Origin of the sequence: Novosphingobium sp., assembly GCF_032093395.1 — a bacterium.
Taxonomy (GTDB): Bacteria; Pseudomonadota; Alphaproteobacteria; order Sphingomonadales; family Sphingomonadaceae; genus Novosphingobium.
Genome location: NZ_DAMDBA010000005.1, coordinates 1 through 55,346, shown reverse-complemented (window position 1 = coordinate 55,346; position 55,346 = coordinate 1). Strand labels below are relative to the sequence as shown.

The 55,346-nt window shown below is 64.9% G+C and carries 60 protein-coding genes, 1 tRNA gene and 1 pseudogene (1 of these 62 running past the window's edge); 29 read left to right on the top strand and 33 right to left on the bottom strand.

Going from position 1 to position 55,346, the window contains the following annotated elements:
• Positions 1-116, bottom strand: the 5' portion of a protein-coding gene (locus RT424_RS03195) for a UrcA family protein (protein ID WP_313434493.1). 217 nt of this gene lie to the left of the window's left edge; the window shows 116 of its 333 coding nt (coding positions 1-116); its start codon is at positions 114-116; its stop codon lies beyond the left edge, outside the window.
• A gap of 288 nt (positions 117-404) precedes the next feature.
• Here RT424_RS03195 and RT424_RS03190 point away from each other — a divergent pair, with 288 nt between their 5' ends.
• Genes RT424_RS03190 through RT424_RS03180 form a run of 3 tightly spaced genes read left to right on the top strand, consistent with a single transcriptional unit; the run spans position 405 to position 2,489 of the window.
• Positions 405-671: a hypothetical protein gene (locus tag RT424_RS03190; protein WP_313434492.1), complete on the top strand. Its 267-nt coding sequence runs from the start codon at positions 405-407 to the stop codon at positions 669-671.
• 50 nt (positions 672-721) lie between these two features.
• Positions 722-1,612, top strand: coding sequence for a diacylglycerol kinase family protein (locus tag RT424_RS03185; protein WP_313434490.1), 891 nt, complete (start codon positions 722-724; stop codon positions 1,610-1,612).
• Complete coding sequence (locus RT424_RS03180; RefSeq protein WP_313434488.1) at positions 1,602-2,489, top strand: metallophosphoesterase; 888 nt, start codon at positions 1,602-1,604, stop codon at positions 2,487-2,489. Before RT424_RS03185 ends, RT424_RS03180 begins: the two co-directional genes overlap by 11 nt.
• Positions 2,490-2,591: 102 nt before the next feature.
• Here the strand turns inward: RT424_RS03180 and RT424_RS03175 are convergent, their stop codons facing one another.
• The 7 genes from RT424_RS03175 to RT424_RS03145 form a co-directional block, all read right to left on the bottom strand.
• The gene (locus RT424_RS03175; RefSeq protein ID WP_313434486.1) at positions 2,592-3,308 is read right to left on the bottom strand and encodes a GIN domain-containing protein; all 717 of its coding nucleotides are present in this window, start codon (positions 3,306-3,308) and stop codon (positions 2,592-2,594) included.
• A 26-nt stretch (positions 3,309-3,334) separates the two neighbouring features.
• Positions 3,335-3,901, bottom strand: a complete 567-nt coding sequence (locus RT424_RS03170) for an HAAS signaling domain-containing protein (protein WP_313434484.1) — start codon at positions 3,899-3,901, stop codon at positions 3,335-3,337.
• Positions 3,891-4,262 carry a PadR family transcriptional regulator gene (locus RT424_RS03165; protein WP_313434483.1) on the bottom strand — a complete coding sequence of 124 codons (372 nt, stop codon included), beginning with the start codon at positions 4,260-4,262 and terminating at the stop codon, positions 3,891-3,893. Before RT424_RS03165 ends, RT424_RS03170 begins: the two co-directional genes overlap by 11 nt.
• Before the next feature lie 212 nt (positions 4,263-4,474).
• The gene (gene rpsI, locus RT424_RS03160) at positions 4,475-4,996 is read right to left on the bottom strand and encodes a 30S ribosomal protein S9 (protein ID WP_313434482.1); all 522 of its coding nucleotides are present in this window, start codon (positions 4,994-4,996) and stop codon (positions 4,475-4,477) included.
• A complete protein-coding gene (gene rplM / locus RT424_RS03155) occupies positions 4,996-5,475 on the bottom strand; it encodes a 50S ribosomal protein L13 (protein WP_054442085.1) in 480 nt (159 codons plus the stop codon). Before rplM ends, rpsI begins: the two co-directional genes overlap by 1 nt.
• A gap of 154 nt (positions 5,476-5,629) precedes the next feature.
• Positions 5,630-5,962 (bottom strand): divalent-cation tolerance protein CutA, encoded by a 333-nt coding sequence (gene cutA, locus RT424_RS03150; RefSeq protein ID WP_313434479.1) that lies wholly within the window; start codon positions 5,960-5,962, stop codon positions 5,630-5,632.
• Positions 5,959-7,047 carry a COX15/CtaA family protein gene (locus tag RT424_RS03145; RefSeq protein WP_313434477.1) on the bottom strand — a complete coding sequence of 363 codons (1,089 nt, stop codon included), beginning with the start codon at positions 7,045-7,047 and terminating at the stop codon, positions 5,959-5,961. The genes cutA and RT424_RS03145 overlap by 4 nt, the downstream gene beginning before the upstream one ends.
• A gap of 112 nt (positions 7,048-7,159) precedes the next feature.
• Between RT424_RS03145 and RT424_RS03140 the strand changes: the two genes are divergently transcribed.
• The 4 genes from RT424_RS03140 (at position 7,160) to RT424_RS03125 (ending at position 9,430) form a co-directional block, all read left to right on the top strand.
• A complete protein-coding gene (locus tag RT424_RS03140; protein ID WP_313434476.1) occupies positions 7,160-7,531 on the top strand; it encodes a MerC domain-containing protein in 372 nt (123 codons plus the stop codon).
• A gap of 67 nt (positions 7,532-7,598) precedes the next feature.
• On the top strand, positions 7,599-7,811 hold the full coding sequence (gene thiS, locus RT424_RS03135; protein WP_313434475.1) for a sulfur carrier protein ThiS: 213 nt from the start codon (positions 7,599-7,601) through the stop codon (positions 7,809-7,811).
• A 55-nt stretch (positions 7,812-7,866) separates the two neighbouring features.
• Positions 7,867-8,664: a thiazole synthase gene (locus tag RT424_RS03130; RefSeq protein WP_313434474.1), complete on the top strand. Its 798-nt coding sequence runs from the start codon at positions 7,867-7,869 to the stop codon at positions 8,662-8,664.
• Between the two features lie 238 nt (positions 8,665-8,902).
• Positions 8,903-9,430 carry a hypothetical protein gene (locus RT424_RS03125; protein ID WP_313434473.1) on the top strand — a complete coding sequence of 176 codons (528 nt, stop codon included), beginning with the start codon at positions 8,903-8,905 and terminating at the stop codon, positions 9,428-9,430.
• A 52-nt stretch (positions 9,431-9,482) separates the two neighbouring features.
• Here the strand turns inward: RT424_RS03125 and RT424_RS03120 are convergent, their stop codons facing one another.
• Positions 9,483-9,980, bottom strand: a complete 498-nt coding sequence (locus tag RT424_RS03120) for an MmcB family DNA repair protein (protein ID WP_313434472.1) — start codon at positions 9,978-9,980, stop codon at positions 9,483-9,485.
• Positions 9,981-10,139: 159 nt separating this feature from the next.
• Here RT424_RS03120 and RT424_RS03115 point away from each other — a divergent pair.
• Positions 10,140-10,216, top strand: a tRNA-Arg gene (locus tag RT424_RS03115).
• A 79-nt stretch (positions 10,217-10,295) separates the two neighbouring features.
• Here the strand turns inward: RT424_RS03115 and RT424_RS03110 are convergent.
• The 7 genes from RT424_RS03110 to RT424_RS03080 form a co-directional block, all read right to left on the bottom strand.
• Positions 10,296-10,610 (bottom strand): TM2 domain-containing protein, encoded by a 315-nt coding sequence (locus tag RT424_RS03110; RefSeq protein ID WP_313434470.1) that lies wholly within the window; start codon positions 10,608-10,610, stop codon positions 10,296-10,298.
• A 79-nt stretch (positions 10,611-10,689) separates the two neighbouring features.
• Complete coding sequence (locus RT424_RS03105; RefSeq protein ID WP_313434468.1) at positions 10,690-13,998, bottom strand: error-prone DNA polymerase; 3,309 nt, start codon at positions 13,996-13,998, stop codon at positions 10,690-10,692.
• Entirely contained in the window at positions 13,995-15,509 is a 1,515-nt protein-coding gene (locus RT424_RS03100) for a DNA polymerase Y family protein (protein WP_313434467.1), read from the bottom strand. The genes RT424_RS03105 and RT424_RS03100 overlap by 4 nt, the downstream gene beginning before the upstream one ends.
• A complete protein-coding gene (locus RT424_RS03095) occupies positions 15,415-16,134 on the bottom strand; it encodes a hypothetical protein (RefSeq protein WP_313434466.1) in 720 nt (239 codons plus the stop codon). Before RT424_RS03095 ends, RT424_RS03100 begins: the two co-directional genes overlap by 95 nt.
• 237 nt (positions 16,135-16,371) lie before the next feature.
• A complete protein-coding gene (gene fabI / locus RT424_RS03090) occupies positions 16,372-17,175 on the bottom strand; it encodes an enoyl-ACP reductase FabI (protein ID WP_313434465.1) in 804 nt (267 codons plus the stop codon).
• Positions 17,172-18,104, bottom strand: a complete 933-nt coding sequence (locus RT424_RS03085) for a YihY/virulence factor BrkB family protein (protein WP_409521432.1) — start codon at positions 18,102-18,104, stop codon at positions 17,172-17,174. The genes fabI and RT424_RS03085 overlap by 4 nt, the downstream gene beginning before the upstream one ends.
• Before the next feature lie 196 nt (positions 18,105-18,300).
• Positions 18,301-19,281 (bottom strand): DnaJ C-terminal domain-containing protein, encoded by a 981-nt coding sequence (locus RT424_RS03080; RefSeq protein WP_313434462.1) that lies wholly within the window; start codon positions 19,279-19,281, stop codon positions 18,301-18,303.
• Positions 19,282-19,443: 162 nt separating this feature from the next.
• Here RT424_RS03080 and pdxH point away from each other — a divergent pair, with 162 nt between their 5' ends.
• The 11 genes from pdxH (at position 19,444) to nadC (ending at position 30,087) form a co-directional block, all read left to right on the top strand.
• Entirely contained in the window at positions 19,444-20,061 is a 618-nt protein-coding gene (pdxH, locus tag RT424_RS03075) for a pyridoxamine 5'-phosphate oxidase (protein WP_313434461.1), read from the top strand.
• 8 nt (positions 20,062-20,069) lie between these two features.
• Positions 20,070-20,999 (top strand): cation diffusion facilitator family transporter, encoded by a 930-nt coding sequence (locus RT424_RS03070; RefSeq protein WP_313434459.1) that lies wholly within the window; start codon positions 20,070-20,072, stop codon positions 20,997-20,999.
• A 232-nt stretch (positions 21,000-21,231) separates the two neighbouring features.
• Positions 21,232-21,966: a sterol desaturase family protein gene (locus RT424_RS03065; RefSeq protein ID WP_313434458.1), complete on the top strand. Its 735-nt coding sequence runs from the start codon at positions 21,232-21,234 to the stop codon at positions 21,964-21,966.
• On the top strand, positions 21,963-22,382 hold the full coding sequence (locus RT424_RS03060; protein WP_313434457.1) for a DUF2141 domain-containing protein: 420 nt from the start codon (positions 21,963-21,965) through the stop codon (positions 22,380-22,382). Before RT424_RS03065 ends, RT424_RS03060 begins: the two co-directional genes overlap by 4 nt.
• Before the next feature lie 83 nt (positions 22,383-22,465).
• Positions 22,466-23,755: an MFS transporter gene (locus RT424_RS03055; RefSeq protein WP_313434455.1), complete on the top strand. Its 1,290-nt coding sequence runs from the start codon at positions 22,466-22,468 to the stop codon at positions 23,753-23,755.
• A gap of 76 nt (positions 23,756-23,831) precedes the next feature.
• A complete protein-coding gene (locus RT424_RS03050; protein WP_313434453.1) occupies positions 23,832-24,644 on the top strand; it encodes a hypothetical protein in 813 nt (270 codons plus the stop codon).
• 121 nt (positions 24,645-24,765) lie between these two features.
• Positions 24,766-26,124: a M48 family metalloprotease gene (locus tag RT424_RS03045; RefSeq protein WP_313434452.1), complete on the top strand. Its 1,359-nt coding sequence runs from the start codon at positions 24,766-24,768 to the stop codon at positions 26,122-26,124.
• 84 nt (positions 26,125-26,208) lie between these two features.
• Positions 26,209-26,919: a DsbA family protein gene (locus RT424_RS03040; RefSeq protein ID WP_313434450.1), complete on the top strand. Its 711-nt coding sequence runs from the start codon at positions 26,209-26,211 to the stop codon at positions 26,917-26,919.
• Positions 26,920-26,984: 65 nt separating this feature from the next.
• Positions 26,985-28,148, top strand: coding sequence for a histidine kinase (locus RT424_RS03035; RefSeq protein ID WP_313434449.1), 1,164 nt, complete (start codon positions 26,985-26,987; stop codon positions 28,146-28,148).
• 46 nt (positions 28,149-28,194) lie between these two features.
• A complete protein-coding gene (locus RT424_RS03030) occupies positions 28,195-28,992 on the top strand; it encodes a LytTR family transcriptional regulator DNA-binding domain-containing protein (RefSeq protein WP_313434447.1) in 798 nt (265 codons plus the stop codon).
• A gap of 234 nt (positions 28,993-29,226) precedes the next feature.
• A complete protein-coding gene (gene nadC, locus RT424_RS03025) occupies positions 29,227-30,087 on the top strand; it encodes a carboxylating nicotinate-nucleotide diphosphorylase (RefSeq protein WP_313434445.1) in 861 nt (286 codons plus the stop codon).
• Between the two features lie 40 nt (positions 30,088-30,127).
• On the opposite strand, the gene RT424_RS03020 is transcribed toward nadC, so the two are convergent.
• Positions 30,128-30,583 carry a nucleoside deaminase gene (locus RT424_RS03020; RefSeq protein ID WP_313434443.1) on the bottom strand — a complete coding sequence of 152 codons (456 nt, stop codon included), beginning with the start codon at positions 30,581-30,583 and terminating at the stop codon, positions 30,128-30,130.
• A 118-nt stretch (positions 30,584-30,701) separates the two neighbouring features.
• Between RT424_RS03020 and rpmB the strand changes: the two genes are divergently transcribed.
• Positions 30,702-30,992, top strand: coding sequence for a 50S ribosomal protein L28 (rpmB, locus tag RT424_RS03015; RefSeq protein WP_021233867.1), 291 nt, complete (start codon positions 30,702-30,704; stop codon positions 30,990-30,992).
• 177 nt (positions 30,993-31,169) lie between these two features.
• Here the strand turns inward: rpmB and RT424_RS03010 are convergent, their stop codons facing one another.
• The 4 genes and pseudogenes from RT424_RS03010 to xseA form a co-directional block, all read right to left on the bottom strand.
• Positions 31,170-32,150, bottom strand: a complete 981-nt coding sequence (locus RT424_RS03010; RefSeq protein ID WP_313434441.1) for an esterase-like activity of phytase family protein — start codon at positions 32,148-32,150, stop codon at positions 31,170-31,172.
• Between the two features lie 60 nt (positions 32,151-32,210).
• A pseudogene (locus RT424_RS03005) lies at positions 32,211-33,085 on the bottom strand (M23 family metallopeptidase).
• Positions 33,082-33,285 (bottom strand): DUF2093 domain-containing protein, encoded by a 204-nt coding sequence (locus RT424_RS03000; RefSeq protein ID WP_313434439.1) that lies wholly within the window; start codon positions 33,283-33,285, stop codon positions 33,082-33,084. Before RT424_RS03000 ends, RT424_RS03005 begins: the two are co-directional and overlap by 4 nt.
• Before the next feature lie 27 nt (positions 33,286-33,312).
• A complete protein-coding gene (gene xseA / locus RT424_RS02995) occupies positions 33,313-34,818 on the bottom strand; it encodes an exodeoxyribonuclease VII large subunit (protein ID WP_313434438.1) in 1,506 nt (501 codons plus the stop codon).
• A 5-nt stretch (positions 34,819-34,823) separates the two neighbouring features.
• Here xseA and purD point away from each other — a divergent pair, with 5 nt between their 5' ends.
• Positions 34,824-36,110, top strand: a complete 1,287-nt coding sequence (gene purD, locus RT424_RS02990; protein ID WP_313434436.1) for a phosphoribosylamine--glycine ligase — start codon at positions 34,824-34,826, stop codon at positions 36,108-36,110.
• Complete coding sequence (locus RT424_RS02985) at positions 36,100-36,666, top strand: hypothetical protein (RefSeq protein WP_313434435.1); 567 nt, start codon at positions 36,100-36,102, stop codon at positions 36,664-36,666. The genes purD and RT424_RS02985 overlap by 11 nt, the downstream gene beginning before the upstream one ends.
• Positions 36,667-36,768: 102 nt before the next feature.
• Here the strand turns inward: RT424_RS02985 and RT424_RS02980 are convergent, their stop codons facing one another.
• On the bottom strand, positions 36,769-37,356 hold the full coding sequence (locus RT424_RS02980; protein ID WP_313434433.1) for a hypothetical protein: 588 nt from the start codon (positions 37,354-37,356) through the stop codon (positions 36,769-36,771).
• Positions 37,357-37,484: 128 nt separating this feature from the next.
• Entirely contained in the window at positions 37,485-38,489 is a 1,005-nt protein-coding gene (locus RT424_RS02975) for an adenosine kinase (protein WP_313434431.1), read from the bottom strand.
• A gap of 118 nt (positions 38,490-38,607) precedes the next feature.
• Here RT424_RS02975 and RT424_RS02970 point away from each other — a divergent pair, with 118 nt between their 5' ends.
• A complete protein-coding gene (locus RT424_RS02970; RefSeq protein ID WP_313434430.1) occupies positions 38,608-39,078 on the top strand; it encodes a hypothetical protein in 471 nt (156 codons plus the stop codon).
• 5 nt (positions 39,079-39,083) lie between these two features.
• Here the strand turns inward: RT424_RS02970 and RT424_RS02965 are convergent, their stop codons facing one another.
• The 9 genes from RT424_RS02965 to RT424_RS02925 all read right to left on the bottom strand — a co-directional run bounded on the left by RT424_RS02965 (position 39,084) and on the right by RT424_RS02925 (position 45,786).
• Positions 39,084-39,452: an iron-sulfur cluster assembly accessory protein gene (locus RT424_RS02965; RefSeq protein ID WP_313434428.1), complete on the bottom strand. Its 369-nt coding sequence runs from the start codon at positions 39,450-39,452 to the stop codon at positions 39,084-39,086.
• On the bottom strand, positions 39,449-39,946 hold the full coding sequence (locus RT424_RS02960; RefSeq protein ID WP_313434427.1) for a GNAT family N-acetyltransferase: 498 nt from the start codon (positions 39,944-39,946) through the stop codon (positions 39,449-39,451). The genes RT424_RS02965 and RT424_RS02960 overlap by 4 nt, the downstream gene beginning before the upstream one ends.
• Positions 39,946-40,413: an SUF system Fe-S cluster assembly protein gene (locus RT424_RS02955; RefSeq protein ID WP_313434426.1), complete on the bottom strand. Its 468-nt coding sequence runs from the start codon at positions 40,411-40,413 to the stop codon at positions 39,946-39,948. Before RT424_RS02955 ends, RT424_RS02960 begins: the two co-directional genes overlap by 1 nt.
• Positions 40,410-41,624 (bottom strand): cysteine desulfurase, encoded by a 1,215-nt coding sequence (locus tag RT424_RS02950; RefSeq protein WP_313434425.1) that lies wholly within the window; start codon positions 41,622-41,624, stop codon positions 40,410-40,412. Before RT424_RS02950 ends, RT424_RS02955 begins: the two co-directional genes overlap by 4 nt.
• Complete coding sequence (locus RT424_RS02945; protein ID WP_313434423.1) at positions 41,621-42,358, bottom strand: SufD family Fe-S cluster assembly protein; 738 nt, start codon at positions 42,356-42,358, stop codon at positions 41,621-41,623. The genes RT424_RS02950 and RT424_RS02945 overlap by 4 nt, the downstream gene beginning before the upstream one ends.
• The gene (gene sufC / locus RT424_RS02940; RefSeq protein WP_313434590.1) at positions 42,355-43,110 is read right to left on the bottom strand and encodes a Fe-S cluster assembly ATPase SufC; all 756 of its coding nucleotides are present in this window, start codon (positions 43,108-43,110) and stop codon (positions 42,355-42,357) included. The genes RT424_RS02945 and sufC overlap by 4 nt, the downstream gene beginning before the upstream one ends.
• A gap of 2 nt (positions 43,111-43,112) precedes the next feature.
• Entirely contained in the window at positions 43,113-43,607 is a 495-nt protein-coding gene (locus RT424_RS02935) for a DUF559 domain-containing protein (protein ID WP_313434421.1), read from the bottom strand.
• 187 nt (positions 43,608-43,794) lie between these two features.
• Positions 43,795-45,348: a Fe-S cluster assembly protein SufB gene (sufB, locus tag RT424_RS02930; protein WP_313434420.1), complete on the bottom strand. Its 1,554-nt coding sequence runs from the start codon at positions 45,346-45,348 to the stop codon at positions 43,795-43,797.
• On the bottom strand, positions 45,349-45,786 hold the full coding sequence (locus tag RT424_RS02925) for an SUF system Fe-S cluster assembly regulator (RefSeq protein WP_086490762.1): 438 nt from the start codon (positions 45,784-45,786) through the stop codon (positions 45,349-45,351).
• 416 nt (positions 45,787-46,202) lie between these two features.
• Here RT424_RS02925 and RT424_RS02920 point away from each other — a divergent pair, with 416 nt between their 5' ends.
• Together RT424_RS02920 and RT424_RS02915 are read left to right on the top strand one after the other, a co-directional pair.
• Positions 46,203-47,246, top strand: a complete 1,044-nt coding sequence (locus RT424_RS02920; protein ID WP_313434416.1) for a quinone-dependent dihydroorotate dehydrogenase — start codon at positions 46,203-46,205, stop codon at positions 47,244-47,246.
• Positions 47,247-47,368: 122 nt separating this feature from the next.
• Positions 47,369-49,174, top strand: coding sequence for an AMP-dependent synthetase/ligase (locus tag RT424_RS02915; RefSeq protein WP_313434414.1), 1,806 nt, complete (start codon positions 47,369-47,371; stop codon positions 49,172-49,174).
• Positions 49,175-49,390: 216 nt separating this feature from the next.
• On the opposite strand, the gene RT424_RS02910 is transcribed toward RT424_RS02915, so the two are convergent.
• Positions 49,391-50,500: an ionic transporter y4hA gene (locus RT424_RS02910; RefSeq protein ID WP_313434412.1), complete on the bottom strand. Its 1,110-nt coding sequence runs from the start codon at positions 50,498-50,500 to the stop codon at positions 49,391-49,393.
• Positions 50,501-50,706: 206 nt separating this feature from the next.
• On the opposite strand from RT424_RS02910, the gene RT424_RS02905 reads away from it, so the two are divergent.
• From RT424_RS02905 to RT424_RS02890, 4 genes are all read left to right on the top strand, one after another.
• On the top strand, positions 50,707-51,147 hold the full coding sequence (locus RT424_RS02905; protein ID WP_313434589.1) for an Rrf2 family transcriptional regulator: 441 nt from the start codon (positions 50,707-50,709) through the stop codon (positions 51,145-51,147).
• A gap of 265 nt (positions 51,148-51,412) precedes the next feature.
• On the top strand, positions 51,413-51,667 hold the full coding sequence (locus tag RT424_RS02900; protein WP_313434410.1) for a YezD family protein: 255 nt from the start codon (positions 51,413-51,415) through the stop codon (positions 51,665-51,667).
• A gap of 103 nt (positions 51,668-51,770) precedes the next feature.
• Positions 51,771-54,338: a TonB-dependent receptor gene (locus RT424_RS02895; protein ID WP_313434408.1), complete on the top strand. Its 2,568-nt coding sequence runs from the start codon at positions 51,771-51,773 to the stop codon at positions 54,336-54,338.
• A 34-nt stretch (positions 54,339-54,372) separates the two neighbouring features.
• Positions 54,373-55,155, top strand: coding sequence for a sulfite exporter TauE/SafE family protein (locus tag RT424_RS02890; protein ID WP_313434406.1), 783 nt, complete (start codon positions 54,373-54,375; stop codon positions 55,153-55,155).
• Positions 55,156-55,346 lie beyond the last annotated feature (191 nt).

The following is a 55,346-nucleotide window of genomic DNA, read 5'->3' as shown; positions in this document are numbered from 1 at the left end:
TCGGAATAACGCACTTCCACGTCCTTGGCGAAGGCGGGTGCGGGGGCAGTTGCGGCAGCAGCGGCACCAAGGGCAAGTCCGGCAGCGGCGGCGGCGATCAGGTTGGTCTTGAACATCGTCTCTTCCTCCTCAGGGTGAGCCGTGGGCAGAGAGTTCATCGCGTCCGGCTCGGTGAATCCTGTTTGCCTCCGAATCGCGCCCAGTTCATGCGAGGCTCGACCGCCACCCGTTTCACTTCGACGAAAGCCGGGGCCAGGGGACGAACGACGTAGGACATCGACGAACGACGTTCGTCCGGTCGGCAGTCGTCGGGAAGAAAGAGTTCCGAATCGGGAATGGACGGATCCCATCCGTTACGCAGGCTGGCCCTCCCGATGGATCCGCGATATCTATTGTATGGACTTATGGGACTTGTGATCGTCTTCTTCCTTGGCGTTCTTAACTTCGCCGCGCACAAGGCGGTGCTCGAAAGCGGGCACCGATTGCTTTCACAGGCGCCGTGGTTCTTTCAGCCCCTGGGCGGCCGGTTCAGCCTCGTCGTCGAGTTCGTCCTGCTGCTGGGCGCGATGATCGCCATTGCCGGGGGATCGGCGGCATGGTCCTGGATCTATATTCTCTATTCGGCCCTCAACGTAGCTTCGGCCTGGCTGATCTCCAGCGGCCGCGTATGATCGGGAACGGTGATCGGGAACCCTGGCGGGCTGGATAGGTTTCTGGCGGCATGACGCAAAACGACAGCTCCAACGCCGGATCTCGCCTCGATGCCGGGCCGACCGTCTGGCTCGTATGCAACGCGGCAAGCGGCAGCAACGACGATGCTTCCGTGGCGCAAGTCGTGGAGGCGCTGGGTGAAGCCGGCTTCCCGGTGGACCGAACGATCCGCTTTCCGGACGAGGAGGCGCCGACCCCCGCCGTGCTGGATGCCGCGCAAGTGGACCTTCTGGTGGTTTTCGGTGGCGACGGCACCACCCATTCCGTGGTTTCGGCGGCAAGCGGCTGGAGCGGTGCGGTGCTGGTGCTGCCGGGCGGCACGATGAACATGCTGCCCAAGCGGCTTCATGGGGATTTCCCCGCGGTCGAGATCGTCGCGCGTCTCGCCACCAGCACGCTGGAAACCACGCGGCCGACCGTCATTGCAAGCCGTCACGGCACCGGCTTGACCGGCGTGCTCGCCGGCCCCGGCACGATCTGGAACGAGGTGCGCGAAGCGATGCGCGCGGCCAGCATCGTCGATTTCGTAACCACCGCGCGGGAGGCGATCGCCTGGTCCACCAATGGCCCCAAGGTTTGCTGCGCAGAAGCCGATTGCGGCCGCGAGGAAGGCTATTCCGCCATCACCGTCACTCCGGATACGGATGGGCTGGAGGCGAACGGCTATTACGCCGAATCGCTGGCCGACTATGCCGGACAGGGGATCGCCCTGCTGAATCGCGATTTTCGCGATGGCCCCCACGATTCGCTGGGAAAGCATGCCCGACTCAAGCTGGTGTGCCCCGATGGCGAGCCAATGGGCCTATTGATCGACGGCGAACCTTTCGATGGCGCGGCAGAGGAGGAGTTTTACCTCGCGACTTGCGAGGTCGATCTGGTAACGACGCGCAATGCTTCGTGAAAACTACCTCTCGCCGGGCGAACCGATCCGGCTGTTCCATTTGAGCGACATACATTTCGGACTGGAGGACCAGCGCGCGATCGACTGGGCGAAGTCCTGCATCGAGCGCGAAAAGCCGCATGCGGTAGCCATCACCGGCGATCTGACGATGCGCGCCCGGCACCCTGAATTCGATGCCGCAACGCATTGGATCAAGGGGCTCGACGTGCCGGTGACGGTGGAGGTCGGCAACCACGACATCCCCTATTTCAATCTCTATGAGCGTTTTTTCGCGCCCTACAAACGGTTTCGCGCGATCGAAAGCATGGTCGAGGCCGAACTTCATCTGCCGGGCCTTGCCATCGTTCCGCTCAAGACCACGACGCGCGCGCAATGGCAGCGCTTTCCCTGGTCGAACGGCTGGGTGACCGAAAAGGCGCTCGACGATACGCTGGCCGCTATCGACGCCCTGCCCCCCGAAACTCGCGTGCTGGTGACGGCGCACCATCCGCTGACCGAGCGTCGTGCCAAGGACAACAAGCTGCTGACCATCAACGGCACGCGAACTATGGAAGTGTTGGCCGGGCGCAAGGTCATGGCCGTGCTGTCCGGGCACATTCATGACGCTTTCGACCTGACGGCGGAAACTCCTGCCGGGCCGCTGCGGATGATCGGGGCCGGAACCCTGTCGAAGCGAATTCGTTCGACTCCGCCCAGCTTCAACGAGATCACCATCGACGGCGACCGGATCGTGGTGGTTGCCCGCAACCTCGAACATGTGCCGACATCGGCCATGCAGATCGATCAGGTTCCCGAAAACGCGCTGCCCCCGCGCGAGCCGGACGAGCCCGTTGCGCCGGTGGGCGCCGTGCCGCCGGTAGATCCGCCGGTGCACTAATCGGGAAAATGAAAGGGCCGCACCGTCGAAACGGTGCGGCCCTTTTCTTTCATCGAGACGAATATGCCGCCGCGAACCGGCGGCGGCGTTCCATCCCGAAACTTACTTGTAGTCGTGGCTGACGTTGCCGATGCCGTTGATCTCGCTCTTGAGGTTCGCGGGCTTGCGCACCAGCGTGACGTTGCCAATGCCGTTGATCTGCACGTCGACATTGCCGCTGGCGCCGATGACCATGTTGCCGGCGCCGTTCACCCGGATCGTGGCATCCTGCACCTGCAACTTGGCGAAATCGAGGCTGCCGGCGCCGTCGGTGGTGACGGCCAGCTTCCGGACCTTGCCCGAGGCATCGAGGCTGAGCGCGCCGTTGCCGTTCACCGTCAGGCTGTCCTGATCGAGGCCGGTCAGGGTGACGTCGCCCGGCGCGTCGAAGTCGAGCCCCTCGATCTCGGGCGCGGTGATCCGCACCTTCAGGCCCTTGCGACCATGCCAGTCGCCCTTGATGGCGAGACGGCCGTTCTCCCAGGTCAGGCGATCGACCAGCTTCTGCGGGCCGGTGACGACCATTTCAGCCTTGTCGCCCTTGGTGAAGACGAGCTGGACGGGCACGTCCATGGCGAGGCGGGCGCCGGGCTGGATCGCGAAGTTGCGGGTGATCTGCGGGCTGTTCGCGGCTTCGTCGTCGTCGCCGATGGTCCAGTTAAAGTCGCCTTCGTTCACGTCGCGGCGGAACTTGTCCCCGCCGACGACCCAGGCTGCGCTGAAGGCGACGATCGTCAGGATCACGCCGCTGGCGAATACGATGAGCAGTTTCCTGAACATCACTTGGTTCCTTTCTCTCGTGCTTCTCAGTCTTCGGGATGGATGGCGGGTTCGAGCACGCGATAGTGCAGGCGGCCGAACCACATGATGGCGTTGATGATCCAGATGCTGACCAATGTCAGCAGAGCGGCAATCGCCACGGCGGCGCTCATGGTGCCCAGCCCGCCCAGGATCGCGACCAGCGCGCCTCCCGGAAAGCCGCTGAATGGCCCGGCGATCAGGATGAACCCGCCTGCCAGGAATGCGGCCAGAGTAGCGACGAAGAGGCCGAACATAACGCCCAGTATGGGCAGCACGATCGGCATCAGGATCAGAATGTCGATCGTGGCAAGGCCCATGAAGGCCAGGATCGCGCCCCAGGCCGATGACGGCGAACGCGCGCTTTCCCAATTGCGGAAGCCCGCTTCGAAGCGCAGTTCCCGTGCGAGGCGGCCTGGATCGCCAAGGGCGGCGGCCACTTCCTGTTCGCTGCGGCCTTCGGCGGCTCCGGCTTCGAAATGCTCTTCGTAGTCGGCGACGATTTCGGCGACGACGTCTTGCGGCATGCCCTTGAGGCCGGCCTTCAGGCGTCGGATGAACTCGTTACGCGTCATGGCTGGGCTCCTCTTCGATCGGCTTTCCAGCGGGTGCGGCAAGCCTGCCGTCGAGCAATCCATCGACAGCGGCGGTGAAGCCGCGCCATTCCTCGGCCTGTTCGGCAAGGCGGCTGCGGCCGGTATCGGTGATGCGGTAATACTTGCGCGGCGGGCCGGAGGGCGATTCCTCAAGGTAGGTGGCCACTAGGCCATCCGACTGCATGCGGCGCATCAGCGGATAGATCGTGCCTTCCCCCATATCGACCGCTGCGGCCATGCGGCTGGCGATCTCGTATGCGTAGCTATCCCCCCGCGACAGCAGAGCGAGCACGCAAAGACCGAGCACTCCCTTCTTCAGCTGTACTTCGATTTCGGACATCGAATCATCTCCTGCGGATAAGGAGTGTATATAGACAGCTACTGTGTAACGCAAGGTACCTTGCTAAGATTGATATAAGGCATCGCCAGATACCTTGCAGGGAAAGGTATCTGGCGATGATCAAGCGGGTAAGGCCTGATAAACGGGCACCAAAAAAGGGCCGCGGTTTCCCGCGACCCCTTTTCGTAAAGCCGAAGCTCTCGGTGAGCGAATTAACGCTTCGAGAACTGGAAGCTACGACGTGCCTTCGCACGGCCGTACTTCTTACGCTCGACGACGCGCGGGTCGCGGGTAAGGAAGCCGGCTGCCTTGACGGCGGCGCGCAGGGCGGGCTCGTACTTCGAGAGCGCCTGGGCGATACCGTGCTTCACGGCGCCAGCCTGGCCCGAAAGACCGCCGCCCTTGACGGTGGCGATCACGTCGTACTGGCCGTCACGACCAGCAACCTGGAAGGTCTGGTTGATGACGAGGCGCAGGGTCGGACGTGCAAAGTACACTTCCTGGTCGCGACCGTTGATGATCACCTTGCCGGTGCCGGGCTTGACCCACACGCGGGCCACGGCGTCCTTGCGGCGGCCGGTGGCATAGGCGCGGCCGTAGGCATCGAGCTGCTGCTCGCGCAGCGGGGCGTTCGACACGACGGGCTTGAAGGTTTCTTCCGCGGTTTCAGCGGCGGCGACTTCGCCCAGGTCCTTGAGGTCGGACAGGCTCTGTACGGTTTCGGTATCGGACATTACGCGCCAACCTTGTTCTTGCGGTTCATGGAAGCGACGTCGAGCGCTTCGGGCTGGGTGCCACCGTGCGGGTGCTCGGTGCCGGCGTAGAGGTGCAGGGCACGCATCTGGTCACGGCCGAGCGGACCACGGGGGATCATGCGCTCGACAGCCTTTTCAAGCACGCGCTCGGGGAAACGACCGGCGAGAACCTTGTCCGCGGTCACTTCCTTGATGCCGCCGGCGTAGCCGGTGTGCTTGTAGTAGGTCTTGTCGCCAAGCTTCTTGCCGGTGAACTTCACCTTCTCGGCGTTGATCACGACGACGTGGTCGCCGCAATCGACGTGCGGGGTGAAGCTCGGCTTGTGCTTGCCGCGCAGGAGGTCTGCGATGACGACCGCGAGACGGCCAACCACCAGACCCTCGGCATCGATCAGATGCCACTTCTTTTCCACCTCGGCCGGCTTGATCGACCGGGTGACCTTCGTAAGCGCCTTCATGGCTGGTCTATCCCTAATGTTCAGGTCGCGGGAGCCGAATCGATCGCTTTCACGAATCTCCGGCACCGCGGGAAGGCGGCCAAATCGTCGAAACCGGCCTCCAAGTCAAGCAGACTGCGGCTTTCCAGAGAGGTAAAATAATACCGTTAAAGGTTTAAAGGGGAGCAATGCCGGCCAGCCAGGCCACGGTGCCCGGCGGCGAGGCATCGCAGCGCCAGCCCAGTACGGCGGGCTCCTCGTAAGGATGAAGTTCCGCCAGCCGGGCCACCGCGTGGTCGAGCAGGGCCACGTTGGTCTTGACCAGCAGGCCGAATTCTCGGGCGGTGTCCTTGGCGCCGTTCCAGACGAAGACGGAAGTCATGCCGGGCAGCAGGTTGCCGCAGGCCGCAAGGCCCTCGTGCAGCAGGGCGTCTACCGCCGAGCGCGCGCTTTGCTCGTCCGGGAAGGAGCACCAGATGAGGGCGGGGGTCTGTCTGTCCCCCTTCACATTCCAAGACCCACCTGATCGCGACGGCCGAGGCAATGGGCGCCCCATACCGTCGCGGCGACCAGCAGCGCACCGCAGAGCTGATGCGCTACCGCCAGCCAGAGCGCCACGCCCGACCATACGGTGAAGATTCCCAGCAGCACCTGGGTGCCGAAAGCGGAATGCACCGCGATCGAGGCCATGCGGGCGTGCCGGGCCTTGAGGCGGCGGCCCATGACCACCAGCACGATGACGACGGCCCAGGCCCACCAGCGATGGACGAAGTGCGTGAGGAAGGGATCGTTGACCAGCGCGTGAAGCGCGCCGCCCGCCCATTCCACGCCTTCCGGAAAGAAAGTGCCCTGCATCAGCGGCCAGGCGTCCATGCTGAACCAGCCCATGCCCGCGACGTAGCCCGAGCGCAGGCCGGCCACCATTGCGCCCATGAAAAGCTGGAAGAACAGCATGCCAAGGACCACGCCGCTGAAGCGGGTCACCCGCGCCGGAGCCTGCCCACGGCGCAGTTCGCGAAGATCGAGCGCGGTCCAGACGAGGCCGCCCAGCGTCGTCAGCGCCACCAGCAGGTGCGCAGCGAGGCGGAAGTGATTCACCCGGTCGGCCGCCTCCGGGGTGAGGCCGGAGGAAACCATCCACCACCCCACCACGCCTTGCAGTCCGCCCAGCGCCAGCAGTGCGACAAGGCGCGACTTGTAGCCCAGCGGGATCGTGCGCTTGTACCAGAACCACGCGAGCGGCAGCGCGAAAGCCAGGCCGATGAGGCGCGCCAACAGGCGATGGACCCATTCCCAGAAGTAGATGAATTTGTACTGGGCCAGCGACATGCCGGCCGGCCCATTGACATCGATATATTGCGGGATCTGCTTGTAGCGGGCGAACTCTGCCTGCCATTGCGCGTCGGTCAGCGGCGGGATCGCGCCGGTCAGCGGCTTCCACTGGGTGATCGACAGCCCGGATTCGGTCAGCCGGGTTATTCCCCCGACCGCGACGATGAGGACGACCAGCGCGGCCACGATCAGCAGCCAACGAACCATGGGGGCGATATCGTCGGCTGTGCCGAGGATGGGGCGACCGTCTGAAACTCTCATGGCGCAAATCCCTGCGATCTTGCGACGAATTGCGCAAGAGGCGCGTCGACCGAATGTTTCTTCGCACGGTCGGGGCTTGATGAATGTTACAACGTCACATACATGGACATTCATGCGTACCGCCATCATCGCGATTCGAAACCGGCTGGACCGGGCAGGCATCGTCCTTAGCGGTCTTTGCGCGATCCATTGCGTGCTCGGCGTTTTCTTCGTGGGATTCCTGGGGCTTGGCGGCGAAGTTCTGCTGGCACCCGAAGTCCATCGCGTGGGCCTGGCACTGGCGTTGGTGGTCGGCATCGTTTCGCTAGGCTTCGGTGCCCTGCGTCACGGGCGGGTCGGACCGCTGGTTGTCGGGGGCATCGGATTGGCGCTCATGGCAGCGGCGATCGCGGTAGGTCATGGCCTTGCGGAATCGATTCTGACGATCGTCGGCGTCGCGCTGGTTGCCCTTGCGCACATCCGGAACTTGCACCGCGCGCATTGAGGGTTCTTTCCGGGAAAGTGCCGATTGGACACTTTCCAAATCGATTCTCCGCGCTATCTGCGGCCTTATGGCTGCTGAACTCTCCCTTGTCGTGAACGGCGAACCGCGCCGCGTACCCGCAGGCTCGTCGATCGCCGACCTTGTTTCCAGTATCGGACTGGACCCCAAGAAGGTCGCCGTCGAGCTGAACGGAGAGATCGCGCCGCGCTCCACGCTGGCCGAGGTCGCGCTGTCCGACGGCGACGTGCTGGAGATCGTCCACTTCGTCGGCGGCGGCTGAACAGGCGGCAGCTTACCCAATTCCGATATACCCGTTCCCCGAAAGGATGCGAACCTTGACCGATACTGCTGCTGATACCTGGCCTGAGGATACCTGGACCGTTGCTGGCCGCACCTTCCGTTCGCGCCTGATCGTCGGCACCGGCAAGTACAAGGATTTCGAGCAGAACGCGGCTGCGGTCGCGGCTTCGGGCGCGGAAATCGTCACCGTGGCGGTGCGCCGGGTGAATGTTTCCGACCCCAAGGCGCCGATGCTGACGGATTTCATCGATCCGAAGAAGATCACCTATCTCCCCAATACCGCCGGGTGCTTCACCGCAGACGACGCCATCCGCACTCTGCGCCTGGCGCGCGAAGCGGGCGGCTGGGATCTGGTGAAGCTGGAAGTTCTGGGCGAGGCGCGCACGCTCTATCCCGACATGCGCGAAACGCTGAAGGCGACGGAAATTCTGGCGAACGAAGGTTTCCTGCCGATGGTCTACTGTGTGGACGATCCGATCGCGGCCAAACAGCTTGAAGAAGCTGGCGCCGTGGCGGTGATGCCGCTGGGCGCGCCGATCGGTTCGGGACTGGGCATCCAGAACAAGGTCACCGTGCGGCTGATCGTGGAAGGTGCCAAGGTGCCGGTTCTGGTCGATGCCGGCGTGGGCACCGCCTCGGAAGCCGCCGTGGCGATGGAATTGGGTTGCGACGGGGTGTTGATGAACACGGCCATAGCCGAGGCGCGCGATCCGATCCGGATGGCCCGCGCGATGAAGCTGGCGGTGGCGGCGGGGCGCGATGCCTACCTCGCCGGACGTATGGCCCAGCGCCGCTACGCCGATCCGTCCAGCCCGCTGGCCGGTCTCATCTGAAAATTTTTGCCTGACAATGGTCCGCGGTCGGCCTCTCGATCTTCCGACGAGAGCCGATCCCGGCCGAAAAGCGCCGCCAGGGCGTTATTGACGCTGTCCCGAATTGAAATCCTGCGCGAATCTTACCGGGAATATCGGACACAAACCTTTGCGCAGTTAAGGCTGTAGCAACCGATGTGGCAGAAATTGGTTTTAGTGACAGGGAGGATAGTCCTTCCGTGTCACGAGGATCAGGACCATGACTCACACGGGAAAGGCCACCATCACCATCAGCGAACTGCGGGAGTTCGCCAGCTTCACCCCCTGCGAACAGCGCTATATCCGCCGCAGCCTTGACGTAGGGCTCGGCCGGCAGGACGCGCTCGGTCTCTGGGCGCGTGACGGCGTTGAGGCCACCTCGATCCGAAAGCAGTACGATGCCTACGGCGATCTGGCGGAATTGCGGGACATGCGGCCCGACGAATTCGGGTTCGACGATATCACGGCTTTCATGGGCAAGCTGGTGCACATCGCGGCGTTCGATCTGGCGCAGGATCGCATCGAATCGTTTCCCGCCTTCCGGTTTCTTTACGAGCGCCTGCTTGGCGGTTGGGTGCGGCCCTGGCTGCCCGGAGCCTTCTGTGGCGCAGCGGCCCTGCCGCAGATTCGCCCCGACCGCCGCAAGACCCTGCTCCACTCGATAAGCGAGGCGGCCGCCACGGCCGCTGGCTGGTCGGAACGGGAGCCGTCGTTCTATCCGGAATGGATCGAGAAGGAAATCGCGTGACTTTCGGCACGATCCGGGGCGCCGAAGCTTTTTGGCGGCTCCGGATCGTCCGTCAGCTTTCCCCACCCCACTGTTGAGTCTGTGGATCGCCCAGAGTGACGAGCCGCCGGAGCGCGGCGCGTGCCAGGCGTTCCGTCTCCACCTTGCGGCGTGCGGCGGCAAGCTGGCTGAGTGGGGCAGGGCGCAGAATCTCCGCGTCGTAACCGTCGGCCACGATCACGCCGCACCTGTCCGGCAGAAACGGTTCGGTTTCGAGCGGGGCACGGTCCAGCGAAGGTGGCAGGCCCCAGTAGAAACGGTCGCAATAGTCGAGATAGTCGGTCCACTTTCCGTCGCCGAGCAGATCGGCGCGTGAAACCTTGATCTCCACGATGATGACATGGCCCTTGGCATCGATGCCCATGAGGTCTGCCCTTCGGCCGCAGCGCAGCGGCATTTCCGGCAGACACCAGATGTCGTTGCGGGCAAAAAGCCGCCCGATTCCACGCGCGACATCGGTAGCCACGAAGGAGAGCGGGAGCGGCGAGAGAAAGGAATCAGCTTCGGCCATCGCGGCATAATAGGAACATAGAGAGAACTATCAAGCCGTCGGCATGCGGATGTCGATCGGCTGAGAGCTTTTTTCGCGAAGGTTTTCCCAAGCCTATGTTGTCGTGGATGGATTTGGCGCTGGAAACGCCGCTCACGCTCTGCTAGTCGCCCCAGCACTGCACCCGTAGCTCAGCTGGATAGAGCGCTGCCCTCCGAAGGCAGAGGCCACAGGTTCGAATCCTGTCGGGTGCACCATTTTCCCACATTTCAGGCAAATTGCGTCGGCCGGGCGGCGTTTGCGTGCCGCCCGTGGTGCTTTAAGCCCCGTGTTGCTTTACGCGAGGACGCGGTGGACGAGGTTGGTGTTGAAGGCGCGCAGCCAGCCGGGGATCAGGAAGGCGTCGATCAAGACCCAGATGCCCAGCGGCACCAGCAGCAGAAGGCCCAGGCCGAGCAGCCAGATCGTGGCCCAGCCCACCAGGAACATCGCCAGTTGAACGATGCCGCTGCCGATCTTTCCGGCATAGAAACGGTGTGCGCTCAGAGCGCCGAGGAAGAACCACAGCAGATAAGTTACGCCGGTGGACTTGGCATTCGCCTGATAGAGCAGGCCGGCCATGGCCGCATTTTGTGAACCCGTGTCGGACATCGATACCCCCGTCAGTAAGAGAAGGGGGATGCGATATTGCCATGTCTTTAAAAAATCACTGAATTTCTTCGATGCAGGGTCAATGGAAATCCCGTGAGCGGGGCAGAATCCGCACATTGCGGGGGTGATGGTGGCGGACGACCTCATCACCGTTGGAGAGTTGCGGATGAGTCTCGTGGTCTTCGGACAGGCGGCCCAGTTCCGGCGTCCTGTCGTGGATGCGCTGGGCCATGAGGTGGATGACGCCTTCGGGGCTGCGCTGGACGAGGCCCTCCACCACCATCAGCCGCGCGGCCATGACCGGGCGGCGATAGATCTCGAACAGCCTTTCCCAGATCACCACGTTGGCGATGCCGCCTTCGTCTTCCAGGGTGACGAAGATCGCCTTGCCTTCTCCCGGTCGCTGACGGACCAGGACCACGCCCGCGACCTTGACGCGCTTGCCGGCTTTCGCCTGCGCGAGTTCGGCACAGCTCAGCACGCCTTCCGCCGCGAAGACCGGGCGCAGGAAGTCCATCGGATGCGCCTTTAGGGACAGGCGGGTGGTCTGGTAGTCCGCCGCGACTTGTTCCGACAGGGGCATGGCGGGCAGGGCGGCCGGGGGCTCCTCGCCCAGTTCTCGGGCGCGGGCGGCGGCGAAGAGGGGGAGTTCGCCGCTGGGGGTGCGCCGCGCTTCCCACAGGCCCTCGCGCCGGTCGAGGCCGAGCGAGCGCAAGGCGTCGGCATCGGCCAGGAGATTGAGCGCGCGTTGCGGCAGGTCGGCACGGCGGGCGAGGTCTTCGAGATTGGTGTAGGGCCGGTGGTCCTTGATCGTCTTTGCCCAAGTCTTGCTGAAACCGTGAATCTGGCGCAGGCCGAGGCGCAGCGCGAGCTTGCGGTTCGTATCCGGTTCCAGAGTGCAATCCCATTCGCTGTGATTGGCATCGATGGCGCGAACTTCCACGCCGTGCTCCTGCGCGCAGCGCACGATCTGGGCCGGGGCGTAGAAGCCCATGGGCTGCGAATTGAGCAGGGCGGCGGCGAAGACGGCCGGGTAGTGGTGCTTGATATAGGCCGAGACCCAGACCAGTCGCGCGAAGGCGAGGGCATGGCTTTCCGGGAAGCCGTAGCTGCCGAAGCCTTCGATCTGCTTGAAGCAGCGCTCGGCGAAATCCTTCTGGTATCCGCGCGCGACCATGCCGCCGACCATCTTGCCGCGCAGGGAGTCGATGGTGCCGACATTGCGGAAAGTCGCCATGGCGCGGCGGAGCTGGTTGGCTTCGGAATCGGAGAAGTTCGCGGCGGTGATCGCCAGCCTCATCGCCTGTTCCTGAAACAGCGGGACGCCCATGGTTTCGCCGAGGACTTCCTTCAATTCGTTGGGATCATGGGGAGGGGCGGGAGAAGGAAACTCGGGCTCTTCGATTCCCTGCCGCCTGCGCAGATAGGGATGCACCATGTTTCCCTGAATCGGACCAGGGCGGACGATGGCGACCTGAATCACCAGATCGTAGAACTTCACCGGTTTCAGGCGGGGCAGCATATTCATCTGGGCGCGGCTTTCGACCTGGAACACGCCGATGCTGTCGCCCTTCTGAAGCATCTCGTAGACCGCTTTGACATGCGGAGGGTTATTCCTGTGGTCCTTCTCGTCACCCGGCACCGAGTTCAGCTGGTACTGGTGGCCGATGTGAGTCCCGATCATCGCGAAAGCCTTGCCGATGCAGGTCAGCATGCCCAGCGCCAGAATATCGACCTTCATCAGGCCGATCGTGTCGATGTCGTCCTTGTCCCACTCGATGAAAGTGCGTTCGTCCATGGCCGCGTGATGAATCGGCACGGTTTCGTCGAGCCGGTCCTGAGTCAGCACGAAGCCGCCGACATGCTGAGAGAGGTGGCGGGGGAATTCCAGAATCGCCTCGGTGAAGCGATTGACCCGCGCGATCGTCGGGTTGTCGGGATCGAGTCCGGCTTCGAGGCAGCGATTGCGGTCGTATTTCGCGGCATGGCTGCCCCAGACGGTGCTGGCGAGCCGGGCGGTCACGTCCTCGCTCAGGCCCAGCGCCTTGCCGGTATCGCGGGCGGCGCTGCGCGAGCGGTAGTGGATGACGGTGGCGGCGATCCCGGCCCGCTCGCGGCCATAGCGCCTGTAGATATACTGCATCACCTCCTCGCGCCGTTCGTGATCGAAGTCGACGTCGATATCCGGCGGCTCCTTGCGCTCGGTGGAGATGAAGCGGGAGAACAGCAGGGTGTTCTTCACCGGATCGACGGCGGTGATGCCGAGCACGAAGCAGACTGCGGAATTGGCCGCCGAACCCCGGCCCTGGCAGAGGATGCCCTGCCCCTGCGCCCACTGGACGATATCGTGGACGGTAAGAAAGTAGGCGGCGTAGTCCTGCTGGCCGATGATCTCCAGTTCTCCGGTGAGCAGCTTGGTCAGTTTGTCGGGAATGCCTTGCGGGTAGAGATCGCGCGCCCGGCTCCAGACCAGTTCGGTCAGCCAGCCTTGCGGAGTATAGCCGTAGGGCACCGGTTCGTGCGGGTACGTGTAGCTCAGGTCTTCGAGTTTGAAGGCGATGCCGTTCATGAAGTCCTGGGTGGCGGCGATGGCTTCGGGGGCGGCGGCGAAGAGGCGGGCCATTTCGGCGGCGGGTTTCAGGTGCCGTTCGGCATTGGCGGCGAGGCGGCGACCGGCGGCCTGAACCGTGGTCTTTTCGCGGATCGCGGTCATGACATCGTGCAGGGGTCGCGCTTCCGGCTTGTCGTACTGCGCATCGTTGATGGCGATCAGCGGCACGCCGGTCCTGGCTGCCTGCTCGCGCAACGCTGCGAGGCGACGAGCATCGCGGCCCTGTCGCAGCATCGTCGCGCCCTGCCAGACTTTGCCGGGTGCGGCATCCGAGAGTTGGCGCAGCATCTCGTCGGAGGTGGGCGTGGCAACGATAAGCTGCATGTCCTCCAGGAATTCGAGCAGGTCGTCGAAATGCAGCACGCAGTTGCCCTTGGTGGTGCGCAAGTTGCCGGTGGTGAGCAGGCGGGTAAGGCGACCCCAACCATAGCGGGTGGTCGGGTAGGCCAGGATTTCCGGGGTATCGTCGGCAAAGGCCAGCCGCGCGCCGACCATGAGGCGGAATTTGAGGGTATCTTCTTCGTCTTCGTCTTCGTCTTCGTCTTCGTCCTCTTTCCCTGACTCTTGCCTTTCCGCTTTTACCTTTTCCGCGAACTGGCGCAGCGCGGCGAGGGCGCGGGCGACGCCGGACACGGTATTGCGGTCGGCGATGCCGATGCCGGGATGGCCGAGGGCCAGGGCCACCAGCGCCATGTCTCCCGGCGTGCTAGCGCCGCGCAGGAAGGAATAGGCGGTCGTCGTCGCGAATTCGACGTAAGCAGGCGTTTCGGCGCTCATGCGAAGACGCCGTGGAGATACCAGCGCGGATCGGCCTTTTCGCTGCCGTAGAGGCCGTGGCGGAACAGCCAGAAGCGGCGGCCCTCCTCGTCCTCGATGCGGTAGTAATCGCGCGTGGGGCCGGTCGCCTCGACCGTCTTCCACCAGGGATAGGCAAGGCGTTCGGGGCCTTCCTGCCGCACCACCCGGTGCTGCCGTCCCTGCCAGCCGAACCGGCGCGGCGGGCCGTCGGGCACTTCGGCCAGCACGGTGACGGGCTGGGGCGGCTCGAACAGGAACAGCGGGCGCAAGGGCGGTTCGCCCGCTTCCGGCTGGGGCCAGGATTGCGGCCGAGACGCGGCCGGGACGAGTCGATCGGCATATTCCGGCAAGTGTTCGTCGCGCGGGGCGAAGCGGTGGAGGCATTCGGCGCCGAAGCGTACCTGCAAGCGGTCTAGCAGAGGGGCGAGGTCGGGCCTGCCGGAATCCTCCTGGTCCAACCGATCCTGCCCTTCGGACACGTCTTCGTGCAGGGGAACGGACAGGCGCAGGAGGTCGTAGCCGAAGCCCGGATCGAGCGGGTCGGAAAGCGATTCGATGCGCTCGCAAAACAGCCGTGCGACATCGGCGGGTTCGCGCAGTGGCAACCCGCTGTCGATGGTCAGTCGGGCGACATGACCATCGGTGCGGAACAGCGAGACTTCGTAGCGCCGCCCGCCGCGTCCGCGCGCCACGAGGAGGTCGCGAGCCTGCCCCGCCAGCCATTCGATCACGCCGAGCAGGGGTTTCACCGTGGCCATCGGCTCGGCGAAGCGCTGCTCCACCCAGATCGGGGGCAGGGTGCGATGCGGGGTAATGCGCCGGTCCTGCTCTTCCAGCAGATGGGCGAGCGCGATCGACATGGCCTTGCCGAATCGCGCCGCGAGAGGCGCGCGCGGACGGTCCGCGAGTTGCCCGATTGTGCGCAGCCCGGCGCGCCCGAGGGCGAGGTGGGCATCGCCTTCGAGGCCGAGCGCGGCCACCGGCAACTCCCGCACGGATCGCTTGCCGAAGCGGGCGAGGGCAAGGGCGGCATCGGGTGTGCCGGCGCAAGCGGCCAGCGGATGGAAACCCAGTCGGGAAAGCCGAGCGACGAGATCGTCCCGGACCTCGCCTTCGTTCATGGCCAGACTGTCGAGACAGCCGGTGAGGTCCAGCACCAGGGCGTCGTCGCCTTGGGGGGCGACGGTCGGGGTATAGCGTTCGCAGGCTTCGGCCAGGCGCAGGAGCAGGGCGTGGTCCGCTTCGGGGCGGTGTTCCAGCGCGGCGAGATCGGGTTCCTGCGCGCGGGCGTCGGCCAGCATCATGCCGGCCGAAAGGCCGAGCGAAAGCGCCGCGGGAGACAGCGCCATGATGCGCTGCGCCCCGCGTTGCTTGGCGATGAGGGCGAAGGCCGCGTCAGGCGGCGCTGCGCCTTCCCGCATCGCCCGTTCGGACGGCAGGAAGGGCAGGACGACCGCCAGATAGCGGCGCACTGAAGGTGCCTCGCTCACGATCCCATTCCAGTTGCAGTTTGAGTCCATCGCGCCCGCCGCGCCGGCGCAGCAGGGTCACCTCGAAGACCGGCCCGCCGGGGGCATTCGCGGGCAGGGGGACCGAAGGCGCGCTGGCGACCTGCCAGCGGGTAAGCGCGGCGCTGGGTGCGGGGTCTGCGCCGCTACGGACGATCATGACCATGGTGCCGCTCTGTTCTGCCGCCAGGGCGAGGCGCCGGGAGGCGGTAAGGTCGAAGGCCGGCGCGCGGCCGTCCATCTCCATCACCACCGCTCCCGCGCTGCCATGGCGAACACAGTCGATGCCCGCGCGCAGCAGGCTCTGGAAGTCGGGCAGGCGCATCAGCACCATCGCGGCGGGATCCAGGCCCATTTCGGCAAGGCCCGGCGCATAGGGACGCTGCCGGGACTGTTTGCCTTTTGCCAGCCTTAGCCAGAGCAACGGCTCTCCGGCCTTGCGCCCCTGGATCGCACAGAGCAGCGCCAGAGCGAGCGCGGCGCCGTCTCCACTTTGAGTAGCATAGAATTCGTGGACACCGTCCTGTTGCAACGGCACATCCGGCCAGCCTTCCAGAGAGGGCTGGACCAGACTCGCTGCACGTTTGAGGCGACTCGAATCGAACATATGTTCCTTTTATGTTCTATTCTTGTCCTGTGCAATTTGAGTCTGGATCAGGCAGGGATTCGGCTGTGGGTATTCTCTTCCCAGCTAGCCGCGCTTATGAAAAGACTGCGTTTTTCGGCCCAAGGCATCCGTCAAAGATCAACGTCATCCTGAACTTGGGGAGTGTGGGCCTTTAACCGGCACGGAAAAGGGGCCGGAAGTTTCCTCCCGGCCCCTTTTCCATTCAGATCGCGTCGATCAGCTCAGCGCGATGTCCGGAGCGTCTTCCTGTTTCATGCCGACGAGGTGGTAGCCCGCATCGACATGGTGGGTCTCGCCGGTGACGCCCGAAGAGAGATCCGAGAGGAAGTAGAGGCCCGAGCCGCCCACATCGTCGATGGTGACGTTGCGGCGCAGCGGCGAGTTCAGCTCGTTCCACTTCAGGATGTAGCGGAAATCGCCGATGCCGCTGGCGGCCAGGGTCTTGATCGGGCCGGCCGAGATCGCGTTCACGCGGATGTTCTGCGGGCCGAGATCGTTGGCGAGGTACATCACCGAGGCTTCCAGCGCAGCCTTGGCGACGCCCATGACGTTGTAGTGGGGGACGACCTTTTCCGCGCCATAGTAGGTCAGCGTCAGGATCGATCCGCCTTCCGGCATCATCGCCGCCGCGCGCTTGGTGACGGCGACGAGGCTGTAGGCCGAGATGTTCATCGTCATCAGGAAATTGTCGAGGCTGGTGTCGACGTACTTGCCGCGCAGCTCGTTCTTGTCCGAGAAGCCGATGGCGTGGACGATGAAGTCGATCGTCGGCCAGCGGTCCGCCAGCTTTTCGAAGGCGCCGTCCAGCGCGGCCATGTCGGAAACGTCGCAATCGATGAGGAAATCGCTGCCGAGGCTTTCGGCCAGCGGCTTCACGCGCTTCTCCAGCGCTTCGCCCTGATAGGAGAAGGCCAGTTCCGCGCCCTGTTCGTGCAGCTTCTTCGCGATGCCCCAGGCCAGGGACTTGTCGTTGGCAAGGCCCATGATCAGGCCGCGTTTACCCTGCATCAGACCGGTCATTCTTGTTCTTCCTGTACTTCGTTGTTCTGTGCAGCGGCGCTGCTTTTCCCGTCCGGGCCCCCGGCAAGCATCTCCTGCTCCTCGGGACTGACGGTAAGGGCGGCGTTGAGTTCCGCGCCCGCGACCATCCCTAGTCCGACTACCCAGAAAAAGAAAAGCGCGATCATCACTCCGGCGAGACTTCCGTACGTCAAATCGTAAGCGATGAAATTGCGCAACACTTTCGGAAGCACCCATGCGGCCCCCAGCCACCACCCCGCGACCAGCAGCGGACCCGGCCACTTCGGATAGCGGCGGGCCTGGTAGCGCGAGGGTGTCAGCAGGAAAAACAGCGCATAGAGCGAGGCGAACAGGGTGGCCGCGGATATGCCGCGCGAGATGCCGATCTGGTAGTTGAAGGCCTTCAGGGCCGGGAACAGGGTCAGCAGCACTTCCTCGATCACCGAGATCAGCACTTGCGAGGACAGCGAGAGCAGCAGGAGCAGCACCGATCCGAAGATCAATCCGGTGGAGGCCAGCCGGTTTCTCCAGAATTTCAGAGTCTTGGTGGTGCCGTAGGCGCGGTGCAGGATGTCTCGGATGGTCTCTATCAGGCTGGTCGCCGTCCACAGCCCCAGCACGCCGCCGACCCACAGCAGCCAGCCGTGCCGCGCGGCCACGGCATCGCGGGCCACCGGAGCAAGGGATTCCTCCACACGGGGCGGCAGCGAGTTGAGCACCGCGTCGATCGCGCTTTCGAGCTGGCCTTGCTCGCCCAGCGCCGAATAGATGGCGGCCAGGGCGATGAAGAAGGGAAACAGCGCGACGATCGTCATGTAGGCGAAGTTGCCGGCGTGGATGAAGCCGTCTTCCCAAGTTCCGGCGATCACGCGCTTGACCACGAGATAGGCGCGGCCGGAGGGATCGGGCAGGGGAAGCCGGTCCTGCATTTCCTGCCAACCCATTTCCTGCCAGCCTATTTCCTTCCAGCGCAGCGCCGCCCGGCGCCGGTCTTCCGGCGTTATCGCGGCAGGCGCTTCGCTAGGGAGTTCGGCTTTCACCGGAGGGAAATAGGCTGTGCGGGCAGAATGTTCAAATCTGGGGAAAATCGGGGGAGGGCGAACCGGATGACCATCGCCCCTCCCGTCAGATTCCCAGCTTTGCCCGGACGTCGCGCGGATCCTTCCACCCGTCCAGCCGCTTGGCGAGATCGGCGTCGTTCTCGGGCAGCACGATCTGGAGGGTGATCAGCAGATCGCCCCGGCTGCCGTCCTTGCGGACCATGCCGCGCCCCTTGAGGCGAAGCACCTTGCCCGAACTGGCTCCGGCCGGAACCGAGAGCATGACCGCGCCCGCGGCGGTCGGTGCCTTGACCTTGCTTCCGTTCAGCGCCTCGTCGAGAGTGATCGGCAGGTCCACGCGCAAGTCGTCCCCATCCTGGCGGAAGAAGGCGTGCGGCTGGATCTGGATGGTGACGATGGCATCGCCCGCACCGCCGGGCCCAACCTCGCCCTTGCCGGCGAGGCGCATCTGCGTGCCGTCCTCAAGCCCGTTCGGCAGCTTGAGATCGATCGTCTTGCCGTCCGACAGGGTGATGCGCTGCGGCTTCAGTTCGGCCGCATCGGTAAGGGGAACGGAGAGGCGGTAGTTCACGTTGCCGCCGCGCGGGGCGGCGCGGCCGCGACCCCCACCCATTCCGGCGCCCATTCCGGCACTTCCGCCCATGCCGCCGAATCCTCCGGCGCCGCGCTGGTTGCCGCCGCCGAATATGCCGCCGAACAGGTCTTCCAGGTCGATACCGTCATTGCCGCCGAACCCACCCGAAAAACCACGCTGTCCGCCGGGGCCGGAGCCGAACCCGGCTCCACCGAAGCCGCCGCTGCCGCCGCCGAAGCCCATCGGATTGCCTTCGGCATCGATCTCTCCGCGATCGAACCGTGCCCGCTTGTCCTTGTCCGAAAGCAGGTCATAGGCACCGGCGACCTCGGAGAAGCGTTCCGCGGCCTTGGGGTTATCCTTGTTGGTATCGGGGTGAAGTTCCTTGGCCAGCTTGCGATAGGCGGACTTGATGTCCTTCTCGCTGGCCGTGCGCGATACGCCAAGGGTGGAATAAGGGTCTGCTGCCATGGCATCCTAGCTAGGTGTGGACGGGCCGAACGGCAAGCTGTGCTTTCCTCCTTCCGGCGGCGCGTCTATGCACCGGCCATGTGCCCGAATGCCATCGGGAATTGTCGGGATATCGGCAGTTTTCGGTGGAGAGCATCAGGGCAGGCATTTCAGGAAGCGAAGATGGAAGCTGAACAGGCCCGCGAAGTCATCCCCCACGGCGATCCCTTCGCCCTGTTCAAGACCTGGTACGACGAGGCGCGAGAGACCGAGCCCAACGATTCGAACGCCATGGCGCTGGCCACCGCCACGCCGGACGGACTGCCGTCGGTCCGCATGGTCCTGCTCAAGGGCTACGGCCCCGAAGGCTTCGTGTTCTACACCAATGGCCACAGCCGCAAGGGGCAGGAAATCGCCTCCAATCCGCACGTCGCCCTGCTGTTCCACTGGAAAAGCCTGCGCCGCCAGATCCGGATCGAGGGCGAACTGACGCCGGTCACGCCCGAGGAGGCGGACGACTATTTCCATTCGCGGGCCCGCGATTCGCAGCTCGGCGCGGTCGCTTCCGACCAGTCGGCCCTGCTCGACAGCCGCGAGACGTTCCTGGCCCGCTACGAGGATGTCCGCAGCCGCTTCGGCGAGGGTGAGATCGAACGTCCCGCCCACTGGACCGGGTACCGCGTGGTACCCGCCGCCATCGAGTTCTGGCAGGATCGGCCCTATCGCCTTCACGAACGCCGCCGCTTCGTGCGCCATGACGATGCGCCCGGCGGCTGGGTCAGCTCGCTGCTTTATCCCTGAGCCCGATCTTGCACGAACACGCCCATCTCACCCGTAGCGCCGCCTTCGCCAGCATCGGCGTGGCCGTGCTGCTGCTCGGCCTGAAGGGCTGGGCGGCATGGTCCACCGGCTCCACGGCGATGCTTGGCAGCCTGGCCGATACCACGCTCGACCTGGTGGCCAGCGTGGCGACACTGCTGGGCGTATGGATCGCGGCGCAGCCGGCGGACGACAAGCACCGTTTCGGCCACGGCAAGGCCGAGGCGATCGCGGCTATGTTCCAGATCGTGCTGATCTCGATCTCGGCTCTCGCCATCGCCAGCCGCGCGGTCGAGGAGTTCCTGGCCGGCAGCCGGGTGGAGAGCGCGACAAGCGGCATCGCCGTGTCCTCGGTGGCGATCGCGCTGACTCTGGGGCTGGTGGCCTGGCAGCGCCATGTGGTGCGCAGGACCGGCAGCATCGCCATCCAGACGGACAGCGTCCACTACCAGTCAGACCTCCTGCTCAACGTGGCGGTGATCGTGGCGCTGGTGCTGGACCAGTATGCCGGGCTGAAAGGGGCGGACCCGCTGTTCGGGCTGGGCATCGCGGCCTGGCTGGGCTGGGGGGCCTGGAATGCCTCGCAGGATGTGCTCGACCAATTGATGGACCACGAGTGGCCGCAGGAGAAGAAGGACCGTTTTCTCCAGGTGCTGGCCCGCCACCCTGACATCACCGGCGTTCACGACATGCGCACGCGCACTTCGGGAAACCGGGACTTCGTGCAGTTCCACGTCTGGGTCGATCCCGAAATGACCGTGCGCGAGGCGCATCGGGTGATGGACGAACTGGAGCACCGGCTGGCAGTGGAGTTTCCGGATACGGAGATCCTGATTCATCCCGATCCCGAAGGGCTGGTGGACGAGGCCGGCGCGGCGGGAATGGACGTTCTGCCGCCGATCCGGGTTTCGCTGGATTGAGGGGCTGGGCGCTGAACACTACCCCCGCACCCGCCCCACTCGCGACGTCATCCTGAACTTGGTTCAGGATCCATTTTGCCGATTGAGCCGCCGTTGATGGTCAGAAATGGATCCTGAGCCGAAGGCCAGCGCAGCTAAACAAGTTCAGGAGGACGGGGGTGGCAGATCACGGATTCCACGTCACACGAAATTCGGCTGGCTTCAATATCGCCCACCGCGCATAAGCCCCTGCATGTCTGCGATTTCCGGTCCCGGCCTGTGGGCGCTCTGCGTTTCCGCCGTCACGATGACGGCGATCGTCGGTCTGCGCTATCTCGGCACCTCGGGGCTGTTCGCCTGGATCACCGGGCGGGTCAGGCCCGGGCTTTACACGGGAATGAGCCGCCAGATCCGGGGCGAGATCGGCTGGTCGCTGGCTTCCTCGGCGATCTACGGGATCCCCGCCGGCGTGGTCGCCTGGGGCTGGCAGGCGCACGGCTGGACGCTCATCTACACGGATCCCGATACCTGGCCGCTGTGGTGGATGCCGCTCTCGCTGTTCCTCTACCTCTTCCTCCACGATACCTGGTTCTACTGGACCCATCGCTGGATGCACCGGCCGCGCGTGTTCCGCCTGATGCACGCCGTCCATCATGCCAGTCGCCCGCCGACTGCATGGGCGGCGATGAGCTTTCATCCGCTCGAAGCCGTGACCGGAGCCGTCGTGGTTCCGGTGCTGGTATTCTTCGTGCCGATCCACGTCGGCGTGCTCGGCCTGGTGCTGACCGTCATGACGGTGATGGGCATCGCCAATCACATGGGCTGGGAGATGTTTCCCCGCCGCCTGGTCCACTCGCGCCTGGGACACTGGCTCATCACCGCCAGCCACCATCACCGCCATCATGAGCTCTATCGATGCAACTACGGCCTCTACTTCCGGTTCTGGGATCATCTCTGCGGCACCGATCGCGGCATATCGGCGCCTTGATCCTGGCGCTTTGCGCGCCGGGAGCGATGGGCGCGGCGGCCGTGCAATCGGACGTTTCCGCCTCGGTCACGGGGCTGCGTTCGCATAAAGGGCAGGTGCTGGCCTGTCTCACCACCAATCCGCAAGTCTTCCCCAATTGCGACAAGGATCCGTCCGCCCGCAAACTGACGGTACCGGCCACCGGAGACGTGAAGCTGGATTTCGGACCGGTGCCGGAAGGGCGCTATGCGATTTCGCTGGTCCATGACGAGAACGGCAACGGCAAGCTCGATACCGCCCTGATGATCCCGCGCGAGGGCTTCGGCTTTTCGCGCGATGCGCCGGTGCGGATGGGACCGCCGCGGTTCGACAAGGCGGCTTTCGATGTCGGGGCCGAAAACACCCGCATGGCGATCAAGATGCGCTATCTGTTGTGAAGGCCGGGGCCTCCCTTGCGATGCCCGAATCTGCGGCCTAACCCGTAGCCCGGAGAGACCGGAAAGATGAACGGGACGAAGTCTTGAGCAAGGAAGAGGACATCGTCGAAGGGGCCGTCCACACGGCCACGACGGGACTGGTGCCCCAGCCCGTGCACGGCACGTTCTCGCCTTTCCGCTATCCGGTATTTCGCGCGATCTGGATCGCCAACCTGTTTTCCAACGTCGGCTCCACGCTCCAGGGCGTGGGCGCTGCCTGGCTGATGACCGAACTGACGCCTTCGCACCAGCTGGTGGCGCTGGTCCAGGCCTCCGCAACGGTGCCGATCATGCTGTTCGGCGTCTTCGCGGGCGCCATTGCCGACAACTACGACCGGCGGCTGGTGATGCTGGCCGCGCAAGGCGGGATGCTCACCGTTTCGGCGGCGCTCGCGGTCATGAGCTGGCTCGGCTGGCTGACGCCGTTCCTGCTGCTGGCCTTCACGCTCAGTGTCGGCACCGGCACGGCGCTCAATTCCCCGGCCTGGCAGGCTTCGGTGCGCCAGCAGGTTCCACACGACCAGTTGCCCCAGGCGATCGCGCTCAATTCGATCTCCTTCAACATCGCGCGCTCGATCGGCCCGGCGGTGGGCGGCCTCCTGATCTCCCTGTGGAACGTCTCATTCGCCTTTGCGATCAATGCGATCAGCTATATCGGCCTGATCGGCGTGCTGCTGTGGTGGCGGCCCGAGCCGCGCCGGATAGACCGGCGGCCGATCCTGCCCGCCGTGGGCATCGGCATCCGCTACTGCTTCGGCAACGGACCCTTGCGACGGTTGTTGATCCGCGGCTTCGCACTCGGCTTCAGCCTAGCGGCCTATCAGGGCCTGCTTCCCGCCGTGGTGAACGATTCCATGCACGGGACGGAGATCGACTTCGGCATGATGCTGGGTCTGTTCGGGATCGGCTCGATCGCCACCGCCCCTTTCATCGGCCGCATCCGCCATGCCATGGGCCTGGAAGGCATTCTCGCGCTCGGCGCGGCGATGTTCATCTTCGCCTTCTCGGTCGTCGCCATCGCCCACGACCTGCTTCATGCGCTGCCGGCCGCCTTCGTGGCGGGCAGCGCATGGGTGCTGATCCTGACCACGCTCAACACCGCCGTTCAGCTTCGCTCTCCCGACGAAATCCTGGGACGCTGCCTGTCGATCTACCAGGCGGTGACGTTCGGCGGCATGGCGCTCGGTTCCTGGACCTGGGGGGCTCTGGCGGACTGGAAGGATCTGCCTTTCGCGCTCCACGCCGCCTCGGTGTTCCTGATCGTGTCCTTCGCGGTGCTGCGTTTCCTGGCGCCCCTGCCGCGACTGGGGGAAGGCGTTTTGCGTCAGAAGTAGCGGGCCAGAAGTAGCGGGCTTAAACCTTATTTCACCCTGTCCGGTCACAAGGGAGCAGAAGGTCAGCGGGGTAGCGATGGACAGGTTGCGCGGCGAATATTGCGAAGAGGTAGCCGCCATGGCCCCGCCTGCCGCGCGGGACGAGCGCCGCCTGCAAGTGCGCGCCTACAACTTCTGGGCAAGCCTGCTGGGCGATCGCGCCTTTCCCGATCCCGCCGATCTCGACCCGGCCGGTCTCCCGGACTTCGGACCCCACGGTGTCCTCCTCGATCTCGCGGCAGGGCCGGAGGATCCGGCGATCGTCTGGCTCGGCCCGGCGCTGGCGCAGGAGTGCGGCGCGGACGTGACGATTCGCAGGCTGAGCGATGTGCCCGGCGGATCGCTGCTGGCACGGATCACCGACCATACCCGTCAGACTCTGGCCAACCAGGCGCCGGTCGGCTTCGAGGCGGCATTCGTGAACCGTCAGGGCGCGACCATTCTCTATCGCGGCATTCTGCTGCCTTTCTCGCGGGATCAGTTGGCGATCGACTGCATCTATGGAGTCGTCAACTGGAAGGAGCAGGACCGATCCCAAGAGGCCGAAACGGCTGTCCCGATCCCGATCGATCCGGCCCTCGATCCTGCCGCGCCACGCCGGTCGGCGCCGTTGACCGAATGGGCGGATGGTCCGGCCGCCTCCGATGCAGACGTGTCGCGCGGTGTCTGCGGCGAGATGGCGCAAGGCTTGCGGGCCCTGCCTTCCCGATCTCTCGACGACCTGGGGCATTCGGCGGAGTTCACCGTGCTGGTGGCCCGGCGCGACGAATCCGGCCAGCTGGTCCTGCTGGGTGAAGTGGCCGACGATGCCGCGCTGCTGGCGCGGGCCGCCGGGCATCTGCTGGGATAAGGCGCGCGGAGAGTCCTTGCCAGCGGGCGCGCCGCCGCTAGGCTGAGGTTTCCGCCCAAGCCCAACCTGCAAAGGGGCGTCTTCAGCGCCCGTTCAGGCCCAAAAGGCCCCAAGAGAGCCCATGTCCTTCGCGCGAATTGCCGCACTCTTCCTGAGTCTCCTGGCGCTGCTCGGCTGGTCCGTCGCGCCGGCCAGCGCGCAGTCGATCCTGCGAGACGCCGAGACAGAAGCCCTGCTAAAGGACATGGCGCGCCCGTTGATCACGGCGGCGGGGCTGAATCCGAATCATGTCGACATCGTCCTGATCAACGATCCTTCGGTGAACGCCTTCGTGGCAGGCGGGCAGGCCGTCTACGTTCACAGCGGCCTGATCAACCAGGCCGACACCGCCGCCGAAGTGCAGGGCGTGATCGCGCATGAGCTTGGCCACGTCACCGGTGGGCACGCCGTGCTGAACCAGGGCGCGAAGCCGGCCTCCAACATCTCGATCCTCTCCCTCCTGCTCGGCGCCGCTGCGGCGGCCGCGGGTGCGGGGGAGGCCGCCATGGGCGTGATCATGGCCGGGCAGCAGGCCGCCATGGGCAAGTACCTGGCCTATAGCCGCTCGCAGGAAGCCTCCGCAGACGCGGCGGGCGCGCAATACCTTTCCACGGCGGGCATCAGTGGTCGCGGCTCGGTGGAGTTCTTCAAGAAGCTCCAGAACCTGGAATTCCGCTACGGCTACCGGCCGCAGAGCGGGGACGAGTTCTATTCCACCCACCCGCTCACCGGAGACCGCATCCAGACGCTCCAGGACGTCTACGAAAAGGATCCAGCCTGGACCAAGCCGGACGATGCCGCGATCCAGCAACGCTTCGTGCGCATGAAGGCCAAGCTGTTCGGCTATCTGGCCGAGCCGCGCGACGTGTTCCGCATCTATCCGGAAACGGACAACTCGGTGCCGGCGCATTATGCCCGCGCCTATGCCTATCACCGCCAGTCGCAGCTCGATCGGGCGCGGGCAGAAACCGACGCCCTGCTCATGGTCGATGCCGCCGACCCCTATTTCCTGGAGCTGAAAGGCCAGATCCTGCTGGAAGCGGGGCAGCCGGGCGAAGCGCTGGTCCCGTTGCGCAAGGCCACCGAACTGACCGGCTACCAGCCGCTGATCGCCACGCTGTTCGGCCACGCGCTGATCGCCACCGAGGATACCGCCCATTTCAAGGAGGCGCAGACGGTCCTGAAGAACGCGGTGGCGCGCGATCGCGAGAATCCTTTCGCGTGGTACCAGCTGGGCACGATCTATGCCGCCAACGGCGACATGCCCCGTGCACGTCTCGCCAGCGCCGAGCAGCAGTCGCTGACCGGCCAGATGGACGCCGCGCTGATGAGCGCGCAGGCGGCCGAAGCAGGCTTGCCCAGCGGCTCTCCAGACTGGCTGCGGGCGCAGGATATCGAGATGCAGGCCCGCGCCGAGCTGGAGCGCAAGAAGAAGCGATGAATCGTGATTAACCGGTCGGGCTATGGCAGGCCCTGCTGCGCTCCGCTAAGGGCGGTTCTCACTTTCACAGGATTTTCGACGACGATGGGTAATGGCACGAAGTTCGCAGTGATCGCCGGTTGCGTCGCGCTGGTCGGCCTGGGCGGCTGGTTCGGAGGCCGCGTCGCGGTGGAGAAGGTGGTGCACGACTACATCCTCGAAAATCCCGAAATTCTCCCCCAGGCGATGGAAAACCTGCAGCGCAAGCAGGCCAGCCAGCAGCTTGCCGGAGTTCGCCAGAACGTGGAGACGCCGTTCCCCGGCGCCGTCCTGGGCAATCCGAACGGCACGGTCACCATGGTCGAATTCAGCGACTATGCCTGCGGCTATTGCCGCCGCAGCCTGCCGGACGTGGCGGAACTGCTGAAGAAGAACCCGGACCTGCGCATCGTCGTGCGCGAATTGCCGATCATCGGCCCCGAAAGCCCCGCCGCCGCGAAGATGGCGCTGGCCGCCGCCGAGCAGGGCAAGTTTCCGCAGTTCCACGATGCCATGTTCGCCATGGGGCAGGTCGATGCCCAGAGCATCGAAGCTGCCGCCCAGAAGGCCGGGCTCGACATGGAGCGTGCTCGCAAGGTCGCAGCCGGACCAGCGGTCGAGCAGGAGCTTTCGCGCAATCTGGAAATCGCCCAGAGGCTCGGTTTCAGCGGCACGCCGAGCTGGGTGGCGGGTGAGCGGCTGATTTCCGGCGCGGTCGGCGTCGATCAGCTGTCGCAAGCGATAGCCGAAGCGAGGGGCGACGGGAAAAAGAGCTGACGGAACGGGCTCCGCGCCATTTTCGACAGTTTCCGCTTCGGTAATAATTCGGCTAGGAAGCAGGCATGAGCGTCCTGCCGATCCAGCCCATTCCGTTCTTTGCCAACAAGGACAAGGCCTTCTGGCGTCTTCAATTCGTGGGGTGGGGCGGCGCGATGCTGCTTCGCGCCATGTCCACGATCGCCAATGCCCAGCCCTTGTCCTACCTGGTGCTCGTGCTGATCGCCACGGTTACCGGCTTCTCGATCTCGCTGGTGCTTTCGGTGGTCTATCGCACGCTGATTACCAAGCGGGCGCTGGTGACCTGGGGCCTTACCGCCCTGATCCTGCCGTTCGCGGTGGGCCTGCACGCCTTCATCGATGCCTGGGTGATCTCGCTCTACCGGACGGACAGCGATTCCAGTTTCGCGCAGCTGTTCATCGGCGTGTTCTACCTGGACGCCACCCTGCTCGGTGCCTGGTCGGCGCTCTATTACGCGATCAACTTCTACCTCCAGGTGGAAGAGCAGAACGACCAGATGATCCGGCTGGAGAATCAGGCGACTCAGGCCCAGCTGGCCATGCTGCGCTACCAGCTCAACCCGCACTTCCTGTTCAACACGCTGAACTCGATCTCGACCCTGGTGCTGCTCAAGCAGACCGAGCCGGCCAATGCCATGCTCAGCCGCCTGTCGTCGTTCCTGCGCTATACGCTCATCAACAAACCTTCGGCCCGGGTCACCGTGGCCCTCGAAGTGGAGACGCTCAAACTCTACCTCGACATCGAACTGATGCGATTCGAGGAACGGCTGCGCACCACGTTCAACATCGATCCGGAAACCGAGACCTGCCTTCTGCCCTCCCTGTTGCTCCAGCCGCTGGTCGAAAACTCGATCAAATATGCCGTGACGCCGCAGGAATCCGGGGCCGAGATCACCATCGTCACGCAACTCGTCGGGCCGATGCTTCGCATCACCGTCTCGGATACCGGGCCGGGCTTGCAAAGTCCGACAACCGACAACAGGTTGTCGGGCATGACTTACGATGGAGGGGAGCCGGTCTCCACTGGCGTCGGCCTGGCGAATATCCGCGACCGTCTTTCCCAGGCCTACGGAGAACATCACCGGTTTGAAACGATCGAGCCGATCGAAGGCGGCTTCGCCGTGCTCATCGAACTTCCCGCCGAACGCCAACCCACCCCGGAAGACATGCCAGAGCAGCCGCGGCAGCCCGTTTTCGCCGCGCGATGAAACATATTTGGCCCACAAGCGTTAGCCGGGCCGGAGAACGTAACTGATGACCATTCGCACCATCCTCGTCGACGACGAGAAACTCGCCATCCAGGGCCTCCAGCTTCGCCTGGAGAAGTATCCGGACGTCGAGATCATCGATACCTGCTCGAACGGCCGCGAGGCCATCCGCAAGATCAAGACCGAGAAGCCCGATCTCGTCTTCCTCGACATCCAGATGCCCGGTTTCGACGGCTTCTCGGTGGTCAAGGGCGTGATGGAGATCGAGCCGCCGCTGTTCGTCTTCGTCACCGCCTATCAGGAACATGCCGTCCGCGCCTTCGAGGCGAACGCGGTGAACTACCTGATGAAGCCGGTGGACGAGACCAAGCTGGACGACACCCTTGCCCGCGTGCGCCAGCGCCTGGCCGAGAAGCGCTCGTCGGACGAGGCGGAAAAGCTCAAGACGGTGCTGGCCGAAGTGGCCCCTGACGCCATCGATCACATTCCCGAAGAAAGCGATCCCAACGCGGACCGCTACGAAAAGCTCATCAACATCAAGGATCGCGGCCAGATTTTCCGCATCGATGTCGATTCGATCGAGCATATCGAGGCGGCGGGCGACTACATGTGCATCCGCACCGCTGACAACTCGCTGATCCTGCGTGAGACGATGAAGGATCTGGAGCGCCGCCTCGACCCGCGCGTGTTCCAGCGCGTGCACCGCTCGACTATCGTCAATCTCAACCAGGTCCGCCAGGTCAAGCCGCATACCAACGGCGAATGCTTCCTGGTTCTCGATTCGGGCGCGCAAGTGAAGGTCAGCCGCTCCTATCGCGACGTGATCGCCCGCTTCGTACACTGATTCGGGAAATGCGGAGGGCTCGTTGCCTTTCCGCATCCGGATTCACGCAGAGACGCGGAGACGCAGAGAGAACGTTCTGCGGCGCAGCCTTTTGCCCCGGTCCGCGATCAGCATGGGACTGAGGGAAAAGGCGGCTGCGCCGCAAGCGCTGTTCCTCTGCGTCTCCGCGTCTCTGCGTGAATCCCTCTCTTCGACACTCGACAATCCGCACATGACACGCGAAAGACGCGGGCCATGAGCACATTCGCGATCCCCGGTTTCGACCTGCCCGCCTTCGTCGATGCAACCCTGGCCGAGGACCTCGGCGTGGGCCTGCCGGGCGGTGGCCATGACGTGACGTCCGAAAGCGTGATCGAAGCCGACGCGCGTTTCTCCGGCGTCATGGATTCGCGCGATGCCGTCACCGTCGCCGGACTTCCCATCGCCGCAGCCTTCTTCCGCAAGCTCGACCCGGCGATGGAGATCGAGATCCTCGTCGAGGAAGGCGCCCGCGTAGCACCGGGTACCAAGCTCATGCGCCTTACCGGCAATGCCCGCGCCATGCTGACCGGCGAGCGCAGCGCGCTCAACACCGTCCAGCACCTCACCGGCATCGCCACGATGACCCGCGAATATGTGGACGCTATGAATGGTCATGCGACGCTGCTGGACACGCGAAAGACCATTCCCGGCCTGCGCCACCTCGAAAAGTACGCCACCCGCACGGGCGGCGCCCGCAACCACCGCATGGGCCTGTGGGATGCCGCCATGATCAAGGACAACCATGTCCTCGTCGCGGGCGGCGTGGGCCCGGCCGTGGCCCGCGCGAGGGCGGCAGGCGTGGCGCAGATCATCTGTGAGGTCGACCGCCTCGACCAGATCGAACCGGCCATCGCCGCCGGCGCGCATCACCTGCTCCTCGACAACATGGGGCCTGACGTGCTGCGTGAGGCCGTCGCCATCGTGGCAGGTCGAGTGCCCACCGAGGCCTCGGGCGGTGTGAACCTCTCCACCATCGGCGCGATCGCGGACTCGGGTGTGACTTACGTCTCGGTCGGCCGTCTTACCCAGAGCGCGCCCGCAGCCGACATCGGGCTGGATTTCACGCCGCTTTGAGAGTTTGAAAAATGCCTGCGGGGCATTTTCAAACAGACCCCTAACGCCTCGCCCTGAAGAAGCCGCGCAGCATTTCCGCCGCTTCCGATTCGCCCATGCCCGAATAGACTTCCGGCTTGTGCAGGCACTGGTCGTGCTCGAACACGCGCGCGCCGTGTTCCACTGCGCCGCCCTTGGGGTCGGCGGCGGCGTAATAGAGGCGGGCGATGCGCGCGTGGGCGATCGCGCCCGCGCACATGGCGCAAGGCTCTAGCGTGACCCAAAGCTCGCACCCCTCCAGCCGCTCGTTGCCGAGAATCAGCGCGGCGGCGCGAATCGCCTCGATTTCGGCATGGCTGGTGGGATCATGGCGCTCGCGCGGGCCGTTGCGGCCGGCGGCGATGACCTTCCTATCCTTTACCACGACGGCACCGATGGGCACTTCGCCGGAATCGGCGGCTTCACGGGCTTGCGCCAGGGCGAGTTCCATGTATTCGGGCAGAGGCCAGCGTGTCATGGCAATGCGCTAGACCTTCAAAAAGCTGTGCGCAACTTGACCTTCCCCCAGGGAATCGCTAAGGGCGCGCCTTCCCGTTTCTACGGCCACAGAATTTTTTCGAGCGAGAGTTAGAGACATGTCCCGCATCTGCGAACTGACCGGCAAGGGTCGCCAGGTCGGCTGCAACGTCAGCCACGCCAACAACAAGACCAAGCGCGTCTTCCTTCCCAACCTTCAGAACGTCACGCTGCTGTCGGACGGTCTTGAGCGCAGCTTCAAGTTCCGCGTCTCGACCCACGGTCTGCGCTCGGTCGAGCACAACGGTGGTCTCGACAACTGGCTGCTGAAGACCTCGGACGCCAAGCTCTCGACGCGCGCCCTCAAGGTGAAGCGCGAGCTGAAGAAGACCCAGGCCGTAGCTGCCTGATTTTCGCGCTCCCTGAGCGGAGCGTGAAAACAGTGTCTTGCGAAGGGCGTGCAAGCTGGCTTGCGCGCCTTTTCGCATGTCCGGGTTCGGCTGGCTGAGTCTGATAGGGCTCTAAAGAAACGCAGCTAAACAAGTTCAGGATGACGTCTGTGCTGGACGGACCGTCCGGCTACTCTTTCAGGGCAACTCGGCCGGATCGACGCTCATCTTCCAGACTATCGTGCGCTGGAGCGGCGAATAGTTGTCGTCCGAGATCAGCCACACCGTAAGGCGCCCGTCCTGCCGCGGCGCAATGGCGATTCCCTCGAAATTGTCTATCGGCAGGTCAGAGGACAGCCGCGCGACTTCGGTTACCTTCCAGGTGCCGCCGGGACGAATCGTGGCAGGGTCGCCAATGGCGATGCGGCCGGCAAAGCGCTGGGGCATCGGCCAGATCAGGCGCCGCATCAGGATCAGGAGGCGGCCATCGGGCAATTGCGCCATGTCGGTGGGGCTGAAGCCTACCGGCCCATCCAGCGTGAAGGCCCGTCCATCGGGATGCTCGGTGGGATCTGCGCTGAACAGCGCCGCCTGGTGCAAGTGGTCGCTCCAACCCACGTAGCCTTCGCGCAAGGCCACGAAGCGCCCGTCCCGCAGCCGGGTCAGCGATTCGGGGCCGGAATTGACACCCCAATCCTTCATGACGACGGGGCTGACCTTGCGCTCGATCTCGTAGGCCGGGTTCATCCGGTAGATGGCATTGCGGCCTTCGAGCCCGAGCCAGATCGTGCCCTTGTCGTCCTGCGTCGCGGATTCGACATCGCGTGCAGCCTTGTCGGCATCGTTCGACAGGGGCAGGTCGCCCATCCGGCTTTCGGCCTGCGACCGGCCGGGCGCGTTGAATTCCAGGAATCCACCCGAATCGCTGAGCGCCAGCATCGTTCCGCCCTTGCGCAGCAGGATCGCCGAGTAGCTTCCGAAGGAGTGGGTACGGCTATGCGCCTGCCAGACTTCCTCCAGCCGGAACGCGCCAAGGCGGGGAGCCACACGCTTCGCAGGCGGCATGGCCAATCGGCTGAAGGATAGCTCGAACCGTTTGAACTTGGGGTGCTCCGGCGTGCGGCCCCAGGTCAGCGGCAACAGGCTCAGCAGGACGAGAAGGGCAATGGTGCGGCGCACAAGGGCGGGATAAGCATTCCGGCGCAAGCCGCAAGCCGCTTTTGCCTTAATTGTGCGAAATCAGTTCATCGCCCCGGTGAAGAGGATCGGGTCGAGCCGCGCTTCGTTCCACTTGATCGACCAGTGCAGGTGCGGCCCGGTGGCGCGGCCGGACATGCCGATCTTGCCAATCACCTGGCCCTGCCGGACGTGATCGCCCTGTTTCACCAGAATCTGCGAGCAATGCAGGAAGGCGCTGTTCAGCCCCATCCCGTGGTCCAGCATCAGCAGGTTGCCTTCGAGCGTGAAGGGCTTTTCGGCGGCGAGGATCACCACGCCGTCGGCCGGGCCACGAACGGCGTGCCGCTGGTGCCGGTGGCGATATCGAGACCCGAATGATAGGCGCCCGGATCGCCGCGATAGACCCGCTGGGAGCCGAAGCGGCCGGAAATGCGGCCTTTGGCGGGCCACATGAAATGCTGGCGCCAGCCCTGCGCATCGGTCTCCATGGCGCGGGCGGCGTTAATGCGGTCGAGCTCGGGGCGGCGGATCGCCATGAAGGCCTCGGTCGGTCCGCCGGGCTTGCGGGCGATGTTGACGTGCTCGATCTGCCAGGCGCGGGGAGAAACCGAGACAGGCTGCGAGATCCTTCGCCCGTTCAGCGTGGCCGTGAGCGTGGCGATCGTGCCTGCATCGCGGTCGAACGCGGCGAACCATGAACCGTCGGCGGCGATCTGCACCGGCTGGCCGTTCAGCGCCAGCGCGCCCGTGCCCGAAGGAACCCTGCCGCGCATCCAGCCGCCCTGAGTCAGCTCGCCGCTATAGGTAAGGCTTCCAGCTGCCGCAGGCGCGACGGGTGCGGTCGATTGCGCGGCCAGCCCGTTCCAGGCCAGCGCCGAGAGGGCGACGGCGGCGCTCAGGACCAGCGATGCCGCGTAAGCCTTGCGGACAATCATGCCTTTCCGGTGAGGCGCCTGGTCGCGATTTCAGCGGAAGCGTAAGGCTCCTGGAACTCGGCGCTCCAGTAGCGCAGTTCTTCCAGCGGGATCTTCTCGCCGGTGACGGCGCAGAGCACGAATTGTCCGCCGCTCAACACCCGGAATCCGTTGGGTCCGTAGGCGAGCTTGGCGGGGCGGTCGGCAGAAGACATAAGCATGGGGGGAATCCTAGCAGAGCGCGGCGGTCAAAACAAATCGCCCTGCCTCGTCTCGTCCGTCTTCGGTCGCGGCGCGCGCTTCGGCGTGGCGGTTTCGGACGCCACGTCGGGTGCCCGCGTGACCGGGGCAGGGGCTTCGGATCCCACCGCCACCGTCAGTTCGCCGTCGCGGAACTCCAGCGTCAGCAGGGCCTCTCGCGAGGCCGCCGCGCGGCTGGTGAGCGCGCGTCCGTCGGGCCCCTTGGCCAGGACATAGCCGCGTTCCAACGGGCGTTTCGGATCGAGCTGTGGCAGGACGCGCGATACCGGGGCAAGGCCGTCGCGCGCCATGGCCCATCGGCGGGTCAGCAGGCGCGGGATCAGGCCGGTGCGCGCCAGCCGCTCCTCGCTGCGTTCCATGCGGTGGCGCAGCAGTGGCAGCGAAAGGCGCGAGGCGGTGCGGCCAAGCTGTTCGCGCTTGGCGGCAGCCTCGTCGCGCAGGCCCCGGCGCAGGCGTTCGGAAAGTTCGTCGAGCTTCTGGGCCTTGGCTGCGAGGATCGCCTCGGGCCGGGGCAGGCGCTGGACGCGGGCTTCAAGGCTCTCGCGCCCGAGCGTGACCGGACGCAGGGCGCAGCGACGCTTGCGATAGGCCAGTTCGTCCAGCGTGGCGGCCAGTTCCAGGCGCACCGGCACGGCCATCTCGGCGGCGGCGGTGGGCGTGGGCGCACGGCGGTCGGCGGCATAGTCGCAGAGCGTGGTGTCGGTCTCGTGGCCCACGGCCGAGATCACGGGGATCGACGATTCGGCCACGGCACGAACCACCGCTTCCTCGTTGAACGACCACAAGTCCTCGATCGAGCCGCCGCCGCGCGCCACGATCACCAGATCGGGGCGCGGCACCGGGCCGCCTGGGCGAATCGCCGAGAAACCGCGCACCGCATTCGCGACCTGCTGCGCCGAACCTTCGCCCTGCACCAGCACCGGCCAGACCAGCACATGGCTGGGGAAGCGATCGGCCAGACGGTGGAGAATATCGCGGATCACCGCGCCGGTGGGGGATGTCACCACGCCGATCACTTGCGGCAGGAACGGCAGTTCGCGCTTGCGTTCGGGGGCGAAGAGCCCCTCCGCCGCCAGCCGCGCGCGCAGCTTTTCCAGCAGCGCCAGCAGCGCGCCTTCGCCCGCGATCTCCATGCTCTCGATCACGACCTGATACTTCGAGCGACCGGGATAGGTGGTCAGCTTGCCGGTGGCGATCACCTCGATGCCGTCTTCGGGGCGGAAGGCGAGGCGCTGCGCTCCGCCGCGCCACATGACGCCGTCGATCACCGCCTTGTCGTCCTTGAGCGCGCAATAGAGATGGCCCGATGCCGCCCGCTTCACGCCGGAAAGCTCGCCGCGCAGGCGCACGAAGCCGAAACGATCCTCTACCGTGCGCTTCAGGAGGTTCGAAATCTCGCTGATCGAAAGCGGCGCAGCGTTGTCCCCGGCCGCTTGCTTCGCTACCAGCCCACCCGAACGACCGTCATCGAATTCGTCGTCATCGAAAGGCACAGGCAATGAACATCCTTCTTCTGGGCTCGGGCGGCCGCGAACATGCGCTGGCCTGGAAGCTGGCGCAATCCCCGCTCTGCGACGCGCTCTGGGCTGCCCCCGGTAATCCGGGGATTGCCGAGGTGGCAAGCTGCATCGAGCTGGATGTCACCGATCACGGTGCGGTCATCGCCTTCTGCGAGGCGAATGTGGTCGGCCTGGTGGTGATCGGCCCGGAAGCGCCGCTGGTGGATGGTCTTTCCGATTCGCTGCGGGCAGAGGGCTTCTCGGTGTTCGGTCCCAGCCAGGCGGCGGCCCAGCTCGAAGGGTCCAAGGGCTTCACCAAGGACCTTTGCGAACGCGCAGGAATTCCCACCGCCGGCTACGAGCGCGTCTCCAGCGAGGGCGATGCCATGGCGGCGCTGGCGAAGTTCGGCGCCCCGGTCGTCATCAAGGCGGACGGGCTGGCGGCCGGCAAGGGCGTGACGGTGGCCACGACCATGGCCGAAGCCGAGGACGCCGTGCGCGAGATTTTCTCGGGCCGCTTCGGAGAAGCCGGTGCCGAAGCGGTGATCGAGGAATTCATGGAAGGCGAGGAAGCCAGCTTCTTTGCCCTGACCGACGGTTCCACCATCGTCCCCTTCGCCTCGGCGCAGGACCACAAGCGGGTGGGCGACGGCGATACCGGCCCGAATACCGGCGGCATGGGCGCCTATAGCCCGGCTCCGGTGCTGACGCCCGCGCTGGAAGCCGAAGTGCTGGAACGAATCATCGCGCCCACCGTGCGCCAGCTGGAAAACGAGGGCACGCCTTATTCCGGCGTCCTGTTCCTGGGCGTGATGCTGACCCGCGAAGGGCCCAAGCTGATCGAATACAACTGCCGCTTCGGCGATCCCGAGTGCCAGGTGATGATGCTGCGCCTCGAATCGGATCTGGTCGAGCTGCTCCATGCCTGCGCCGACGACCGACTTGCGGCGATTCAACCGCCGAAGTTCAGCCGCGATACTGCGCTGACCGTGGTGATGGCGGCCAACGGCTATCCCGGCACGCCCGAGAAGGGCGGCGCGATTCTCGGAATCGCGGCGGCCGAGGCTGAGGGCGCCAAGGTCTTCCACGCGGGCACCGCGATGAAGGACGCGGAGCTGGTCGCCAGCGGCGGCCGCGTGCTCAACGTGACGGCGCGCGGGGCTTCGGTTACCGAGGCGCAGGCGAAGGCCTATGCCGCCGTGGACGCGCTCGATTTCCCCACCGGGTTCTGCCGCCGCGACATCGGCTGGCGCGAAGTGGCGCGCGAGAAAGCCCATGGCGAGTAAGGTCGACACCGCACTGAAAGCTTCGCTGGCGGCGGCGGCCCTGCTCGCCGGAGCCGGGGTGGGCTATTACTACGGCGTGTTCCTGCCGGGGCAAGCCTCCCGCCAGGAAGCGCGGATGCTGGCCGAGCAGGAGGCCCGGCAGAAGCAGGAAGACTTCCAGGCCAAGGCGCAGGCCCGCGAGCAGGAGGAACAGTCCCGCCGCCAGCAGGCCGCCCAGCAGGAATATCAGGACTGCCTGAACTTCGCGGAGCTGTCCTACAAGCAGCGCTGGACGGCAAGCTGCCGCGCCCAGCACGATGCCGACGTGGCGGCGCTGGCCGACTGCGCCGACAATCTCTTCGCTACCGAGGAAGGTTGCCAGGCCAAGGTACCCGTCCGGCCGGAGCGCGATTGCGCCCTGCCGGGCCGGACGGCGCAGAGCTATTCCGACGCGCGGGAGCAGCGCAAGGCGGAGTGCCTGGCGCGCTTCCAGTCGGCCCAGCCGGGCGTGCAGCCGCAAAATCTGTCGCAGCCGATGCCCGGCCAGGCATCGCCGCCGCCGCGGGATAGTTACTGAGCCTGTTTGCTCTGCGAGGAGGCGGTTAGCCCCCTTTTCTCGTCATTGCGAGCGTAGGGGGGGAGCAGATCACGGCGCGCACCGTCAGGGCTTCGCGCAAATTCACGCCGGTTCGTTTTCCATCAGCAGGCGTACCACCAGGGCCAGGCGCTTGGCGTCCGCCCGGGCCAGATGCGCCTGGGGCAGGCGGACGCGCGCTTCTTCCAGTGCGGCGTCCACTTCCGGGCGTGTGCAGCTCTGCGCGGCCATCCATTCGCCGAGGAAGCGGATCGCGAAGGGCAGTCCTGCGCCTATCCCCTGGCACAGGGTTTCCAGCCAGTACTGGTCGAGATCGGCATCCGAGTAAGGCTCGCGCAAGCCGACGAAGGCGGTGAGTTCGGACAGGACCTGCTCGGGCGGCAGGCCTTCCGATTCGAGGGTCGCGATGGATATGCCGTGGAGGGCTTCGGCCTCTTCCGACCAGTCCCAGGTCTTCCAGACCGGCAGCGGCCGGATCAGCCAGGCGCGGCTCTGCCCGTCGATCCGTGCGGCGGCCACTTCGATGGGAAAGGAAAGCCCGTATTCGGGCAGGCAGCTCGCTTCGAAATCGATGAGGATCGGTTCGTTCTGGGCCATGCCGGACAGACTGTCCTGCATGGCCGCCGCCGTCAACGTCGTCCCGGACCTGATCCGGGACCGCTGGCGATTCATGATGCGCTTCACCCGCGAGCAAGGCGCGGCTCGGCCAGCGGTCCCGGATCAAGTCCGGGACGACGGGCATGCAAAAAGGGCCCCGTCCTTGCGAACGGAGCCCTTCATGACTTGAGGCCTGAGCCGGATCAGCCGACGCGTTCGGAGATCAGTGCCTTGAGGTCGGCCTCGGGGCGGGCACCGTAGTGCGAGATGATCTCGCAGGCGCAAATCGCGCCGTACTGGAGGCTCTCTTCGAGGCTCTTGCCGCGCACATGGCCGAACAGAAAGCCGGCGGCGAAGAGATCGCCCGCGCCGGTGGTATCGACGACGCGATCGATCGGCTCGGCGCCGACTTCGGCGCGCTGTCCGCCCGAGATCGCGACCGCGCCCTGGGCGCCGCGCGTGACCACGAGGACCGGAATCTGCGGCGCGAGCTGGGCAACGCCCTTTTCGAAATCGTCATGGCCGACGAGGGCGGCCATTTCGTGCTCGTTGCAGAACAGCACGTCGATCTTGCCGGTCTCGATCAGGTCGAGGAAGTCGGCGCGGTGACGGTCGATCACGAAGCATTCCGAAGGGGTGAAGGCGATCTTGCGGCCTGCGGCGCGGGCGGCTTCGATGGCCTTGCGCATCGCGGCGCGCGGTTCCTCGGGATCCCACAGGTAGCCTTCGAGGTAGAGCACGGCGGCGTTGGCGATGGCGCTTTCGTCCAGTGCTTCGGCGGGGAGGTGCTGCGATGCGCCGAGGAAGGTGTTCATCGTGCGCTGGCCGTCCGGCGTCACGAAGATCAGGCAGCGTGCGGTGGGCACGCCGGCGCGGGCGGGCACGTCGAAGGCGATGCCGCCGGCGCGGATGTCATGGGTGAAGACTTCGCCCAGCTGGTCTTCGGCAACCTGGCCGATGAAGGCGCACTTCGCGCCCAGCGCGGCCAGGCCGGCGAGGGTATTGGCGGCCGAACCGCCCGAAATCTCGCGGGCCGGGCCCATGGCGGCGTAGAGGCTTTCGGCCTGTTCCGCGTCGATCAGCATCATGCCGCCGCGCGAAAGGCCGAGTTCTTCGATCAGCGCGTCGTTGCAGTTGGCGATCACGTCGATGATGGCATTGCCGATGGCAATCACGTCAAAGGCGGGCGGCACGGTGGGTTCAGCCATGCGAAAGAGAGTCCTTGGATTGTCTGGAAGTTGTGTCGCGCGTAGCGCGCGGGCCGCCGCTTCGCAAGCGCGGCGAGAGTTGACACCATGCGAAGGCCGGGCGATGCGAGGCGCGATCATGATTCACGACCGTCCTGCGGCAGCCGCCATTCCGATGATTCAGCCCTCCCGCCTGCGCGCTGCTTTTGCCGCTGCGGGCCTTGCCCTGCTGCTGGCGGGGTGTGCCAGCACATCCGGCGGCGGGGTGGCCGGCAAGCCGACTCCACTCCGGCGGGGTACGCAGGTTCCCAATGTCCGCCAGCCCACGCATACCGCACGCGATCCCAGTTTTCAGGCGATTCCGGGCGCGGAAGGCGTGATCGGATCGAACGAGAGCCAGCTGGTGCGGATGTTCGGCGAGCCGCGTCTCAACGTCTGGGAAGGCGATGCGCGCAAGCTGCAATTCATCGGCAAGGCTTGCCTGCTGGATATCTACCTCTATCCCTCCGCCTCCTCGAAGGAGCCGCGCGCATCCTTCATCGATGCACGACGGGTGTCGGACGGGCAGGATGTCGATCGCGCGGCCTGCATCGCGGCGCTGCGCAAGTAGGTATTTTAAACCGTAAAGCTCTCGCCGCAGCCGCACGAACCCTTGGCATTGGGGTTGGCGAAGACGAATCCGGCGGTGAAGTCGTCTTCCACCCAGTCCATCGTGCTGCCGATCAGGTAGAGCACCGAGGCGCCGTCGATGTAGAACAGGCCGCCGGGGGTCTCGATCTTCTCGTCGAAGGGCTTTTCCTCGGCTATGTAATCTACCGAATAGGCCAGCCCCGAGCAGCCCCGGCGCGGGGTGGAGAGGCGCACGCCGATAGTGCCTTCGGGCGCTTCGCCCATCAGCTTGGCGATGCGCGCTTCGGCATTGGCGGTGAGGATGACCGCCGCAGGACGCTGGCGTGCGGGCTTCGTTTCAGTAGCGGTGGTCATAGCTTCTTTTCCCAGAACAGCGCGGTGCCCGCCTGCGGGTCCAGCGCGTAGTCGCCGTAGCCGAGCGCGGCGTAGAGGCCCTTGGCCGTGTCATTGCCGCTCAGCACTTCGAGAGTGATCTTGCAGGCGCCGCGCGTGCGGGCCTCGGCTTCCACCGCCAGCATCAGCGCCCGGCCCACGCCCTTGCCGCGCGCTTCGGGCAGCACGGCCATGTCGTGGATGTTCACCAGCGGGCGGGCCGCAAAGGTCGAGAATCCGGTGATGCAATTCGCAAGCCCTAGAGCCTCGTCACCAGCGAAGGCCAGCAGCGAAAACGCGCTAGAATGCGCGGCAAGGCCGGGCACCAGCCGTTCGCGCACGTCTTCGGACAGCGGTTTGCCCCCACCCATCGGATCGCGCGCATAGCTGTCGAGCAGGGCGACCACGCGCGCGGCATCGGCCGCGTCGGCGTAGTCCGCCAAGCGCACGGTGACGGTAGGAGCAAGCGTCGCCATCAGAGCATTCCCAGTTCGAGCTTCGCCTCGTCGGACATCTTGGCCATGTCCCACGGCGGATCCCAGACGAGATTGACTTCGGCGTCGCGCACGCCAGGCACGGCGGCCACGCGCATTTCGACTTCGCCGGGCATCGATTCCGCCACCGGGCAATGCGGCGTGGTCAGCGTCATCGTCACCGCGACCGAAGCCTCGGGCGAGACGTCGACGCCGTAGATCAGGCCGAGGTCGTAGATGTTCACCGGGATCTCGGGGTCGAAGATTTCCTTCAGCGCGTCGATCACGCCGTCGTAGATCGATCCGCCGGGCTGGCCGGGGCCGATGTCCTGCGGCTTTTCGGCAAGGAACCCGTCCAGATAGTCGCGCTTGCGTTCTACCGGCACAGGCACGTCTTCCACCCGTGCGCGGGGCGCGGGCGTTACCGAATCGACTTCCTCAACGGTGAATGTAGGCTTCTCTTCACTCATCCAAAAATTCTCCGGGTGCGCTCGATACCCTTCATGAGCGCCTCGATATCGCTGTCGTCGCTGTAGAGGCCGAAGCTGGCTCGGGCCGTGGCGGGTACGCCAAGGTGATCCATCAGCGGTTGCGCGCAGTGGTGGCCGGCGCGGATCGCAACGTCCTCTTCGTCCAATATGGTGCCGAGGTCGTGCGGATGCACCCCATCCATTGCGAAAGAAACGATGCCGACCGAATCGGCCGGGCCGAACAGGGTGACGTCGTTACGCTTGCCCAGTTCCTCGCGGAGCTTGCCGGCGAGGTGGCGCTCGTGCGCTTCGGCGCGGTCGAGGCCGTAGGCCTGGAGCCAGTCGATCGCGGCGGCGAGGCCTACGGCTTCGACGATCATCGGCGTACCGGCCTCGAAGCGCTGCGGGGCAGGGGCGAAAGTGGTCCGTTCGAACGTGACGCGGTCGATCATCGCGCCGCCGCCCTGCCAGGGGGGCATCGAATCCAGAATCTCCTTGCGCGCCCAGAGCGCCCCAATTCCGGTCGGGCCGTAGAGCTTATGCGCGGAGAACACGTAGAAGTCCGCCTGCATCGCCGTCATGTCGAGCGCGATGCGGGGTGCGGCCTGGCAACCGTCGATCAGCAGCTTTGCGCCGACCGCATGGGCAAGGCGCGCGGCATGTTCCACGTGAAGCACCGAGCCGAGCACATTGGAGACATGCGCGAAGGCCACCAGCTTGTGGGCAGGCGTCAGGATGCGTTCGGCCGCTTCGAGGTCGATGCGGCCATCCGCCGTCAGCGGGCAGACATCGATCTCGACGCCGGTACGCTCGCGCAAGAGCTGCCACGGCACGATGTTGGAGTGGTGCTCCAGCGTCGAAAGCAGGATGCGATCGCCGGCCTTGAGGTTCTGCACGCCCCAGGTCTGCGCCACGAGGTTGATCGCCTCGGTAGCGCCGCGCGTGAAGACGATCTCGTCCTCCTGCCCGCCGAGAAACGCGGCGACCTTGCGGCGCGCGGCTTCGAAGGCCAGCGTCATGTCCGCGGAACGGGCATAGACGCCGCGATGCACGGTCGCATAGTCGCGGCCCAGGGCATCTACGGTGGCGTCGATGACGGCCTGCGGCTTTTGCGCGGTGGCGGCAGTGTCCAGGTAGTGCCAGTTGCCCGACAGGCCGGGGAACTGAGCCTTCACCGCCAGGACGTCACCCGTTTCCACGGTTCGGCTCACAGGATCTGCTCCAGCCGGGCGATGGCGGCCTCGCTCAGTTCGGCCTCGCCCGGCGCGCCGGTGAAGGCTTCGGCGATGAAGGCCTGGAGCATCAGGCGCTTCGCCTCGGGCGGAGTGAGGCCGCGGCTCATCAGGTAGAACAGGCCGTTGGCGTCCAGTTCGCCGACCGCACAGCCGTGGGCCGCCTTGACGTCGTCGGCGTAGATTTCCAACTCCGGGCGCGCGTTGGCGGTGGCCGTGCGGTCCAGCAGCATGGCACGGACCGACTGTTCGGCATCGGTCCCATCGGCGCCGCGCTCCACCGCGATGCGGCCGAGGTAGGTGCCGACGGAATGGCCCGCCAGCGCGGTACGCACGATCTGGTGGGACGTGGCGCCCAGCCCCGCGTGGGTGACTTCGGTGACCACTTCCAGCGTCTCGCTGCCGGTGGCAAGCTGCGCTGCGCCCAGGGTGAAGTCCGCGCCTTCGGCCAGCCGCACGTCGATGGCGATACGCCCATAGACCGGCCCCGCCGAGAGTACGCGAAGATCGAACTTCGCGCCCTTGCCCAGCGAGATCACCAGATGGCGCGCCACGGCTTCGGCGCCGTCCTCGACGATCTGAAGCGATTCGTCGCCGCCTTCGGCCACCACGATCTCTTCACGCGCGATCGGCCAGACGCCGGCCAGCGCGCCGATGTCCGAATAGCGGAAGTCTTCGTGCTTCCGCGTGGGGAGAGCAGCGACTTCGCTCATGCGGCCGTCTCTTGTACGACGGCCTCGTAGCCTTCTTCCTCAAGCCGCAGCGCGAGGTCCGCGCCGCCGGTCTTGACGATGCGGCCCCCGGCCAGAACGTGGACGAAGTCCGGCTTCACGTAGTCGAGCAGGCGCTGGTAGTGGGTGATCAGCAGCACGGCCTTGTCGGGCGCGCGCATGATCGCGTTGATGCCCTCGCCGCAGATACGCAGCGCGTCGATGTCGAGGCCGGAGTCGGTTTCGTCCAGAATCGCCAGCTTGGGATCGAGGATGCCCATCTGCACCATTTCGGCGCGCTTCTTCTCACCGCCGGAGAAACCGACGTTCACCGGGCGCTTCAGCATGTCCATGTCCATGCGCAGCAGGCCCGCCTTTTCGCGCGCCAGCTTCAGGAATTCGCCGCCCGACAGCACGTCCTCGCCCCGGCCCTTGCGCTGGGCATTGGCTGCCTCGCGCAGGAACTGGACGAAGGACACGCCGGGAATCTCGACCGGGTACTGGAAGCCCAGGAACAATCCGGCGGCGGCGCGCTCATGGGGTTCGAGTTCGAGCAAGTCCTGGCCCAGGAAATCGACCGAGCCGCCGGTCACTTCGTAGCCCGGACGGCCGCCGAGCGTGTAGCCCAGCGTCGACTTGCCCGCGCCGTTCGGCCCCATGATCGCGTGAATCTCGCCGGGATTGATCGTCAGCGAGAGGCCCTTGAGAATCGGCTTGTCGGCAACATTGGCCTGGAGGTTATCGATCTTGAGCATGGTCATCCTTCGGCTCCCTCATCAAAACGAGGGGCGGCAGTGGTCCCGGCCTTGCGGCGCGCGGAGCGCTTGTCGAACGGCACGTTGAGTTCGGTGGTGATCTCGCGCACGACGCCATCGATGCGGCCCAGCACTTCATCCTCGGAGAAGCGCAGCACGCGAATGCCCACTTCGATGAGCTTGCGGTCCTGCAGCTCGTTGACGTCCGGGTTGGAATCTTCCTGGCTGAGCTGGACCACGATCCAACGTGAAGGGCAGGCGAAATCCACGATGGTCGAACCCACCACGCTTTGGCGGGTGAACTTCACGCCGCCCAGCTTCGAGCCGGACAGTTCCGCCCAGAGCGCCGTTTGCGCCTCGCTGGGGTTGCGGCGCATTTCCTTGGCCCGCTCCTTGAGCGTTTCGAGGCGCGCGCCGGTAACGTTGAAGCTGGCCTTGGCGTCGGCCTTCGGCGCGGCGTCCTTGCTGATGCCGAGGGTCTTGCGGGCGGCGGTCATGAATTGGTCCTTCGTGTCTTTTGTTCTTCGTCACCCTGAACGTGTTTCAGGGTCCATTTTTCCCATCGCGCCGTCCCTTGCCGGAGCAAACCGACCGGGCGGCTGGTCAAGCGCGCCTGCGGTTTGGGCTGCCCGATGGACCCTGAAACAAGTTCAGGGTGACGGGGATAGGGGGAAATCGCGAGCACTACCCCACGCTGCCTTCCAGCGAGATGCCCAGCAGCTTCTGCGCTTCGACGGCGAACTCCATCGGCAGCTGCTGGAGCACTTCCTTGGCGAAACCGTTGACGATCAGCGCCACCGCCTGCTCGGTGTCGAGCCCGCGCTGCATGGCATAGAACAGCTGGTCGTCGCTGATCTTGCTGGTGGTCGCCTCGTGCTCGATCTGGGCGCTGGGGTTGCGCACTTCGATATAGGGCACGGTGTGGGCGCCGCATTCCTTGCCCAGCAGCAGCGAATCGCACTGGGTGAAGTTGCGCACGCCCTCGGCATTGGCGGCGACGCGGACAAGGCCGCGATAGGTGTTGTTGCTCTTGCCGGCCGAGATGCCCTTGGAAATGATCGTCGAGCGGCTGCCCTTGCCGTTATGGATCATCTTGGTGCCAGTATCGGCCTGCTGGTAATTGTTGGTGACCGCCACCGAATAGAACTCGCCCACCGAATCCTCGCCGTTGAGGACGCAGGAGGGGTACTTCCAGGTTATGGCGGAGCCGGTTTCCACCTGGGTCCACGAGATCTTGGAGCGGGCGCCCTGGCAGAGGCCGCGCTTGGTCACGAAATTGTAGATGCCGCCCTTGCCCTCGGCATTGCCGGGGTACCAGTTCTGGACGGTGGAATACTTGATCTCGGCATCTTCCAGCGCGACCAGTTCCACCACGGCGGCGTGAAGCTGGTTTTCATCGCGCATCGGCGCGGTGCAGCCTTCGAGGTACGAGACGTAGCTGCCCTTCTCGGCGATGATCAGGGTGCGTTCGAACTGGCCGGTGTTCTCCGCGTTGATGCGGAAATAGGTGCTCAGCTCCATCGGGCAGCGCACGCCCTCGGGGATGTAGACGAAGGTGCCGTCCGAGAAGACCGCGCAGTTCAGCGCCGCGAAGTAGTTGTCCTGCACCGGCACGACCTTGCCGAGCCACTTCTTCACCAGCTCGGGATATTCGCGGATCGCCTCGGAGATCGAGCGGAAGATCACGCCCGCCTGCTCCAGCTCCTTGCGGAAGGTGGTGGCGACGGAAACCGAATCGAACACCGCGTCTACGGCCACCTTGCGCGCGCCTTCCACGCCGGCGAGCACTTTCTGCTCCTCCAGCGGAATGCCCAGCTTCTCATAGACCTTGAGGATTTCGGGATCGACTTCGTCCAGGCTGGACAGCGAAGGCTTTTTCTTGGGCGCGGCCCAATAGTAAGCGTCCTGGTAGTCGATCGGCGGCACGTTCAGCTTGGCCCAGTCGGGCGGAGTCATCTCAAGCCAGCGGGCATAGGCCTTCAGGCGCCATTCGAGCATCCACTCGGGCTCGTCCTTCTTGGCCGAGATGAAGCGGACGGTATCCTCGGACAGGCCCTTGGGGCCGTATTCCTGCTCGATATCGGCAACCCAGCCGTGCTCGTAGTCGGCCACGCGGGCCGCAGCTTCACGCGCGGCCTGATCGCGCACTTCGATGTCACGCCCCTCTGCCTGGCGCAGGTCGTCCCCATGGACTTCGCGCACCTCGATGGTGCCCTCGGGGGAGGTTTCCTCAGTCATTCATACTTCCTCGACGAGCTGGGTCAGGACCACTTGCGCCAATGCGCCGCGCAGGGCCGCGTTTACCTGCGGCCAGTGCGGGCGCACGCTGCATCCGCCTTCCAGCGTACATTCGTGCTTGCCCTGTTCGAGGCAGGCCGTGAGCGCGATCGGCCCTTCGACTGCCTCGACGATATCCGCAATCGAAATCGTTTCGGGGGCGCGGGCCAGTTTCAGCCCGCCGCCGACGCCGCGGGTCGATTGCAGCAATCCCGCAGCGGTCAGCTTGCTCACCAGCTTCTGCACCGTGGGTGCCGGAAGCCCGGTTTCTTCCGCCAGCTGCGCCGCCGAAATCCGGCTCATCCGCGAATCCTCGGGATGATGCGCGCAGGTTCCCGAATGCCGAGTCGCGGCGGACATGATGACGACGGCGTAATCGGCCATGCTGGACAGGCGCATATCTGCGGCTTTCGGTCTCTTGCGGTAAAGTGGATCAAATCTTTCCGATTTGTGCCACCTAGTGCAGGACCCCTCCGGTTTCAATGGAGTTTCGCACAGCATTTATGCGACAAAACCGATCGGGCTGTTGCAAATTCTTCGTTTCTGGAGAGAATCCGTGCCGATATGGCCCATCCGGATAAAAAAGGGCGGTCCCCGATCAGGATCGGGAACCGCCTTTAAGGTAATAAAGAACTCGTGCGCATCCCGCTACGAGCCCTTCGGGTCGCGATTCCCCTGTATGCCGCGCTCATTGCGATTTATTGTATAATTGCGACATGGGTGGTGCTGTGGTGACGCTTTGGCAGCGGTTTTGCGAAGGCCGCGCATGATAAGAAGCATTTGAGCAACAGGCGGGAGGCGGTTATGCGCGAGCCGTGCTTTATTCTCTGATCAGACCCGCCCTGTTCCGTCTCGATGCCGAATCGGCGCACGGACTTGCCCTCAAAGCGCTGAAAATCGCCGGGAAAACCCGCGCGCCGGCGTTTTCCGCATCGCTTTCCACGCAAGTGGCGGGGATCGCTTTCCCCAACCCCGTGGGCATGGCGGCCGGATTCGACAAGGACGGGGAAGTGCCCGACGCCTTGCTGGGCCAGGGATTCGGGTTTGCCGAAGTGGGCTCGATCACGCCGCTGCCGCAGTCCGGCAATCCGAAACCGCGCCTGTTCCGGCTGGTGGAAGACCGCGCGGTGATCAACCGCATGGGCTTCAACAACCGCGGCGCGCAGATCGCGCTGCAAGGTCTGACGGCGCGCAAGGATCGCCCGGGCGTGGTCGGCATCAATATCGGCGCCAACAAGGACGCGGTCGATCGCATCGCCGACTATGCGACGATGGCCCGCCTCATGGCGCCGCTCGCCACTTATCTCGCGGTGAACATCTCCAGCCCGAACACGCCGGGCCTGCGTGCGCTCCAGGACGAATCGGCGCTGACCGGCCTGCTCGATGCAGTGCTCGAAGCCCGCGCCGAAGTCTGCGGCGAAGCAGGCCCGCCGATCTTCCTCAAGGTTGCGCCGGATCTGGAGCCCGCCGATATCGACGCGATCGCCCGCATCGCGATAGAGAAGCGCCTCGGCGCGCTGATCGTGTCCAACACCACGATTTCCCGTCCGGCGCTGCGATCCGTCCATCGCGGCGAGACCGGGGGGCTATCGGGCGCGCCCTTGCGCGATCTGGCCCAACAGCGCCTGCGGGACTTTCGTAGCGCAACGGGCGGTGCGGTTCCGCTGGTCGGCGTCGGCGGCATCGCCACCGCCGAGGATGCCTGGGCGCGGATTCGCGCTGGCGCCAGCCTGGTGCAGGTCTACAGCGCGATGGTCTATGAAGGGCCGGGCATTGCCAAAGCCATCTGCAAGGGCCTGGAAACGCTGATGAAGCGAGACGGCTTCGCATCCATCGCGGATGCAGTGGGGACCGAATAGCGTCAAAACTCTCGGCTATGAGGGCAACTACGGATGCGGCTCGGCTTGTCGCAACCGTAGTACGCGCCTAGACGTTGATCGGAACGGACAAATCCGCATGGCTGAAGAGGATGAGGGTCGGCATGGATCTTGGTGACTTCGACAAGTGCACCAACCTGGTGTCGCTGTTCCTCAAACGGGCAGACCGGCTGGGCGAATCGCCCATGCTCTGGTCCAAGCAGGACGGAACGTGGCATTCCACGAGTTGGGCACAGGCCGCGCGTCAGGTCTGCCTGATCGCTGCCTCGCTGCGGCGCATGGGGTTGCAGGCGGGCGACCGGGTCATGATCGTGGCCGAGAACCGGCCCGAGTGGTGCCTGGCGGACCTGGCGATCATGGCGGCGGGCTGCGTCACCGTGCCGGCCTACACCACCAATACGACGCGCGATCACATCCATATCCTGGAGAACTCGGGCGCGCGTGCGGCGATCGTCTCCACGGCGAAGCTCGGCAAGGCGCTGCTCCCTGCCGTCGTCCAGACCGACTTGTGTCGCCATGTGATCGGCATGGAGGCCCTGCCGCCGATGCAGGGCGGCGCCTATGAGGTTCACGACTGGGCGACCCTGCTCGAAGGCGATGCCGCCCAGGCGCGCTCCGAGGTGGACGGACGGGTCTCGGATTTCCGCCGCAGGGATCTGGCCTGCATCATCTATACCAGCGGCACCGGCGGCGCGCCGCGCGGTGTGCGGCAGCATCACGGCATGATCCTGACCAACGTCGCCGGCTGCGCGCAGATCATCTTCGACGATTTCGACTGCGACGAGGGCGAGATATTCCTCTCGTTCCTGCCGCTCAGCCATGCCTACGAACATACCGGCGGCCAGTACCTGCCGATCGCGATGGGCGGGCAGATCTACTATTCGGAAGGTCTGGACAAGCTCGCGTCCAATATCGAGGAAGTGCGCCCCACCATCATGGTGGTCGTTCCGCGCCTGTTCGAGGTGCTGCGCACGCGCATCATGAAGCAGATCGAGAAGCAGGGCGCGGTTCCTGCCCGCCTGATGGAGATGGCGCTCGGCATCGCCGGACGCGAGCAGGCCGGGCGTCGTCGCCTGCTGGACTATCCGCTCGACATGGTGATCGAACGGACGCTGCGCCCCAAGGTCCGCGCCAAGTTCGGCGGACGGATCAAGGCGCTGGTGTCCGGCGGCGCGCCCCTCAATCCCGAGATCGGCGCCTTCTTCGATGCCATGGGGCTCACCCTTCTCCAGGGCTACGGCCAGACCGAGGCCGGGCCGGTCATCAGCTGCAACCGTCCGGCTGCCGGCATCAAGCACGATACCGTGGGTCCGCCGCTGCGCAACGTCGAAGTGCGGATCGCCGAGGACGGCGAGATCCTCGTGCGCGGCGAACTGGTGATGCAAGGCTACTGGCAGAACGCCGCTGCCACCGATGCCGTGTTGAAGGACGGCTGGCTGCACACTGGAGACGTCGGCCACATCGACGCGCGCGGGCGTATCATGATCACCGATCGCAAGAAGGACATGATCGTCAACGACAAGGGCGACAACGTCTCGCCCCAGAAGATCGAGTCCATGCTGACGCTTCAGCCCGAGATCGCGCAGGCCATGGTCGTGGGAGACCGTCGTCCCTTTATCGTCGGCCTGATCGTGCCCGATGCCGACTGGGCGCTGGAGTGGGCCAAGACCAATGGCGAAAAGTTCGATTTCAGGGCCTTGCAGGGCCTGCCCGCTTTCCGTGCAGAGGTTCGCGCGGCGATCGACCGGGTCAATGCCGATCTTTCGGTGATCGAGAAGGTGCGACAGTTCACCTTCGCGGACGAACCCTTCGGCATCGAGAACGAGGAAATGACGCCCAGCCTCAAGATACGTCGCCACAAGCTGAAAGAGCGCTATGGCGAGCGGATGGACGCGCTCTATCGGAACTGAGGGGCAGGGCAGGTTCGCCCTGTCCGTCCTGTCCGGTTTTTCCCGAAACGTTTCCTCTCTGCACGACGTCATCCTGAACTCGTTTCAGGATCCATTTCTGGCCATCAGCGGTGGCGTAATCGGCAAGATGGGTCCTGAACCAAGTTCAGGATGACGTCTGCTTCTTGCGCTAGCCGAACGTTTTTGCGCCCACCGTGGCGAAAGAGCGGCCCGTGGTTACGGCACCAGGGTCGTGAACAGATAGGCGGAGAAGATCACCAGGTGGACCATGCCTTGCACCAGCGTGGTCCGCCCCGTGCTCAACGTCATCGTTGCCACCAGCAGCGTTAGCCCGAGCAGCGCGATCGACTTGAACGAGAGGCCGAGTTCGAGCTCCAGTCCCATGGCCATCGAGGCGATGGCAACGGCCGGGATCGTCAGGCCGATCGTTGCCAAAGCCGATCCGATCGCGAGGTTGAGGCTGGTCTGCACCCGGTTGGCGCGAGCGGCGCCCAGAGCGGCGAGGCTTTCGGGCGCCAGCACCAGTGCGGCGATGATGATGCCCACCGTGGCCGGCGGCGCGCCGAGGGCGGCAACACCCGCCTCGATCGAGGGCGAAAGCGCCTTGGCCAGCAAGACCACGGCCACCAGCGCGACGACCAGCATGGCTCCTGCAGCGACGGCCTTTGCAGGCGGAACCGTCTCGTGCGCGCCGCCGATTTCTTCGGGATAGAGGAAGTGGTCGCGATGGCGAATGGTCTGCGCCACCACGAAAGTCGCGTAGAGTGCCAGCGAATCGATGGCGACGAAGATGAGCTGGTTTTCGTTGTAGAACGGCCCCGCCTCGCTGGTGGTGTAGTTGGGCAGGACGAGAGTGAGGACGGAAAGCGTCGCCAGAATCGCAAGGCCGTGGTTGACGCCGGACTGTGTGTAGCTTTGTTCATGGTGTCGCCCGCCGCCCAGCAGCAGGCAGACGCCGACTATGCCGTTGATGGTGATCATCACCGCCGCGAACACCGTGTCGCGCGCCAGGGCTTGAGCACCAGCTCCTTCGCTCTGCATGATCGAGATGATCAGCGAGGTTTCGATTACCGTCACCGCGAAAGCCAGGATCAGGGTTCCGAACGGTTCGCCCACGCGGTGCGCGATCACTTCGGCATGGTAGACCGCCGCCATGATCGCGCCGCCGAGCACGACTGCGATCAGGACCGCCATCGGGATCGAGCCGGGCTTGCCGAGGGCAATGGCCGCGAGCGCCAGGAAAGGCACGACGATCGACCACGGCGCGAGAGCGAAGCAGGGGAAAGTAACGGGGCGGGGCCTGACGGCGGAAGGCTGGTCGCTCATGCGGGCACTATACGGATAAACGCGGGAAGGGCCAGTTTTCGCCGGGTATTTCGCGGTTGAAGACACAAGTCGTCATAATCCGCAGAGTGCTCGCAGACCTGCCGGCGCTTCCTCGCCACCGATTGTCGACCGATCCGGCTGAGAAACTGTGAAATGCCCCTTCAGCAGCCTTGCCATTTCCGCATGTGCTGGCGCATGACGGAAACGTGCTTTCGCAGAAGACCCGCTACGCCATTCGCGCCATGCAGCACCTTGCCGATAACTACGGCCAGGGCCCGATCCAGCTTGCCCAGATCGCGGAAGCCCAGAACATTCCCGCCAAGTTCCTCACCACGATCCTCTCGGAGCTGAGCCGCTTCGGTATCGTGGATTCCCAACGCGGGAAGGACGGCGGCTATCGGCTGGCGGTTTCGCCGATCGACATCACATATGGCGATCTGATCCGGTTGATGCGTGGATCGCTGGCTCTGGTGCCCTGCGCCAGCCGCTTCGCGCACGAGAAGTGCAAGAACTGCCTTGAGGAAGGCGAGTGCCGCACGCGCGCACTCATGCTGGAAGTGCGTGACCGCACGGCGGAGCTGCTAGACGGGGTACGCCTGTCGGATCGCATCGATCCCGTGCCCGCGCAGATCGACAGCCAGAACTGATCCGCCTACTCGTGGCCAGCCGGTGGTCGATCATTTATAAAACATTGAACAGACTGGCAATTCCGGATCGATTTCGCGCCTGAAAACGCTGGCTCATCCTAAATCGACCAGAGTATCGAATGGTGAAGTCAGGCATCGCTTGGGCGTAAAAAGATTTTGCTTTGACGTGAAAAACAGAAACTTTCGGCTAGGACTATTGTCAACTTTTTAGGTTGAGAATAACAGGGGGCGGCGGCGCAAAGTCGCGCTCGGAGAAAGATTCGCCATGTCTCAACCGTCAACGGACCACCAGCGATCGGGAACGCGATCGGCACTCCATCTCTCCAGGGATACAGCCAAAGATTTTGGCAAGGATTTCGGCAAGGATGCGGCCAAGGACGGGAGCGAAACCAAGCCCGCTCCGCTACAGGTCGTGGCCGATGCGCTTGATCACATGCGCTATGGCGTCATCCAGTTGACCGTCCATGACGGCAAGCTGGTTCAGCTCGACATTACCGAACGGCGACGCTTCGCTTCGTAAGCGGCCCATACCGGAACCTGACGACAGGCAAGCAGACCGGACCACCGGATGTGCGCCCCTTCACAATCTTCGAACAGCATAACATTCGAACAAGGGGGATTTCATGAGAAAGATCATTCGCGGGCCGCTACCGGCCCCGCTTCCGCTCGCGTGCCTGACGTTCACGATTACGACCCTGGCACTGGCGTCTGCTCCGGCACTTGCCGATGAGCGGGCACCCGCGGACGCTCCGGTCATCGCAGCCGCGACCGCGGACGCCGCCGAGCAGGACTCGCCGACCTCGGTCGGCACCGGCGCGCATGATCGCGGCAATGAAATCTTCGTGACCGCGCGCCGTCGCCAGGAATCGAGCCAGGAAGTGCCGCTGGCGATCTCGGTGGTGGGCGGCGAGCACATCGATTCCACCGGTTCGTTCAACGTCGGCAGGCTCCAGCAGCTCACCCCCGCGTTGCAGTTCTATTCCTCAAACCCACGCAACACGGCCGTCAACATTCGCGGCCTGGGCGTGCCGTTCGGCCTTACCAACGACGGCATCGAGCAGGGCGTCGGCATCTACGTCGACGACGTCTACAATTCGCGCGTCGCCTCTGCCACCTTCGACTTCCTCGATGTCGCCCAGATCGAAGTGCTGCGCGGCCCGCAGGGCACGCTCTACGGCAAGAACACCACCGCCGGCGCGATCAACATCACCACCAACCAGCCCACCTTCGACTTCGAAGGCAAGGCCGAAGTCTCGATCGGCAACTACAACTTCAAGCAGGCCAAGGCCGCCATTTCCGGCCCGCTGACCGACAAGCTGGCCGCGCGCCTGGCAATCTCGACCACCGACCGGCGCGGCACGATCCGCAATGTCACCACCAACCAGTGGATTCAGAGCCAGGACAATCTCGGCCTGCGTGGCCAGTTGCTGTGGCAGCCGACCGAGGATCTGGCGATCACGCTGGCGGGTGACTACAGCGCGCAGGACGCCGTTTGCTGTGGCTCGGTCTATGTCCGCACCGGCCTGACCCAGCGCGCGCTCAACCGTCAGTTCGCCGCCCTCGCGGCCGCGCAGGGCTATGCGCCGCCCAGCACCAATCCTTTCGACCGCCGTACCGATCTCGATACGCCCCTACAGGCCAAGAACAAGATCGGCGGTGCCTCGCTGCGCGTGAAGTGGAACCTGGGCGAGGGCGAAGTGACCTCGATCACCGCCTGGCGTTTCTGGGACTGGGATCCGTCGAACGACCGCGACTTCACCGGCCTGCCGATCGTCTCGCTCTCGCAGAACCCCTCGCAGCAGGACCAGTATACGCAGGAGCTGCGCTATAACTACAGCAGCGACAAGATCGACTTCGTGGTCGGTGCCTTCGGGTTCTACCAGCGGATCGATACCCAGGGCACGGAATCGCAAGGCTCCGCCGCCAGCCGTTGGAACATCAATCCGGGCAGCGACACCGTGGTGCCGCCGGGATCTTCGGGCTGCGGGCCTACCGCCGCACAGCAGCTGGCCTGTAACCCGGCAACGCTGAACGGCCTCACCGCCTACAACACCCAGTACCTGAAGAACACCAGCGCGGCCTTGTTCGGCCAGCTGAGCTGGCACATCACCCCCGAACTAACCATCCAGCCCGGCGTGCGCCTCAACTACGACAAGAAGGAAGGCTATTACCAACGCCGCGTGTTCGATGGGGCCGGTAATCCCGTGCTGACCACCGGTCCGACGAACCCGGTGAAAACGGCGCAACTGGCAATATTCACGCCGCAGGAAATCGCGCCGGAGTTCAGCGACTGGAATTTCAGCTACGATTTCAACGCCAGCTACAAGATCACGCCCGACGTGCTGGTCTATGCAACCTACGCCAAGACGTTCAAGTCGGGCGGGATCAACCAGAACGGTGTACCGACCGACACCCAGAACAACCCGATCCTGGCTGCCGCCACGGTGAAGCCGGAAGACGTCGACCACTACGAACTGGGCGTGAAGTCGCAGTTCTGGGATCGCCGCGCCACGCTCAACCTCTCGATCTTCCGCACCGACATCAAGAACTACCAGGCCAATGTGAACAACGGCCAGTTCGGCGTGCTGCGTGGCTATCTGGCCAATGCCGGCGCCGTCCGCTCGCAGGGTGTCGAAGTGGACTTCTCGGTTCGGCCGAGCGAACGCTTCAATCTCTATGCCAACGGTGCCTATACCGACGCGACCTATCGCCGCTTCGTCGATGCGCCATGCCCGCCCGAACTTTCGGGTGGCACCACCGTGGGCGCCGGCCAGACGCCGGGCGCGGCCGGCGTGCCGAACTCCCTCAGCCCCGCCAACTGCAATATCTCGGGGCAGCGCCTGCCGGGCGTGTCCGAATGGTCGTTCTCCTTCGGCGCCGAAGTCAACAACCCCGTCACCCTGCTCGGCAAGGAGGGCGAAGTCTACTTCGGCTATGACGGCAGCTATCGCTCGAACTTCTCCTCCAACCCGTCGCCTTCGGCCTATACCTGGATCGACGGCTACAGCCTGTCGAACTTCCGTCTCGGCTTCCGGGCGGAAAGCGGATTTGACATCTACGGCTGGGTCCGCAACGCTTTCGACCAGAACTACTTCGACCAGCTCTTCGTCGGTCCGGGCAACACCGGGCTGATCGCGGGGCTTCCCGGCGACCCGCGCACCTGGGGCATGACCATCCGGTACAGCTTCTGATCCCCGCAACTTCTGGAACAGGGAGGACAACCTCATGTTCGATCTCGGCATAAGCCTTGGCGACCTCGTGCCCTTCATCATCGTCGGATTTGCCGCGCAAGTCATCGACGGTGCCTTGGGCATGGCGTTCGGCGTGATTTCCCAAACGATGCTCGTCAGCGTCCTGGGAGTAGCGCCGGCGGCCGCATCGGCCACCACGCATCTCGTGGAAATCTTCACGACCGGCGCATCGGGGGCGAGCCATATCGCCCATCGCAACGTCGATTGGGGCCTGTTCAAACGGCTCGTTCCCTTCGGCGTCGCGGGCGGTGTGTTGGGTGCCTATCTTCTCTCGAACATCGATGCCTCCGTCGCCCGGCCGTATATCATGCTTTATCTGACCGGGATCGGCTTCTACTTGCTGGTCAAGGCGATCCGCATGTCGAAGCCCCGGTTCGAGGATCCGCGCACGACCCGGCCGCTGGCCGTAGTAGGCGGTTTCCTCGACGCGGCGGGCGGCGGCGGCTGGGGTCCGGTCGTCACATCGAACCTGTTGATCCAGGGAGGCGATCCGGCCAAGGTCATCGGCACCGTGAACACGGCCGAGTTTCTTCTGGCGCTGACGATCTCGATCTCGTTCATCGCCACGCTCGGGTTCAGCGCCTTCGGCGTCGCAACCTTGGGGATGATCATCGGCGGCGTGGTGGCGGCACCTTTCGGGGCGTATCTCGCCAAGCGTGTGCCGGCACGTGTCTTGCTCTTCGCCGTGGCATTCGTTCTCATCGCGACAAGCCTCTTCAGCATCGCGAAGGCTTGGCATTTCTTCCCAGGGCTTTGACCTCGCGACTCGCTATGGCGGCCATGTTTTTCGGGGCAGAACGGGAGACCGAAACCTGCCCCGAATGATAGGGGCCCGGAAGGATCGGATTCCACGTCATCGAGAAAGCCGCGCAAATCCGCGACTTTTGAAAAATATGTCGTTTTTTTGAAATTAGCGTGTTGACCGAATCATGGGTGGGTCTTAGAGGG

Coding starts and splice junctions, on each gene's coding strand:
- RT424_RS03190 (WP_313434492.1), top strand. CDS start 405: ATGGGACTTGTGATCGTCTTCTTCCTTGGCGTTCTTAACTTCGCCGCG.
- RT424_RS03185 (WP_313434490.1), top strand. CDS start 722: ATGACGCAAAACGACAGCTCCAACGCCGGATCTCGCCTCGATGCCGGG.
- RT424_RS03180 (WP_313434488.1), top strand. CDS start 1,602: ATGCTTCGTGAAAACTACCTCTCGCCGGGCGAACCGATCCGGCTGTTC.
- RT424_RS03175 (WP_313434486.1), bottom strand. CDS start 3,308: ATGTTCAGGAAACTGCTCATCGTATTCGCCAGCGGCGTGATCCTGACG.
- RT424_RS03170 (WP_313434484.1), bottom strand. CDS start 3,901: ATGACGCGTAACGAGTTCATCCGACGCCTGAAGGCCGGCCTCAAGGGC.
- RT424_RS03165 (WP_313434483.1), bottom strand. CDS start 4,262: ATGTCCGAAATCGAAGTACAGCTGAAGAAGGGAGTGCTCGGTCTTTGC.
- rpsI (WP_313434482.1), bottom strand. CDS start 4,996: ATGTCCGATACCGAAACCGTACAGAGCCTGTCCGACCTCAAGGACCTG.
- rplM (WP_054442085.1), bottom strand. CDS start 5,475: ATGAAGGCGCTTACGAAGGTCACCCGGTCGATCAAGCCGGCCGAGGTG.
- RT424_RS03145 (WP_313434477.1), bottom strand. CDS start 7,047: ATGAGAGTTTCAGACGGTCGCCCCATCCTCGGCACAGCCGACGATATC.
- RT424_RS03140 (WP_313434476.1), top strand. CDS start 7,160: ATGCGTACCGCCATCATCGCGATTCGAAACCGGCTGGACCGGGCAGGC.
- thiS (WP_313434475.1), top strand. CDS start 7,599: ATGGCTGCTGAACTCTCCCTTGTCGTGAACGGCGAACCGCGCCGCGTA.
- RT424_RS03125 (WP_313434473.1), top strand. CDS start 8,903: ATGACTCACACGGGAAAGGCCACCATCACCATCAGCGAACTGCGGGAG.
- RT424_RS03120 (WP_313434472.1), bottom strand. CDS start 9,980: ATGGCCGAAGCTGATTCCTTTCTCTCGCCGCTCCCGCTCTCCTTCGTG.
- RT424_RS03110 (WP_313434470.1), bottom strand. CDS start 10,610: ATGTCCGACACGGGTTCACAAAATGCGGCCATGGCCGGCCTGCTCTAT.
- RT424_RS03105 (WP_313434468.1), bottom strand. CDS start 13,998: ATGAGCGCCGAAACGCCTGCTTACGTCGAATTCGCGACGACGACCGCC.
- RT424_RS03095 (WP_313434466.1), bottom strand. CDS start 16,134: ATGTTCGATTCGAGTCGCCTCAAACGTGCAGCGAGTCTGGTCCAGCCC.
- fabI (WP_313434465.1), bottom strand. CDS start 17,175: ATGACCGGTCTGATGCAGGGTAAACGCGGCCTGATCATGGGCCTTGCC.
- RT424_RS03085 (WP_409521432.1), bottom strand. CDS start 18,104: ATGCAGGACCGGCTTCCCCTGCCCGATCCCTCCGGCCGCGCCTATCTC.
- RT424_RS03080 (WP_313434462.1), bottom strand. CDS start 19,281: ATGGCAGCAGACCCTTATTCCACCCTTGGCGTATCGCGCACGGCCAGC.
- pdxH (WP_313434461.1), top strand. CDS start 19,444: ATGGAAGCTGAACAGGCCCGCGAAGTCATCCCCCACGGCGATCCCTTC.
- RT424_RS03065 (WP_313434458.1), top strand. CDS start 21,232: ATGTCTGCGATTTCCGGTCCCGGCCTGTGGGCGCTCTGCGTTTCCGCC.
- RT424_RS03050 (WP_313434453.1), top strand. CDS start 23,832: ATGGACAGGTTGCGCGGCGAATATTGCGAAGAGGTAGCCGCCATGGCC.
- RT424_RS03045 (WP_313434452.1), top strand. CDS start 24,766: ATGTCCTTCGCGCGAATTGCCGCACTCTTCCTGAGTCTCCTGGCGCTG.
- RT424_RS03040 (WP_313434450.1), top strand. CDS start 26,209: ATGGGTAATGGCACGAAGTTCGCAGTGATCGCCGGTTGCGTCGCGCTG.
- RT424_RS03035 (WP_313434449.1), top strand. CDS start 26,985: ATGAGCGTCCTGCCGATCCAGCCCATTCCGTTCTTTGCCAACAAGGAC.
- RT424_RS03030 (WP_313434447.1), top strand. CDS start 28,195: ATGACCATTCGCACCATCCTCGTCGACGACGAGAAACTCGCCATCCAG.
- nadC (WP_313434445.1), top strand. CDS start 29,227: ATGAGCACATTCGCGATCCCCGGTTTCGACCTGCCCGCCTTCGTCGAT.
- RT424_RS03020 (WP_313434443.1), bottom strand. CDS start 30,583: ATGACACGCTGGCCTCTGCCCGAATACATGGAACTCGCCCTGGCGCAA.
- rpmB (WP_021233867.1), top strand. CDS start 30,702: ATGTCCCGCATCTGCGAACTGACCGGCAAGGGTCGCCAGGTCGGCTGC.
- RT424_RS03000 (WP_313434439.1), bottom strand. CDS start 33,285: ATGCTTATGTCTTCTGCCGACCGCCCCGCCAAGCTCGCCTACGGACCC.
- purD (WP_313434436.1), top strand. CDS start 34,824: ATGAACATCCTTCTTCTGGGCTCGGGCGGCCGCGAACATGCGCTGGCC.
- RT424_RS02985 (WP_313434435.1), top strand. CDS start 36,100: ATGGCGAGTAAGGTCGACACCGCACTGAAAGCTTCGCTGGCGGCGGCG.
- RT424_RS02980 (WP_313434433.1), bottom strand. CDS start 37,356: ATGAATCGCCAGCGGTCCCGGATCAGGTCCGGGACGACGTTGACGGCG.
- RT424_RS02975 (WP_313434431.1), bottom strand. CDS start 38,489: ATGGCTGAACCCACCGTGCCGCCCGCCTTTGACGTGATTGCCATCGGC.
- RT424_RS02970 (WP_313434430.1), top strand. CDS start 38,608: ATGATTCACGACCGTCCTGCGGCAGCCGCCATTCCGATGATTCAGCCC.
- RT424_RS02965 (WP_313434428.1), bottom strand. CDS start 39,452: ATGACCACCGCTACTGAAACGAAGCCCGCACGCCAGCGTCCTGCGGCG.
- RT424_RS02960 (WP_313434427.1), bottom strand. CDS start 39,946: ATGGCGACGCTTGCTCCTACCGTCACCGTGCGCTTGGCGGACTACGCC.
- RT424_RS02955 (WP_313434426.1), bottom strand. CDS start 40,413: ATGAGTGAAGAGAAGCCTACATTCACCGTTGAGGAAGTCGATTCGGTA.
- RT424_RS02945 (WP_313434423.1), bottom strand. CDS start 42,358: ATGAGCGAAGTCGCTGCTCTCCCCACGCGGAAGCACGAAGACTTCCGC.
- sufC (WP_313434590.1), bottom strand. CDS start 43,110: ATGCTCAAGATCGATAACCTCCAGGCCAATGTTGCCGACAAGCCGATT.
- RT424_RS02935 (WP_313434421.1), bottom strand. CDS start 43,607: ATGACCGCCGCCCGCAAGACCCTCGGCATCAGCAAGGACGCCGCGCCG.
- sufB (WP_313434420.1), bottom strand. CDS start 45,348: ATGACTGAGGAAACCTCCCCCGAGGGCACCATCGAGGTGCGCGAAGTC.
- RT424_RS02925 (WP_086490762.1), bottom strand. CDS start 45,786: ATGCGCCTGTCCAGCATGGCCGATTACGCCGTCGTCATCATGTCCGCC.
- RT424_RS02915 (WP_313434414.1), top strand. CDS start 47,369: ATGGATCTTGGTGACTTCGACAAGTGCACCAACCTGGTGTCGCTGTTC.
- RT424_RS02910 (WP_313434412.1), bottom strand. CDS start 50,500: ATGAGCGACCAGCCTTCCGCCGTCAGGCCCCGCCCCGTTACTTTCCCC.
- RT424_RS02900 (WP_313434410.1), top strand. CDS start 51,413: ATGTCTCAACCGTCAACGGACCACCAGCGATCGGGAACGCGATCGGCA.
- RT424_RS02895 (WP_313434408.1), top strand. CDS start 51,771: ATGAGAAAGATCATTCGCGGGCCGCTACCGGCCCCGCTTCCGCTCGCG.
- RT424_RS02890 (WP_313434406.1), top strand. CDS start 54,373: ATGTTCGATCTCGGCATAAGCCTTGGCGACCTCGTGCCCTTCATCATC.